We start from the raw sequence: 57,671 nt of genomic DNA, 5'->3' as shown, positions 1-57,671 counted from the left end.
CAATGGGGACGCTACTTTACCGTGGGATTAGCGGTCATTGCGACCATCTCGGGGCTGTTGGCAAGTACCTTCGCAGTGTCTCGGATGTTGGCGATGCTTAGCGAAATGAAACTCGTACCGCACAAACATTTTGGGATGCCGGGCGACATTCAAAAGCACACACTTGTTTACACGATTGTGATTGCCATCACGCTAACAATCTTCTTTGACCTTGGCCGCATCGCATCTCTTGGGGCGATCTTTTACATCGTCATGGACATCGCGATCCACTGGGGCGTGCTGCGCCACTTGAAGAACGAGGTCAACGCTAACGCGGCGGTGCTGATCACTGCAATCATCCTCGACGTTGTCATCCTGGGAGCATTTGTCTGGATGAAGGCGACCAGCGACACATTGGTGATTTGGGTATCGCTGATTGGATTTGTCGTGATCTTTGCAGGCGAACGCGTGTTTTTGGCTCACATGGAGCCCACCCAGGAAGAACAGGAGTAAGCATCTAAAAATGGAATTTATTCCGTCTTCAAAATTCGGCCTGATTTTGACTAAGAGTTAGTCCTCGCAAACTGTCGTCACCACTGTTATCAATCACGACGTCGAGCGATCCAGTTAAGACAAAGCCATCAACTTGGTGGTCTCGCAGAATTTGTCTCATCCAGTTTGACTGCTCACGTTATGATCCTGGTGGACTTCAACAGTTATGTGAACGATCCCCGAGTCTTGCGGGATCGCTTGTTTGTACAGCTGCACTTCAAGTGGATCGCTGGTAGCAATCGACATGATGAGGCTGTACATGCCGGGGCCGATTTGCCACAGATGCAGATCCACAACGTCCGCTCCCTGAATGTCGGCGATGTTGCGCCGGATTAGTTCTTGTAGTTCTTGTGGCCCCTGATGATCTAGCAGTACGGCGATTGTCATTTTCAATAAGCCATAAGACCAACGAGCCACCAGTACCGCACCAACAATGCCCATCACGGGATCAAGCCAATTCAGTGCGTAATACTTACCAGCGAGCAGCGCGAATATCGCCAGCACCGATGTCAATGCGTCTGCTAAAACATGTAGATAAGCGGAGCGAAGATTGTGATCATGTTCATGATGATGCGAGTGATCGTGTGCGTGTTCATCATGGTGCTCATGGTCATGGTGATGCCCGTGGTCATGGCCGAGTACCAAAACAGACAAGCCGTTTACGACAAGTCCGAAGACGGCCACCATCAGAGCTTGGTTGAAAGCAATCGGTAAAGGTGCGAACAGTCGTCCGACGCTTTCCCACGCCATCACAAGTGCGAACGCGGCTAATAGGATCGCTCCGGTAAAACCTGCCAACGAATTGACTTTTCCAGTACCAAAACTGAATCGCTTGTCGTGAGCGTACCGCCGAGCGTAAACGTAGGCAATCATCGAAATCATCAGGGCGCTTGCATGCGAAGCCATGTGCAGGCCATCAGCTAACAACGCCATCGAACCATAAATGATGCCCGCGACAATCTCAAGGATCATCGTCGTGAACGTCATTGCAATGACAATTAGAGTTCGGAACTCGCCGGGTTTCTTCTTATCTTGACCAAAGGAATGGTCGTGTTCCCATTTGTTCATATTGACCTCATTAGCGTAAATCGTACGAATGCGTTCTATTGCAATTTGTTGGGAATGTTTGCGGGTCGATAGGGTTCTAGGTGAACAAGGACGTCTCGGAGAAGGCCATGCTCACTGAGCAACGCCTCCTTGGCGGCATGTCCGATCGCGTGGCCTTTCTCAACCGTTGCTTGTGGATCCACTTGAACGTGAATGTCAGCAAAATATTCTAAGCCTGATTTGCGGACCCGAAATTTTTCAATGTCTTTCACTCCTTCGACTTTTATTGCTGTCATTCGCATTTGATCTACCAATTCATTGTTTGCTTGAACATCCATTAATTCATTAGTGCTTTGTTGCAACAACTTGATAGCGGTCCAACTGATCGCTGCAACAACAAATAATGCAGCGATTTCATCGGCCCAAATATATTGCGGCCCACCAACGCGAACGATTCCTAAACCGACTAAAACAGCCAGCGAACACAACGCATCGCTGCGATGATCCCACGCATTCGCAATCACAGCACTTGAGCCGGTTCGACGGCCGATTCGCATCTTATATCGGTACAAGCTCTCCTTAATCGCAGCATTTCCACCGGCGATCCAAAGCGTCCAAATCGGCGGGAGCGGATGCGTCGTTGAGAATCGCCCAATCGCTTCCCAGCCAATCCAAACCGCAGAGACAAGAATGAGCACCGCAACATTCGATCCGGCAACCGCCTCAATTCGTGTGTGTCCGTAAGGATGCTCTGAGTCGGCGGGCTTCTGAGCCACACGAAGCGCAAACAGCACGACGAGCGATGTCAACACATCTCCCATCGAATTGGCTGCATCGGATATCAACGCGAATGAATGCCCTAGCAAGCCACCGACCAGTTTGACGACTGCCAAACTGAAATTGACGACCAATCCCAGAACGGATGCGGCGGTTGCTTCTCGATAGGCATTCGCGGTTGATGGTTTCATGATGAAATAAATACACTTGGTGGTTCGATAACGACGCCAGAATCGAAACAATGTAAGCTAAACGAAGTGGCGAGGACAATCGCTCTTCAACTCCCGACAGAGCAAACAATGGCAGAATGCTAAGATGACAACGGCGGTTCTCTTTGTGTCGACTTGGCGTGGCATAAAACGTGCAGTCTGTGCGAATTGAAATCTCAGACAAATTCCTAAGGACAACTCGTAGATCGGAGTCTATTACGCTACGCTTTACTAACCGTATTTCGCCGCACCCACCCCGATCGAGAATAATCAGTGGAATGAATTCCAATCTACAAATTGTCATCCTTGGTGGCGGTTTCGCTGGCTTGCAAGCTGCCAGATCGCTTCGCCGTGCAAACGTCGATCTAACTATTATCGATCGACGCAACTTCCATTTGTTCCAACCGTTGCTTTATCAAGTGGCAACCGGCGAGCTTTCGCCAGCGAACATTTCTGCGCCGCTTCGTGCATTACTTCGGAAACAAAAAAATGCTCGCGTGTTGCTGGGCGAGGTGCAAGTTGTTGATTTGAATAACAAAGTCGTTTGTTTGACGGATCGAGAGATTGCGTATGACTATTTAATCGTGGCGTTGGGATCAGTCCACCATTACTTTGGGCATGATGATTGGGAGAAGATCGCACCAGGACTGAAGACGATCGAAAACGCGACCGAGATTCGACGCCAATTACTGGGAGCGTTCGAGGCTGCGGAACGAAGTCCTAATCCTGACGAGATTCGCGACCTATTGACGTTCGTCATCGTCGGTGGCGGACCGACTGGTTGTGAATTGGCAGGAGCGATTGCCGAGATTGCTCGTCATACTTTGAAAAACGATTTCCGCACCATCAACCCCGCTGACGCTCGCATCGTGCTGATCGAACCGAGTGAGTACCCGCTGGACGTTTACGCACAACCGCTGCCGGGAAAAGCCGCTCAGCAATTACAGCGACTGGGAGTCGAGGTGATTAGTCGTACGCGGGTGACCGGCATCCATCAAACGCACGTCGAGTTATTGACCGAAGGGAAAGAGCAAGCGTGGCGAATCAACACGCGAACCGTGTTGTGGGCCGCTGGCGTGAAGGCATCGCCGATTGCAGCGAGTTTATTGAGGCAAACAGAACTGACATCCGCTCGCGGGGGACGTATTCCGGTCCAGAACGATACGTCACTGCAGTCGCACCCAAACGTCTTCGTTCTCGGTGATTTGGCTTCGTTCAATCACGACGAGAAAGGCGACTTGCCCGGTCTCGCTCCTGTTGCGACTCAGATGGGAGCCCATGCAGCAAAATGCATCATTGCCGACTTAAACGAGAGACCTCGAACGGCGTTTCACTATCGCGACCGAGGCAGCATGGCGGTGATCGGCCGCTACAGCGCAGTCGGAGTGATTGGTGGTTGGAAGTTTTATGGCTTCGTCGCCTGGTTCCTTTGGCTAGCGGTCCATCTAATGTACATCACGATGTTTCGCAACCGCATGTTGGTGTTGGTTCAGTGGGGATGGACGTTCTTGACCCACGATCGATCGGCGCGACTGATCCTCGACGGGCCGACCCCCCGTATCCCGCAACTGGCCGAGACGACGGGTTGGGACAATGATCCTGCGATGCCGCATGTGGAATCAACCGAAAGGTAGATCGGATTTTATTCCGATTGCGGCGTCGTCAAGTTACAGAGATCCTCAATATCGTCGCTACGGTACACCTCCGATTCGCCGCAAGGAGACTCAAGAGTGACCGCTAAGCTGAATTGATCGAGGTGCGTGTAATTCACAGACAACGCCTTAACAGTCATCCCTTGGATGATTCGCCACGACGCACAAAGTATCGCAGGGCAATGATCGAAACGAGTGCTTCCAGAAACGCATCCGCCTCGAATGGAGAGTGCCGGCTTTCTACGTCGTGGAAACCAGGGATCGTTGCGTGCCGACGCAGTGTACCATGTTTTTCAGTTCGGCGAACAAGTTGATACGCCGGTGGCTGGTGATTGGAATGGTGACGGGATTGACCAAATCGCCGTCTTTCGTGGTGTTCAGTGGGACCTCGATCAACTGGGTTCAAACAAAGTCAAGGGAATCACGACTACTCTCTTTGAACATGGACTTTTGTCTCTCCTTGAACATGACTTTCGTCCCAAAAACTGATGAGTCCAGAAAAACATTTTCACTGGGGGAGGTGCGGCACTTGCACCACATCCGACATGGGGGGGTATCATGAATTCAAGCAAGGGGGTTTTCTCGTCGTTCGCGAGGCTCCTTTTCACGTCTCCTCCTGTACGGGCCAGAAAAATGAAACGCATCGCTATTGGTTCTCTCTCGATCGTCGCAATGCTCTGTGTTGCACCCAACGCTGACGCACAATGGGTTGTCCCTCACACGACCACTCATAATCACAGCGTTCCACACACAACAACACACACTGATTACTATCAACACGGCAACCACATTGATGCGGTGCCGCACACCACCACGCATATCGATCAAGTGCCCCACACTACAACGCACTTTGATCAGTATCCGAATTCCGGTGGACAAATATATCGATCGCAGCGGCCTGTGATTACACAGGGCTATATCCAAGGACAAGGGCAAACCTATATCCAACGGCAAGGGCGAACCTACATTCAAGGACAAACCTACCCGAGTCAAGGTCATGTGACATATCCTCAGAATGGGGTTTATCAACAAAACTACAACCAACGCTATCAATCTTTCCGACCTGCGACGTCACATCTGCACCCATCAACGCACACCGACTATGTGCCACATACAACGACCCATACGGACTACTACCGGCATGGCAATCACATTGATGCAGTACCGCATACGCAGACGCATGTTGACGCTGTGCCGCATACGACTTGGAATGTTCATCACGGACATTAGTTCATAGGCGATTCAAGTTCAGCAATAATAGCATGTGGCGAAACTAATCGCCACATGCTTTTTTGCGTTGTGTTCTCTCGCCTTTTGAAAACCAACTTAAGATCTCACAACGATCTGGTTGGTTATTGAAGTGCCTCCCGGCGTTGTTCGAGCAATTGCTGAGGCAAGTGTTCGCTCGTCATGATTCCCGACGGTCCCGCTTAAGATAACACCGCCTGTCGAACCAGCCGAAACTTGTACGTATCGCAGCCTCATTCTCTTGAGTGCTTGCTGAACTCGTGTTGATATATCTTGACTCATAGTCTTCCGGGGCCACTGGGGCGTCTCAATCGTGAAACAAATAAATCAGATTGACGACACCGTTTCGTTGGAAACACCGTGTTTTTAGGGGATTTATGTTTTGGCATCGTGGATGCAACTGAAGGTGGCATGGGCAGACGTTACTGCCGCTCCTTTCTCCTCCCTATGGATACTGAACATGAAACGACTTTTCGCTATCGCCGCGATTGCTGCTGGAATAACCTTCTTCAGCTTTGACACTCAGGTTTCTGCCTATGACCATTTTGGTGGGCATCATGGCCGCATTTACAACCAATACGGGCAGGGCGGCTACGGGCACGGAGGTGCTCATGCTTATGCGCCGAGCCGCGGACATGGCTCGCATTATGGCGGGACCATTTATGGATCGGGATACGGTTACCAACCGAGTTATCGCGGTGGCTACATTCAGAACCGTGGTTCGTATAGTCACGGCGCAAATTACGGACACGGTGGTGGATTGCACCTTGATGTCGGACGCTTGCACCTTGGTATTGGCGGCCACCACTAGTTCTTGGAAAAACGATCGCGTGAATCAGTTCACAATCGCTCCGCGAGTTATCTTGCGGGGCTTTTATTCTTTAGGGTTTGGCAACCCTAAGTTGGTTCTTGACGCTGGTGACGCCTGGCGTCGTCGAGGCTATCGACGCGACAAACGCACGATCGTCGGACGTTGCGACCGAACCAATTAGTTCGGCGACACCCTGTGAATCGACGGTAACCTGTAGGTGTGGAAAGCCAAATCGTACGAGGGTGTTTATCAGTCGCTGTTCGATCGTGTTTTCGTTCACAATTGTTCCAGCCGTGAAAGCATCATTTCGCTGCCTTTAACAAGATTGCTTCATACCTTGCCCAACGTCGGAAGTTTCGTTTCATGATCCTCGCAACGAAGTAGAGAGCGACACCCGTTGCCAAGATGTAATACCACGCCATTTCAACTGCAATCGTGCCCTCTTGCATTCGGTGCATCAAGAATTCCAAACTAGGAAACGCAATTGCGATGACAGCGAATGCGGTTGATTCAGCACGAATGACCTTGGGCCAATTCATCGGTAACTCGGCTCTCCGCCATCGTCTCAGGCGAGGCAGGACGGCGGGCGTCTTCGCTGCCCAGCGAACAAAATCCGGCCCGAACTTACGCCTCAGGAACGCTTCTTCCGCAAACATGATTCGCTCGTAGTACAACGCAAATAATGCGATGAACAATGCAACGAGCCAAGGGGAACACGAATGCAAGACGATCCCGAAGGCGATCAAAAAGTTGCCTAGGTACAAAGGATGACGCAGCACCGAGTAGAAGCCTGATGTATTGAGTGTCTCAGCAATTTGCTCTTCGGTATTCCGTCCCGACGTCCCTTGCGCCGCATGTCCCACGGTATGGCATCGGACGAACAAGCCTAGTAGGGAAAACCAAAGGCTGAACATTCCCCAGGCGAAATGTAAACTCGGATTCGTTTCAATCGCTGGATAACGGATTGCTGCGACCACGATTAGCGGTAGGAACACGAATGGCAGATAACTTCGCCATCGAAACAACGAAATACCGGAGCGTTCAAATTCTTCAATCAAAGGCATGACGGAATTTCCTATAACTTTCAATCAAGATAATGGCGGCCTCCGGCATTGCGCGGTGGGCGACGCAACCGGAGACCTCGCCGCTCGCTACGATGTGCAGCAAACTACTGGAGACTATCGCAGATCGGAATTCGATCCACCGTAAGCTGTTGCTGGGATTGCCAGATTCAATTCCGGCCTATGCTAGTGATCGTGACCAGCGTGATCATGATCGTGTGCTAATTCACCACGATAGGGGGTGCCGTTGATGGTCACCATCAGCTTCGGTGCTGCCGATTCATCGTCGATATGTCCGACCAGTTCAGCATCTGAGAGCGAGAAGCGGGACGATTTGCCACTGGGGTCCGCGGCGTCAGCAGACGCAGCGAGCTTGAATTGCTCGGGGGTTCCATCGTGCAACAGGTTAATTGTCACTTCCTTTGCATCGATTGGCACTGCTTCGGTTGCGGGACCGTTCAAAATATAGATCGTTACGGAATCTTCATCGTGAACGAGTTCTGCGTGGTATTCCTCGTTACCAAGTTCGATCAAAGAGCCATGATGTGGGCCTTCGGTTGGGTGAACGTGAACATCGACAGTTGTTGGCGGAGGAGCGTCCATCGTAATTGATGAATCATCCGTGCCGGAAGACGTCGTTTCGGATTTCTTGTCACCGCAACCTGACACGAAGACCGTGATTACAGCAGCGAAGAGAGTGTAGTGATAGGAGCGCATTTGTTTTTCTCTTTGTAAAAAAGTGGGGAGTCTGGGAGTTTGGTAATCTCCAATTTTCAATCTGCAGTCATCAATTCCTTAGAGCTCGTGTTGGGTTTCAAAGCCATTCTGCTTCAGCCAACCCATCCACTGATCGGCGGTATTGTGATCGGCGACGTGGATGTCTCGCCATGTTGGTGCGCGAAAGCGAATGTCGCTGTGGTTACCGTGATTCTCGACGACAACCTCAACACCAATCTTCTTAAGCTGGTCCAACATCTGAGCCTCTTCAGCCGATCCGTTACCGTGTAACTGCTTCCACTTCACCATACGGAACTCGACCGCTTCGGGGCCTTCCGCGAAAGTGGGGTCCGCGTGCGCATGAGAAACGTCAAAGCCGGATGCCTTTAACCAACCTGACCACTGCTCCGCCATCTTGTGATCTTTCACCGCAAGTGTCTTCCACTGGGCACAGCGATAACTCACATCACTGTGTCCCGCGTGAGAGCCTTGCTTGACCTCGCAGCCCATTTTCTTAACCGTCGCTGCATGTTGTGCCGCCTTATTGGCGTCGTCAAAGTGCATCGCCTTCCACTCCGGTAAGTAATAGGCGAGCGACTCGCCACCGTGGTCGTGGTCACCATGTTCATCATGATCGTGGCCCGCATGATCACCATCCGCATGATCGTGGTCATGTGCTTGGCCAAAGGCTTGACCACCAACGGTCGCCATGGCACCACACACCAAAACAGCCGCAAAACGTTTTACTATCTTCTTCATACTTCTTCTCCAAAGGGAAAGGGAAAGGGAAAGGGAAAGGGATTTGGGATTTGGGATTTGGGAATTTTCTTCAATCTTCAATCTCACTCTTCTTCAAGTTCGATTTCATTTGACGACTCGCTCACAACGCTCGCCGCCGACTTCATTCCAAATAGCCAGAACAGTGCAGGATGAACAAAGAAGTCCAACATCGTTGAACTAATCAGGCCACCCAAAATCACTGTCGCAACTGGGTACAAGATTTCCTTGCCCGCTTCGCCAGCGGACATCACTAACGGGACCAGCCCGATGCCGGACGTCAATGCCGTCATTAACACAGGTGCGAGTCGCTCTAGCCCAGCACGAATGATCATCGATGGCGTGAACTGCTCGCCCTCGTGCTGAACTAAATGTAAGTAGTGCTGTAACAACAAAATGCCGTTTCGAGATGCAATGCCAGCCAACGAAATGAATCCAACCATCGCGGCAATCGTCAACGTCTGGCCCGTTAATACCAGCGCGGCCACCGAACCAATAAATGCCATCGGTAACGCCGCCATCACTTGGAACGCCAAGTTGATAGAACGAAATAGGGTGTAGAGAACCATGAACACGCCAATCATCGACATGAAGAACAAGACAGAGATGATCCGACTGGCCGTCTTCTGGCTTTGAAATTGGCCACCATACTCGACAAAGTAGCCCGTTGGTAAAGTCGCGACGATTGGCTGAATCATCTTCTGGATGTCAGTGACCACATCGACAACACCTCGCTCCGACACATTGCACTGAATCACGACGCGCCGCCGTACGTTTTCACGATTGACGACGTTGGGTCCACCCGATTCATAGATCTTCGCCAAACTCGTCAGCGGCACCATGCCCCCTTCGGGAACCTGGACTGACAACCTCTTCAATTCATCGAGGTCTTCCCGGTAATCCTCTTTCATGCGAACGAGCAAATCGAACGTCCGCATGCCATCGAGCACTTCCGAGACGACTTTTCCATTCATCGCTGTTTGGATGTACTCGTTCACTTGCGCCGTCGTCAGACCATACTCCAGTAGCCGATCGCGGTCGAGTTCGATACGCAATTGTGGAATGATGACTTGCGGTTCCACCAGTGCATCGGTGACGCCGGGCACCAGTTCCATTTCCGCTTTGATTATTTCCGCTTTCTGTCGTAGCAGATCCAAGTCATCGCCATAGATCTTGATTCCGACTTGTGCTTTGACGCCCGAAAGCATGTGCGAGATCAAATGGGCGATCGGCTGTTCGACCGCCGTCACAATACCAGGAATATCCTCCATCGACTCGCGTATTTCCGTCAACTGTTCTTCGCGAGTCCTTGGCGAATCTGGGTCCATCTCGATCAGCATCTCGGACATGTTGACGCCTTCGGCATGTTCGTCCAATTCGGCTCGTCCTGTCCGCCTGGCAAACCGTTGCACGTCTTCGATCTGCATCAGTGTATCCTCGACCGACTTCCCGATCGCGTTGGATGCAGCGAGCGAAGTTCCTGGAGGCAGAACCACATTCAACTGAATCGTTCCCTCATTGAATGGTGGCAAAAAATCTTTTTCTAATCGTGATGCGAAGATCGCTGCAATCGCAACCATCAAGAGAGTGACCAGCAAATTGAAACGCGGAAAGGTCAAACTGAATCGAATCACTTTATCGGCCACCCATTTGAGACCTCTCAGAACAAAGCCATCTTTCTCTTCTTCACTTCCCTTGCTCAGCCCCAGCAGCCAATAAGACAAAACAGGAGTGACGGTTAACGAGACGATCAATGACGACAGGATCGAGACGATGTACGCAACTCCGAGGGGTGCGAACAGTTTTCCTTCCATGCCACCAAGGGCAAATAGCGGGATAAAGACAAGGATCACGATCATGGTGCCGAACACGATCGACCGACGGACCTCGGTACTGGCACGGAACACGACCAACAGCGGATTGAGCGGAGACCCGGCGGCGCGGTTTTCTTTCAGTCGCCGGAAAATGTTCTCCACATCGACGATCGCATCATCCACCAATTCGCCCATTGCGACGGCAATGCCGCCCAGTGTCATCGTGTTGATCGATAATCCAAAAATGGCGAAAACGATCGATGTCATCATCAGTGATAGCGGGATGGCCGTTAACGTGATGAACGTGGTGCGCAAGTTGAGCAAGAACAGAAACAGAATAACGACGACCAAAAGACCACCGTCTCGGAGCGCTTCGATGACGTTCTCGATAGCACGATCAATGAATGCTTTTTGCGAATAGACCGTCGACAATTGTGTTCCGTGGGGCAGCGTCGGTTTGAGTTCCTCGATCGCCTTGAAGACTTCATTGGTGACCTCTCGCGTATCTGCACCAGGCTGCTTATTGATCGTAAGCACGACCGCAGGCCCACCACGCCAATTATCGAATGAAGATTGTTGATTGCCGATTGAAGATTCAGCTAAATCCTCAATCCTAACGAAAGCAGAGCTATCGCCGCGTTTGACCTGTGCTCCTTCGACGACATCTGCGACTTGGGACAGCAACACTGGGCGGCGGTCACGAATTTTGACTGGAACTTTCTTCAAATCCTCCAGAGTTCTGATACGACCAAGTGCCCGAACCAACAGTTCACTGGGACCTTGCTGGTCAAGATAGCCGCCTGTTGCGTTTTCGTTACTTCCAGCAACGGCTGTTTCAATTTCCTGCAACGTCACGCCGAGTCGCAACATTGCATCGGGATCGACAAGTACTTGAAACTGTTTCCGCTGCCCGCCCATCGTGAAGACTTGAGAAACACCGGGAATCGTGAGCAATCGCTGCCGAACGACCCAGTCGGCGGTGGTCCGCAGTTGCATCGTGTCGACATTCGGGTCATCACTCCACATCCCCAGCATCAGGATCTGGCCCATAATCGACGAGACCGGGGCCAGTTGTGGAGCGATACCAGCGGGCAAACGATCTTGGATCATCTGCATTCGTTCCGCCACAATTTGTCGATCCGTATAGACATCCGTCCCATAAGCAAACTCGACATAGATGACCGAGATTCCGACGCCGGATGAACTGCGAACTGCTTCGACGCCGTTCGCCCCGTTCATGGTTGTTTCGATCGGGAATGTAATCAGCGACTCTACCTCCTCAGGTGCCAGTCCTGGCGCTTCGGTCATAATCACCACTCGCGGGCGGTTGAGGTCAGGAAAGACATCGATCGGCATGACTATCGTTTGCCAAGTTCCATACGCAATAAGGAATAGAGCGACTGCGATGACAAGCAGGCGTTGGCGAAGAGCGAAGCGAATGACGGAGTTTAACATTGAAGATTTACGATTGAAGATTGTAGATTGAACAACGCAGACTGAAGAATGCAGATTGAAGGAAAAAATCTTCAATCTTCAATCGTCAATGGTTATGTCCTGCGTGTGGATCGGCACCGCCGCCGGACTTGTTCTTCACCGCCATTTGCATCTGATGTGCGGCCTTCAGGGCAATGACGTCGCCTGGATAGATTGAGCCATCATTGGCGATCACGGCTGAGGTTTGATCGCGATGCTTGACATGGACAGGGATGCGGTCGAACCGGTTGCCGTTTCGCTGGAACACAAACCAGTCTGCTCCGTCCTTCACCACCGCATCGACCGGAACCACGATTTCGTTCTCCCACTGCTCAACCGGTATTTGCAATTCAAGCCGTTGGCCCAATCGATATTTCCAGTCAAGATAGCGTTGCCCCTGAGTCGTTGTCTCATCACGGATAATTTCATTTGGGAGCTCAACAAATACCGATAGCGTGCGAGAACTCGGGTCAATTGCGTTGGCGACAAACGCAAGTTTCAACCCGCGAACGATTTCTGTTGCAGTGGCATTTTTGAACACCGCGTCAATGGACCATCCTCGTTTGACTGCTTCGTTGATCGCCGCCATATCGTTCTCGAACGCCTTGCCTTCGATAAACAACTCGCTGTAGTCAGAAAGCGAACAGAGTTTGTCACCGGCAACGACTGCTTGGCCTTTATGAACTTGCAAGTCCTCGACCACCAAAGGCCGATGTTCGTGACCCTCAGATTTGAGAATTGCCGGCGGTGCTGCGATCTGACTCGCTGGCATTGCAAACGCGACCGGTCGCACTGGAGCCTGGCTCAGTCGCAGTTCCCGGTCCTCTTCTTCGTCGTGCTCATGGCGATCAATGTCAGGAACCATGACTTTCAATTCTTGCAACAATCGACCGTTTGTTCCAATTTGCTCGATCTGGCGATCCGATAAACCGTGCATCCGAAGTGCTTCACGTTGTGCTCGCAGAAGTGCATCCAATTTCTCTTTGGCATAACGACGCTCCAATAGTGACTTGCCCGAAACCGCACCGCTACGAGTCGCCTCTTCTAAGCGAGCGATCTCTCGGTTTTCAACTTCCAATTCGCTTAACGTCTTGAGGTACTCTGTTTGCTTGTCAACCAATTCTTCGTAGGTCAACCGGACTTCCATCAACAATTCGCCTGGCATGACCGCTTGCCCCGTGACCGCATGAACGTGAGTAACCACTCCATTGAGCGGCGATGCGACAACAACCTGGGACCGCCCCGGCTTTGCAACGATGACTGACGGTACCGTAATGGATCGACGGTAGGTCGACAGTTCGATGGGTCGCAAGTACTCCGGTGTTAAGCCTAGATTTTTGATCGCCTGGACAGTCAGGTTCAGCGACTCATTCGCCACTGGTGCAGGCTCGGCATGGTCATCGTGCCCATCTTCGGTTGCAGTCCCACGGTGCGACATCAGCGTCGAATCAACCCAATTCGATATCGGTGGCCACCATGTGCTGTAAGTCAAACCAGCGACTATGACAACAATGACACCGACAACCAGCCGAATAGCGGGCCAAGGTAGTTTTGGAAGTTTCCAACGCATCACGAGTACTCTATGAACAGGGGTGTAGCGAAACGGTTGCCACAGCTCATTGAGCCGTAGCCAAAATGGTTTTGGGATTCGCCGAAATCCGGGCGCAGCCCAACCGGTTAGGGATTCGTAACGGTAGCTCGAAACCGCTGAAAAACAGCGCAACCAAAACGGCGGCTAGAAACCACGGCTACGGATGAATTGCGGTTTTTCGTGATGGTCAATGCGTGCAGTAACGGAGTAAATTCCGTTCTATGAGGCTACAGCGGTAGCAAAAAGAAAATCGCTCAAATCTGCCAAGATTGCAGATGAACGCAGTGCTGAGATGAGGTGAGACATGACATTCCCAACGGCGACTCAACACGCTGCTGAATCACTCGCGATAGCAACAATGCGTAGTCGTTTGCCACACAGTTCGCACCATAAAACGAAAACTCGCCTACTAGGATTGGTGCATCGACGTTCAGGACACGAGAGCCTTCAGCGACGAAACTGCACCGCGAACCGTTGCAGTGATCGTCGTGATGACAAGGCGACTCTGAAGCACAAACGGCTTCGACATCGCTGTGAATATCCGCCAGCACATCAACACCGTCAACGTCATGAGCATTCGTTATCAGATGAACATGACCGCAACAAACATGAGCATGCGGCTCTGGCGAATGATCATCATCCCTAGCAACCTGAGTCGTCTTGCTCGAACAACAGTCGATCCCACCCGCGTGCGAATGATGAGCGCAACAACCCAGCACCGCGTGAGCGGCAAACGCAATGAGCGTTAAAATGTGAGTGATATTTGCGAACATACAAGAAACTGTTGGACAAGTGTGGAAAAGGGGCGGTCTAAAATGGCGACTGCGGGTAAATTGGACGTTTAGACGATCACGCCGCTCCTTAATATTTACTCAGCTTATCTAATCGGGTCAAGGGCAACCATTTCTTGAGCCCACAATTTAGTTTACGAAGCAAACGCTTTATTGTTGACTGAACGTCAGCCCACGAAGGCTGTCGTCACCGCTGTTATCGATCACTGCGTCAAGTGCCCCAGTTAACACGTATCCATCCACACGGGCACGTGCCTGACCCAATTGAGCTTGCGAAGCGATGTACTGCAAATTGCTATCGAAATAGGTGCGACGAGCGACCAGAACTTGAACAAAGCTTGTCTCACCTGCTTTGTATGCTGTCTCCGCTAATTGCAGGCTCTCGGCTGCATTTGGCAGAATATCCTTCGCATATTTCTCGACCGCTGCCAGCGAAGAATCGTAATCGCGTGAGACCGCACCAAGTCTGGCTTTGATCGAGTTCTCGATTCGGTGAACCTCTTGTGCTGAACGCAATAGTTCTGCTCTGGCGGCGGCAATGTTGCCTTGATTCTTATTGAATACGGGTATAGGTGCCCCGATTTGCAAGTTAATCAATCCTGAATTTGTCGAATTGTCCACGCCGGCAGCGAACTGGACATCTACGTTCGGAATCGGTTGGACGCATTGACGCTCCAGATTCGCCCGCGCTTGGCTGACTCGCGTTTGTGCCGCCTGATATTCTGGACTCGATGCGATAATCGTGGATGCTAGCGTGGACCAATCTAATGTCGTTGCTGATTCTGGTAGCTCGCCTAATAGTCTTACGGGCGGCATTTGCGGACTACCTGCCAGTGCCGTCAGCTCTCGCCAAGCGGCGGCGTAACTCACCTCGGCTTGCTGGAGTGCCAACTCAATCTCGTTCTTCTGGACCTTCGCTTGCAACACATCAAGTTGTGACCCTTCAAGCGCTTTCTTGCGAAGTTCGGCTAAGTCCAATCCCTTGTCGACGACCGACAAGAAATCACTAATTTGATCAATGCGTTGTTGTGCCGCCAGTGCATCGTAGAACTTGACGTTAATATCGGTTGTCACCCGGTACTTCTGAGCCTCAAGTTGCAACAGTTGAGCACGCAACGCTTCGTTTAATACGCATCGATTCAGAGCAAGCTTGTCGGCGGTAACGATCGTTTGAGAAATGAAGACCGTGTGCTGGTCAGTCCCTTGGTCGGCCAATTGGTTCGCTTGGTAGCCGATACTTGGGTTCGCTCGCAAACCAACTTGGGTGCGGAATCCAGCGGCTTTTTGTGTTGTCGCGACCAACTCCTGGATCGTCGGATTGTTTCCCAAAGCAAGTGCTTCAAAGTCGGCCAGCGTCATCGCAGCAACCCCGGATTGATATTCTGACAGCGGCATCCCATCCAACTCACTCTCCAAGGGAGCCGCCAACCGAACATTAGCGTCATTCTCTCCCTTCTCTTCTTGCTTGTCTTTCTCTGGCGTCATGTCCTCCAGCTTGGAATCGACCAACGACATCTCATCGAAAGCAACTTGCTGAACTGCCGGCGAACTTGGCCCCTTTGCAGTCTGGGCAACTAAATCCAGAGGGTCGGTTGGGCTGGTGTGCGTCCGCGCCGCAAACGGCTGTGTCGCCGTGCAGCCGGTTACTCCAACGGTCGTTGCAAGCAAAAGCAAACGGGCAAAGTGTTGACGGCGGTAAGAGATCATAAGAACACCAATGCGAAAGACAGAAACGACTTGAGGAATTCCCTCGGTCCCTTCCTTTTTCGGCAATCGAATGTGCCTGCAACGCCTATAAGAACGGTTGTAACAGATAATTTGCGATCAAAATCAAGTCCGATCGATACAATCCCAAGAGTTTGACGGAACCCCTCGTGTGGTGAGAATATACAACCCCTGCGACGACGAGGCCCCGCCAAACCCACAAGCGGATCGTTCACCTAAAAAAGACGCCCCAATTCAAATGGACGGCCCACCACCGACGTTTTGATGCGTGATTACAACTCACCCCAAGCTGGCGTGTGCCGAACCCAAGGAAAAAGCACGAAGCCGAGATAGAACAATGCCAACAGCACCGCCGATGCAATCCACAAATTGCGGGTTGGGTTTCGTAAGGTGTCGAGCCAGTAGTAGATGAAGAAGTACCAAACGACCGCTTCAAGCAAGCCGAGAATGATGTGTTTGATTTCCATTTGAGCCTCCGATCACGGTGAGGGTTTGTAAGCGAGCAGCCGCAGCGCGTTGAAGACGACCACCAGTGTGCTGCCTTCATGCAGAGCAACGGCGGGACCGATGTTGAGCCCGAGAATGGTGGCGGGAACCAGAAACGCGACCATGCCGAGACTCATCCAGAGGTTTTGCCGAATGATACGCCGGGTTGCCCGACTCAGTCCGATCGCCAGCGGCAAATGGTCGAGATTGTCGGCCATCAAGGCGACGTCGGCGGTTTCCAGTGCCACGTCGCTGCCCGCCGCTCCCATCGCGATGCCGACCGATGCCGATGCCATCGCGGGTGCGTCGTTGACTCCGTCGCCAACCATTGCAACGCCGCCTTCGCTTTGCAGCTTTTTGATCTCGTTGACCTTGTCGTCGGGCATCAAGTCGCCGCGGGCTTCATCAAGGCCGACTTCTTTGGCAACCGCATCGGCAACTTGCTGGTTGTCGCCGGAAATAATGATCATTCGCTCGATGCCAAGTTCTCGTAGCCGTGCAATGGTTCGCTTGGAAGCTTCGCGGGGTGTATCCATCAATCCAATGACGCCAAGATAACGGTCACCCCGTCGCACGATCATCGTCGTGCGCCCGTTGCGTTCGAGCGATTCGACAATCTGGCGAACGCTGTCCGGTAGCGGCGGCCCGTCGACTTCGGCGAATAGGTCGTCTTTGCCAATATGTACCACGTCACCTTCAACCGTTGCCTGAATCCCGCGCCCAGTAATACTCTGCAAATCAGTCGCATCTGGAATCTCTCCCCCACTCCCAAACTCCCCTTCTCCCAATCTCTTCTTCCCGTCGCGAACGACTGCTTTAGCAAGCGGATGCTTGCTGAGGTCTTCCACTGCGATTGCGGTTCGCAACAAGTCAGTTTCATCGACACCATCGGCGGTGCGAACGTCCGTGACTTTCGGTTCGCCTTCGGTGAGCGTTCCCGTTTTATCAAAGGCAATCGCGTCGAGACTGCCGAGACTTTCCAGTGGCCCGCCACCCTTGACGAGGATGCCACCGCGTGCGGCTCGGGCAACGCCGCTGAGTACCGCACTGGGTGTGGCAATTGCCAACGCACAGGGGCTGGCCGCCACCAGAACGGCCATCGCTCGGTAAAATGATTCGCTGAAGGTTTCGTCGATGACGAGTGGTGCGAAAAGTAACAGCACGACACCGACGATGACCGAAGGCACAAAGTAACGCTCGAACTTTTTGGTGAACTTCTGCGTTGGCGAAACCCGCGTCTCGGCTTCACTGACCATCGTAACGACGCGGGCTAGCGTGTTTTCGGATGCCAATTTGGTGACTTGGATTTCAAGCGACCCCGACTGGTTGATCGTTCCGGCGAATGCACGATGCTCCGGCGGAAGCGACTCGGGATCGGACGCTGCTGAACCCGCATCATCGACGGGTCGCTTATCAACGGGCACGCTTTCGCCCGTGATCGGTGCTTGGTTGACGCTGGACTCACCGGCGATCACAAAACCGTCTGCGGGCACTCGTTCGTCAGGTTTGATGATAACAACGTCGCCAACAACTAACTCTTCGACGGGAATTTCTGATTCGCTTCCATCGCGTCGAACTCGTGCGGTTTTCGGTGCCAGTTCCGATAGGGCTTCAATGGCTCGTTTGGCTCGGCCCATCGCATAACCTTCCAAAGCATGGCCGATGCTGAACAAAAACAGCAGTAGCGCGCCCTCTGCCCATGCTCCCAACCACGCTGCACCCGCTGCAGCGACGATCATCAGAAAGTCGATCTCAAACTTGCCAGCCCGGATTTTTTCAATCGCTTCGGTGACCGTGTAGTAACCGCCAAAAATGTATGCGGCGATGAAGCAACCCAGCGGTATCCAGTCGATGACTGGCGTGAATGTTTCCAGCAGCCATCCGACCAACAGGAAGACGCCACACAGAACGGCAAAAATCAATTCGCTTCGCGGCCCAAAGATACCGCCGTGTGCGTGGTCGTGGCCACCGTGATCGTCGTCGTCCTCATGACCCTCGTCCTCATGTTTATGGCCAGCGTGATCCGCCTCGACGAGTTCGCTGGTTTTGGACCATTTCCGCAAAGCCGTTTCAATCGCCTGGTCGTCGGTGACGTTACGATCGTATTCGACTCGAACCGCACCGTCGGGTGCTACGGCGGCTTCCAGCACACCGCCCACTCGCGATAGACGTGATTCAATGGCAGAGGCGCGCCGCGCATGAACGGATTCGATACGCCTGACGAAATGACCGTAGCGATCGTCCAACTTGGCCCCTTCCCGACGGGCGATCTGCTGAACGTCAACCATCGAGATCGCATCGGGATCGAAATGGATACACAATCGATCGGGCTGGCTTTCGTCCGCAGCCGAGAGATGTGCGTCATCAATCCCGGTGTGCATACGCAACCGCTCTCCAATTCGCTCGACACATTTGTCGCGAGCATCCGGCACGCCGGGCAGTAGGAAACTGAGTTCTATTTTGACTTTACTCATTCGTTCTCTTCTTCGTTGACATCTTCGTTGATTTCATTCTTTGGCTCGAACCACTTGTAGATTGACGGCAGCACGATCAATGTCAATAGGCTCGATGTAATCACTCCACCAATGACGACGGTCGCCAGTGGGCGTTGAACTTCGGCACCGCTGCTGGTTGAAAATGCCATCGGTAGAAATCCCAATGCGTCGGTCGTAGCCCTCATCAACACCGGTCGCACTCGGTCCACCGCCCCACTGAACACCGCCTCTTGCATGTTGCCTCCCGATTCGCGTAACGCGCGAATGTGTTCAATCAAGACGACGCCATTCATCACTGCGATGCCGAACAGAAAGATGGTAGCATCTTGCCGCCATGACGGCGGCTGGAAGCAACTGACACGGTAAGTTCTTATCTGTTGCTCGCTGGCAAGAATTGGATGCCCGGTCACTATCTCGTCCACCAATGTGCGGTGCAAGTTCCATGCCGAAGCGGGCCGTAGAAGATCACTTAACGTCGGCGGATTCCAGTACAACATCGCAGACAGTCGATCAACGCACGCATCGTTCACAGTCACGACCGTAGGCAACACTAAACCTAGCTAAATTTCTCTTTCTTCATCTCGCTAAACGATCCTGGTGGACTTCGACAGTTATATGAACGATCCCCGCGTCTGGTGGGATCGCTTGTTTGTACATCTGCACTTCAAGCGGATCGCTGGTAGCAATCGACATGATGAGGCTGTACATAACTTGCTGATCAAGTTTCTGTTTGATCTCTTCCACAGCACTTGCCAAGTCGTGACCGTCCGTATTACAGCGGATCACAATCCGCCGTCGAGCATTTTCGCGGTTAACCGCGTTCGGGCCTGTGCCTTCGCTAATCTCAGCAACTTCGCGAAGTTCAATTTGCCCGCGACTTTTATGGTCATTGTCACTCGGCAGATCGATTCGCAATCGCCCCAGATTCTTATAGTCCGTTCGATACTCTTCTTCCAAACGAATTAAAAGATCGAAACGACGTTGTCCTTCGAGAACCTGCGAGACGACTTCGCCTTGGAGTGCAGTTTGCAGGATGTTAGCAACAAAAGCACGGGTCAGTCCGTAGAACGCCAAGTCATCGGATCGAAGCTGAATATGTAGTTCGGCAGTCTGTCGAATTGGCCCGCTAATGGCTGCAAATTACGGGGATAAGTTCTTCTCCGTAGCGGGCCAGATGCCATCGTAGAATATGTAGCTTACTGGAGGCGACGACACAGCCTTAGTGCGATAAACTGTGGTTTGTTAAGGCATCTAAGTTGGTATCACGCCAATTTCGGAATTCGTTTTCTTGAAGGGTGACCGCAGGGCGATATAGCAGTGCTGGCAAATTATTGGAGAGTTTTCTGTGGTAGAATTGCCAAATTTAACACCGAATCAAATTGAGTCTGCGATCACATCCGTCTCGGACGTCCAACCGCTAGGACGTGGCGGACAAAAAATCGTTTTTTCAGGCGAGATCGATGGAGAACGGTACGCTCTTAAATTCTCGCGAGCACCGATTGAAACCGTCGAAAGCGATGAAATGGAGTCCGAGTACGACCCGGATGTGGTGGTTAGAGCCAAACGCGAAGTCGAGACAATGCGGCAGTGCAAATCGCCGCACATGGTCAAGCTTGGTCCTATCGGATTGGAGTTCATTGAGATTAGCGGCGAGCGGCTAATCTTTTTCACGGAGGAATTGATAACCGGTTCTGATTTGCGGCAAATCAAAAGAGGCCGCTGCCTTTCCGCAATTGAAGTGGTTCGACTCGGCGTCCAAATCACCCACGCCATTGCGGCGATCTGGGAACTCAAGAAAGTTCATCGAGACATCAAACCTGGCAATATTATGCTCCGTAACGACGGCAACTTTGTCCTGTTAGACGCGGGCCTAGCATTTGATAAAGCTGGCGATTCACTCAGTGGCGGTTTTCTAGTAGGAACCCGCATCTATTTCTCTCCCGAGCAGTTCGACTATGGGAATCGTCGGACGATCATGGACTTCCGATCCGACATGTTCGCGCTCGGCGTCACCATGTATGAGATGGCTACGGGCGATCATCCTTTCTATACCCGAGGCGATGGTTCAGAGAACTTCTTCACTAAGGTCATGAAGTTTCATCCAACGCCGCCACACGAACTTGTCGACAACTTCCCTGAAGATCTCAGCGCGATCATCATGCGAATGCTGGGCAAATCACCACACCTTCGATACCGAAAATGTGAACAACTGATTGAACGATTGAATGCAGTAGGAGCCACATCGTGACGTTATACTTACAACACGGGCACGGGAAATCTGACCGAATCAGGGACTCTTTCAATGACAAGTCTTCGCAGGGCGTGATCTTTGCTGCTCGAAATGAACAGCCAGATAAGCTAGATGCTTGCATAGCGGAGCTTCGCACGCTTGGCTCCTATACGCTGATGCTTGATCCCCAGTTCCACATCTGCACGGTTGCGCCCCCGAAGGACCGGTATCTTCCGGATCACTATCCCTATTACGAGGCGGGGCGGAATGCGAGTGATTTCATTGGAGCAAAAAAGCTTAGGGAGTATGCTGCTTCAACGATTCAGTTCCAGCACACGCGAGACCTAGATCGGCTGTTATCGCCCACAGTCATTCTTTCAAGTTTTTCCGATCGTTGGTCTCAAATTGCATTGCAGCTAGCAGACAGTTCCGTTGATGTTCATGCCGGGCTTACTTCACCAAAGCCACTGTTATTGTCGTTTGTTATATCGGAGTCAGCATTTGACTCTCGTTCCGAACTGGAAATGTTTCTTGATACCCTTACCTCTTGGGACGTCCACGGATTCTATCTTTGCATTGTTCGAGACGAAGCGTCCTATTCGCAGTCGTTCGACCAGGATCGCTTGGCAAACATTCTCTATGCGACTTACGTGCTGGGAGATCGGAACCAATTTGAGGTCAACTGCGGTTATAGCGACTTCGTCGGCCTGACGATGCGTGCTGCCGGGGCAACCACCATCGCGACAGGTTGGTCTCAATCTCAGCGACAGTGCCACATGAACACGTTTGTCAAGAAAGACACGATTGCACGACGCCCTCGGTTGCGTTACTCATCTGGTCCGCTATTGAACACAATCATGATTTCGGAACTTGAGCAAATCGCAAACATTGGACGGCTTAATGACGTGCTCTCGGGCGTACCGTTGGATTCAGAGATTACATCCGCTAGTTCACCAGATTCGTCTGCATGGAATGACCGATTGTCAGAACGACACCATTGGCAAACGCTAAATGACATCGATTCCACTCTTGTAAGCAACGTCCGTAAAAACTTGCTCGCACTATTAACTCGTGTCCGCTATGCAAAGTCACTCTACGTTGATCTCAAAGCCAACGGAATCCAATTCCAAAGATTGACCAACGACGAGCATCTTGATCAATGGGACGAAGCATTGGAAGAATTTCAGCGCATCGCTTCGCCCTAAAACTGCTTACGACACGACTTTGCTGGCGTGTAGCATGGCTAGGGCTTTCAGGTAATTAGCTTTAGATCGCGGCGATTTTTTTACCGAGGGTACGACACGCGAAGCACCCTTCACTAGGTCATGAGCCAGCAGTCCGATGTTCTGGACTCGAAATGCGCCTAATTGCGACTCACAGCGATGGACGATGTTGGCAGGCATCACGACATAGACGCGGTGGGCAAATGATCGGTATCGAGTCGCTTGATAGAATGCACGCTTCCAATCTTCGAGTTTGAATTCAAATGCAACGACTTCGGCTTCCGGCATTTTGGCTCGCTCACCGAGCACATATCCTCGCTGCTCAACCAATGCGACCAACTTCGCTTCCGTCAAACGCCCCAGCGAGCGACGAAATGTCGATGCAGACACGCCCACGCGGTCCCGAAGAAACGACGCGCGACGCGGAGCTGAAGGTTTCAGCATCGCCAAGATACGAGCACACGTTGGATTCTGCATCAACGCCGTAGAATGTTCGCAAAGCTCCGTCGACCAAGGCTTCGGTGACGATGACCAAACCCAATCAGCTTGCCCATCCGAACACTTACTTTCAAAAAGTGTCTTGATGTGCGTATCGCCACCCGCACGAGTCCACAATCCGGGATCCGCCATTTCTATGAAATTGTCAACGAGTTGCTGCTCGCTAATGAACATCTTTGCCATGTGTGAAAACGGGAGAACTATTGGTGACTTTATTTTACCGAGCGAACAGACCGCGAACAATCGTCCCCTGTATCCGAAATAAAACAGCTCCAGGCAAGCCAGAATGGGCAGGCTGCGAGAACTAGGGGGATCTCGTGATGATTTGGAAGATTAAAGCCCAGCACCATCTGCTAAGGTCATCCCTTGGCATCTGGCTTCTTGGGCTCTTTCGTCGAAGACAAATAAGCGGGTCACCGCGAAAAAGTTGAAAAGTAGGCCGGCTACGGAATTCGCATCGATTTGCTAAACTTTGGCTTTATCGGTGAGGTTGAATTATTCGAGTCTCGCCATTTCAATTTCCAATCCCACTAGCGAGATTGCGGCAGACACGATGACTCCCGATGAATTTGCAGATGCGTTTGTTAAGAGGTGGGAGAAGTCTGGCGGTGCGGAGATGGCCAATTCGCAGTCTTTTCTGAAGGAATTGTGCGATCTGTTGGGTGTTGAACATCCTGAACCGACTCAGCAGGATTCGGAATTCAACCGCTACGTTTTTGAAAAGGCAGTCGAATTCAACAATGGGGACGGCAGTATTTCGCACGGACGCGTCGATCTGTTCCGTGCCGGATGCTTTGTGCTGGAATCGAAACAAGGCAGCGAACGCAAACAAGCCGAACGCGATGCGGCGCTCGCCACCGTAACCAAAACGGCCAAGAAGCTCGCCGGCACCGCCGCGCGTGGTACTACCGGTTGGGATCGGGCGATGCAGGCCGCTCGCAAACAGGCAAAGGGGTACGCCGAAGCGATCCCCGACGAATGGCCACCGTTCCTGGTTGTTGTCGATGTCGGTTACTGTTTCGATTTGTATGCCGACTTCACCGGAAGCGGTAAGAACTACGTTCCGTTTCCCGATCCAAATAGCTATCGCATTCCGCTCTCTCGGCTACGAGACCAGCGAACTCGTGAGCAACTGAAACTTCTTTGGACCGATCCGCACGCTCTGGACCCCAGCAAACACGCTGCCGATGTGACGCGGGACATTGCCACGCGATTGGCGAAACTGGCCAAGAGTCTTGAAGCTGAACATGACGCCGAAGTCGTCGCTGGTTTCTTGATGCGGTGCCTGTTCACGATGTTCGCCGAAGATGTCGAACTGATCCGCAAAGACTCGTTCACCGAGTTGCTGCTGAGCCTGCGATTCGAGCCAGAGAATTTCAAACCGATGGTCGAGTCGCTCTGGGAAGCGATGGACGAAGGTAAGTTCAGTACCATTCTTCGCGAGAAAATCCGTCACTTCAACGGCAAGTTTTTCAAGGACAAGACGGCATTACCGCTAACCAAGGACCAAGTCGAATTGTTGGTCGAAGCGGCCAAGCACAAATGGGATTTGGTCGAACCAGCGATCTTCGGCACGTTATTAGAGCGAGCACTTGATCCGGTGGAACGTCATAAGCTGGGTGCACACTACACGCCACGTGCCTACGTTGAACGGCTGGTCATGCCGACGATTATCGAGCCGCTACGGGAACAGTGGGACGCGACCTATGCGGCCGCAATCCAGTTGGACGAAGAGGGCAAGCGAAAAGACGCAGTGAAGTTGCTGCGAGAGTTCCATGGCAAGTTGTGTGAGACGCGAGTGCTCGATCCGGCCTGCGGCAGCGGCAACTTCTTGTACGTGTCGATGGAGTTGATGAAACGGCTCGAAGGCGAAGTCGTTTCGGCGATGGCCAGTTTTGGTGACCACGTATTGCCGGGGATCACGATCGACCCGCACCAATTTTTGGGCATCGAAATCAACCCGCGAGCGGCGGCATTGGCGGAGTTGGTATTATGGATCGGTTTCATCCAGTGGCACCGAAGGACGCGAAACGAGATCGCCCCGCCCGAACCAATCTTGAAAGATTATCACAATATCGACTGCCGCGACGCCGTATTGACGTGGGACAGTATCGAGCCGGTCGTCGATGACGAAAGCAAACCGGTAACCCGTTGGGACGGACGCACGACCAAGCCGCACCCGGTCACAGGCGAAGAAGTTCCCGACGAAGACGCCCGTGTCCAGGAGTTGCGATACATCAACCCGCAAAAGGCCGAGTGGCCCGAAACAGATTACATCGTCGGCAATCCACCGTTTATTGGCACGTCCAGAATGCGAGATGCACTTGGCGACGGTTACACCAAGTCGATACGCGGGACATTCAAAGAATTGCCGGAATCGTGCGACTACGTCATGTACTGGTGGCACAACGCCGCGGAGAAAGTGCGTCATGGATCAGCGGATCGTTTTGGTCTGATCACGACTAACAGCCTGCGTCAAACCTTCAACCGCCGAGTTATCACGCCTCACTTACAAGCGAAGGAACCGCTATCGCTCTTGTTTGCAATTCCCGATCACCCGTGGGTCGACACGGCCATGTGCGCGGCGGTTCGCATCGCGATGACGGTTGGCATTGCGGGAGAACACCTTGGTTTGCTTAGCAAAGTTGTCAGCGAAATCGAACAGGGAGAAGAGGCGGCGGGGATCGAGTTTGATGACGAGTTAGGAATTATTCAGCCAGATTTGCGAGTTGGTGCCGATGTTGCGAGCGTATCCCCGCTTTGTGCAAACGAAGGGATTGCAATTCGAGGTGTCTGTCTTATTGGAAGTGGATTTGTTATCGATCAAAAAAAGGCAGCAGAGCTTGGATACGGAACGTCCAGGCTAAAACGACATGTAACAAAGTTCTGCAATGGTCGAGATATTGCCCAACGAAATCGAGGTTTGTTTGTTATCGATCTTCAGGGATTATCCGAAGCGGAACTGCGATCGCAGTTTCCTGATATCTTTCAATGGGTATTTGACCGCGTGAAACCGGAACGCGATCAAAACCGCGAAACATATCGACGTGAAAACTGGTGGGTGTTTGGACGGAAACATACCGATCTACGCGCTGGACTCGATGGAATGACGCGATACATGGCGACACCGATGACCGCAAAACATCGTTACTTTGTGTTCCTCGATCAGGATACTTTACCGGATCAGGGCCTAGTTGCGGTGGTATTGAAGGACGCATCACAGTTAGGCGTGCTCTCTTCGCGGATTCACATTGTATGGGCATTAGCTACCGGTGGTCGCTTGGGTGTTGGAAACGATCCTCGATACAACCAGTCGGTTTGTTTTTCTACTTTCCCTTTCCCCGTCACTGACGACGCCACCAAGCAACGCATTGGCGACCTTGCCGAGCAACTCGATGCTCATCGCAAGCGGCAGCAGGAACAACATCCAACGCTAACGATGACCGGCATGTACAACGTGCTGGAAACATTACGATCGGGCGAGAAGCTCACATCCAAAGAACAGACGATTCATCAGCATGGACTCGTCTCGGTTCTCAAGCAAATTCATGATGACTTGGACGCTGCTGTTTTTGACGCTTACGGTTGGCCGCACGATCTGGAAGACGAAGAAATCTTGCAGCGACTCGTCGATCTAAACCACGAACGTGCCGAAGAAGAAAGCCGAGGGATCATCCGTTGGCTCCGTCCCGAGTTCCAAGACCCAAGTTACGGAAAGAAGGGCGGCCCAACTCAAACCGTCTTCACTGGATCATCGGAAGGTGACGACGACAAGAAGCCGACCACCACGAAGAAGGCCACGACCAAGATCAAGAAACAACCATGGCCCAAAACGCTGCCCGAGCGAATGGTTGCGATTCAGTCCGCGCTTCAGCGTCACACCGGCCCCGCCGCGTCTGCAGAAATCGCCGCCTATTACACCCGAGCCAACAAAGCCGACGTTGCCGAACTGCTGGAAACGCTCGCCATCGTCGGCAACGTCCGCCAACTAGAAGACGGCCGCTTCACGGTCTACAAATAGTTTGCTCAAAAAGGAATCCAATTCTTGTATATCGCTCGCATACAAATCACTAATTACAGATGTTTCAAAAATAATACGATTGATTTTCAGCCTGGCCTAAACGTCATCATTGGCGAGAACAACGGTGGAAAAACAACACTGCTAAAAGCTCTCACGCTGATTTTCAATCGTAGAGGTGCTCGGCGACCAACAGTCCATGATTTCAATCGCCTGATTTCACCCTCGAAAGTGCCTCCTGAGATTGAGGTCGCTGTCACGCTTCGATCATCGGGCGATGCGGATTCGGATTTCGATCGCGGCCTAGTCGCAAGTTGGTTGACGAAACTAAATCCTCCATGGGAGGCCACGCTTACGTTCTCGTTTGCACTTCCCCAGCAAGATCATCCTGAGTTTGAAAAGATTGTTGGAAAGAAACCCACAGCCGATTCGTTTTTTGATGCGATTGACGAATTGTTGCCAAAATACGTTTCGCGAATCTACGGAGGCAACCGATCCACGCAGATGACGGTCGATCGCGAATTGCTTGCCAAATTTGATTGTCAATTTCTGGATGCCTTGCGAGATGTCGAATCAGAAATGTTTTCGGGTGGCAGTCCTCTTTTCAATACAATGCTTCGCGAAGTGCTTGATGCTAATACTGACGGGGAAGAAGTTCGCAGATTGCAGAAGAGCTTCCGTAAAAACTCGAAGGCCCTTCGCGATGGTTTGGTTGGCCGACTCGACACTGAGAAACTATTTGACCTCGTATCGCAAACTGGTGCGAGTGATGGCGGTGAGCCGATGTTGGATGGTGGTCTTCAGGAATCGGATATCATCGCGGCACTTCGACTCTACATCGCCACAGAGAAGTTCAGTTTCCCCGCAACCCACCAAGGATTGGGGTACAACAATCTGATCTACATTTCGCTGATGATGGCGAGTATGTCGTTCAGCGCATCAAAACGTCGTGGAGAAAACGCAGCAATCTTTCCAATGCTGTTGGTGGAAGAGCCCGAAGCACACTTACATCCGGCTTTGCAGCACAAGTTGCTGTCACACATCGTTAGCCGAATTGGCGATGAATCAAACTCAAGTCGCCAGATTTTTGTAACGACTCACTCGACGCATGTGACCTCAGCAGTCGGATTAGAACCGATTATTTGCCTTTCCGTGAACCGATCCGGCGAGATTAACGTTGCTTATCCTGCAAAATTATTTCCGGATACCAAAGAAGGGAGAATATCAAAGAACTATGTGGCGAGATACCTGGATGCGACAAAGTCAACGATGTTGTTCGCAAAGGGGGTTGTCTTCGTTGAGGGAATTGCAGAACAGCTGATTATTCCCGCAATTGCGAACCGTTTGTCGCTGCCACTAGATCAGTCTCACGTGGCGATCGTTAGGGTCGACGGGCTCACATTCAAGCACTTTCTACCGCTTTTCGGTATCGCGTCGGAACCATCGCAGATCCACTTGAGTCTGCAGCGAAGAGTTGCCTGCATTGTCGACGGTGATCCATCCCGAAAGTCGAAGGGCGAGAAAAATGCGAGGTGGCATGCTTGTTTTCCATTCCAACTGAACGCCGAACCTATGGCCTATGAATATCAAGACATTTCCTCGACGGCATTGGCACTTGTTACAGCGACGAAGAATCACGAACAGGTCCGTGTGTTTCATGCCACCAAGACTCTGGAATTCGATTTGGCGATTTCGAATAGTCAACACGTTCATCTTATCTCTGAGTCGATGCCACATCGGACGCATCTGGCTGAGTTGAGTAAGAACCAGGGAACGCTGCCGAGAGTGATCAAAGGGCTTTTCGAGGATGATGAGCTGATCGCCCTCAAAACGATCGCTGACAAGGAGGATCGAGAGCGACAGACCTACGCTGCCGCTTACTTGAAGTGTGCCGAAGGCTGCAAAGGCGAGCACGCTTTTGCGGTGGAACAGGTGATTCGCAACGCTGAACTCGAATTCGCATCCCCTACCTACATCGAGGATGCGATTGCCTGGGCAACTCAGACTGGAGTATCGTCAGCGTGAATGCAACGGAAATTAAGTCAGACGAGCGATTGGATGATATCGAACATCATTTTCGAGTGACGGCAGGGCCTGGCTCGGGAAAAACACATTGGTTGACTCACCACATTCACAATGTGGCTCGGCGATCAAGTCGATTAACATCAGTTTCAAAGATTGCGGTCATTTCGCACACGAACGTGGCGGTCAGAGAGCTTGTTAGCCGACTAGGCAACACCGCTGGGTCAACCGAGATTTCCACTATTCACTCTTTTTTGTATCGGAACATCGTTCGACCCTACCTCCACTTGGCTCCGGCGATTCTTGGCGGCACACCAATTGCTCACCAAGATGTAAACGGGCATGATGAGCATCATCCTTACACAAGAAGATTGCACGATTGGCTTAGGTCCAATGGAAAAGCTCGTCTGCTGTTGGGCAGCGAAAAGACGAAATACAAGCAGATCGTGAAATGCCTTCGAGCGATCGGTACGCAGGTCAACGACCACGGCGATGCAGAATTCGTTTACTTTGGCGACACATACTCGCAAGAAGTCGGGAATCTACTAACTCACACCAGTCTTCTTGGGTACAAAAAGCTATATTGGGAAGCCGGGCAACTCAGTCACGAAGACGTTCTCTTTTTTTCACATCGACTACTGAAATCGTTCCCTAATATCTGCCGTTTTCTCTCGGCTCGATTTCCGTATTTGTTCATTGATGAGTACCAGGACACCACGCCGATTCCGGCTGATATTGCAAACTGGTTGTCAGCGGAAGGAACCATAGTCGGAGTCATCGGCGACCCGGCTCAATCAATCTTTGGTTTTGCAGGTGCTTCTCAGGACCACTTTCAAAGACATTGCTTGCCGGGCCAGCGTGACTATTCGATTCTTGGAAATCGTCGAAGCACCGCTTCGATCGTATCGGTATTGAATAAGGTCAGAACCGATAGATTGCAACAAGAATCCCTACGAGACGCGGTGGGCAAGACACCAATCGTGGTGTCCGGTGAGCTGGCCACCGCTATTGAAACAACTAGGAAGTTCTTTGGAGAAGACGCGGATTTGCTTTGTTTAGCAAGAGACCACGCTAGCGTCTCAAAGATTCGACTGGCACTGGGTCACGCGACATCCAATCCTTGGAAGCTCCTCGATGCATCCGAGGTAGATCGCCCTCGGTTTCTGTCCCAACTAGCTGAATCCGTATCGCTATCCGATCAACAGATGTTTGACCTAGCCGTTCGTCGTTTGGCTCGCACTTGTTCCAGCAGCAAGAAATTGAGAGCGCCATTTGCAGGTGAAATTGCTGTTACTCAGTTGTTTCGATATGGATTCGCAGTTTCGCTTCTTGAATTCTCGATCAATCGGTGCGAGTTTTCGCCCAACGAAACCTGTCTGGATTTCTACAATGGCTTGCGAGATTTCGTCATGGGCGAGTTTTCCGGCGTCACTATTGCAAAGCCAAAGGCGATCGGCAAGTTCTACCAAGCAGCACAGAAAATCCGTTTTCGCGATCTTTTGACAACGGTACGCACTAGCGAGGAATCCAGGATGACTCGGACGATTCACCAAGCGAAGGGTTGCGAGTCTCATAGCTGTTTTGTCCTGCTTAGTGATGATGCGATTGACCACTTAATCAACCCTGTGCCAATGGATCAAGAGCACCAAATCACGTACGTAGCTATCAGCAGAGCTCGCGACCAACTCGCCATTTACTGTCCTTCCCACGATCGGGCGGCTGAACTGATTGGTCTAGGTTTTCGCAATCCAATAGCAAAATAGCCGGTCTAGAATTTCACAGTGTTCATACGGGGTGCAAGTTTTCTTTATTGACACTGGTTAAGCTCGTGCATATAAATAGGCTGTCGGTCGAGGGGTCGATATTAAAACTTCCGCCAATACTGCTAGGGCAGTGGCGAACTTCCTAACTGGAGAAACAATGAACAAGATTGATCTTGGCGCTCTCTCTGCGCGAATGCGGGAACTTGAACCTGAAGTTACTGCTGCTTACAAACACGTCGATGCCGAATGGGCGTCCGTTGTTAAGACACTTGAAGGTCTTTCCATACCATGCAAAGTTGGATACACCTACTGGTACGATGAAATGGATCACGTGAGCGACCATTGTGACTATAACGCCTTGGAGTGGCGAAAACACAATGGAAAGAAACGCTTGTGCTTGACGGAATACACGGCGATCGGGCCAGATCATGATGATCGCTATTCGGAGGCGGTGACTCCCTTTGAAGAATGGAGCATGGAGCAGAAAGTACAATTCCTACGGAGTGTTCCTAAGTTCTTCGAGATGGCAACCAAGCAGGTTGAACAGTTCTTAAAAAGAGCGTTGGAGGCGAGTGAGAAATGAACATGCAAGAACGTGCGCTCCCCGAGTGGGTCCGCGTTCTATGCGTGCCGGCACCGGTATTCGCTCTGATTCCGTCCTTGTATGTCGGCGGCCACGCGACAGCGATCATTTCGCTGTTGCTGTGGCGAACGAATTGCATGTTTTTCGGATCTAAGGAAACGCGCTTGCCTAGTCTGCTTGGAATGCGAATGAAGCGACTAACGATCAGTCGAAATGAACGGCCTGAATGAACCGCTGTTCGATTCTGCGAGTCAGTCATCTTTGGACATGACGTAGTCGCAATAGCCGCAAAAATGAGATCCATCGATTTCGCCTGTGGGGGTACTGTTACCACACCTTTCGCATACTGTATTGCAGTAGTTATCGCAATTGCAGTAGCGTGCACGACCAATCCACTCCACAACATCCTTAGTCGGCCTCACAATTTGCCTCCCTGAGAATTTTCACTCCCCCACGAATGACCACAATCGCGATGACCATGCCGATGACAAGGTCGGGGATTTGGGAACTCAGCAGCATGACAAGGAGACCGGAGACGATTACGCCAGCGTTTGCGATCACATCGTTGGCCGAGAAAATGAACGAAGCACGAAAGTTGACATCGCCGCCTCGATGCTTCCACAATAGTTTTAAGCAGTAGGCGTTAGCGATTAGTGCGACTACGCCCGTGCCTATCATCGCCCAGCCGACGGGATCGCTGCCGGAACGGAAACGCCGGAGTGCTTCGATCAGCACCCCGACGCCGAGAACCATTTGCAGAACTCCACTCGAAGTCGCCGCACGTCTGCGAATGTTTGCCGCTCTTCCGACCGCATACAGACTGACGGCATAGACGCTGGCGTCAGCCAACATGTCGAGCGAGTCCGCGGTCAAACCGGTCGACCGAGCAATCACCCCCGCCGTGAACTCTGCAAGAAACATCAGCGCATTGATCGCTAAGACGATCCGTAGCGTTCGCCGCTGGTCGTCATCGGTTGCCTCAAATTCACATCCGCAGTCGGTCATTTCCCTTCCTCTTTTCTATTGTCTACGGCGGCTGGAAGCCACCACCACTACTAGTACTACGCTACTCACTCCTCGGGTTGGGGCGGTTTGTGACCGGTCTTTGCTTCGTAGCGGGCGGCGAACTTATCGAACCTCGCCGGGCTGCATAGGAAGCACTGTGACTCGGGACGGGCATGTTCGTCACACCAATCATCCGCGTCCTTATACTTTGACACCAATGTTTTGTCGCACAACGCACATTCTTCTTCGGGCACACCATGCTCTACGCACCACCAACCGCCGTGGCTGTTGTCAACATTGGTCACGGCGGGTGAGCCGGATCCGGCAGCACCATCGGATGCTGTTTCGCTGTTTCCACATCCGCTGATTGCCAGTGTGCCGCTAACCAAAAAGGCCAAAGACAAACCACTCAAACTCATCATCCAATTCTTCTTCATTGTAAATCTCCTTCGGAATAGCCGAATTCAGGGTTAGACCGTCAGACGTTCGGGCAGCGTTTCTGATTCAAACGGATCGTCTGAATCCGACGCCTGCTCGGCCTCTGGGTCGGTCGGGTATTTCGGTTCGAGTTGATGACCATCATCATCTCCACCATCTCCATCAAACTTCTCAACAGGTAAATTGAAAACGACATAGAGTACTCGCAGCACGAGCAAACTCATCACCATCGCGCTGCAAACGCCACCGATGACGACCGTCGCTAGCGGTCGTTGCACTTCAGCCCCCATGCCAGTGCTGAAAGCCATCGGCACAAAACCGAGACTGGCGACAAGCGTTGTCATCAAAATTGGACGCAAACGAGTCATCGCCGCTTCTTCAACCGCTTCATCGAGCGAACGACCAAGTCGGCGAAGTTGCCGAATTGTCGAAACCAGCAACATGTCATCCAGAACCGCAACGCCAGATAGGGCAATGAAGCCTACCGCTGCCGAGATCGAAAACGGCATGTCACGAATCCACAAAGCTAACACGCCGCCAATCCATGCGAACGGTACCCCGGTGAAGACTCGTAGCGAGTCGACCCAGTTGCGGTAGGTCATGTACAATAGCGACAGGATCATCAGCAAGGCGATTGGCACAACAATCATCAATCGCAATTGAGCGCGTTCCAAATTCTCAAATTGGCCACCCCATTCGACACGATAACGTCCCGGTGGCAACTGAACCTTCTCGGCAATGACGCGTTGGGCTTCAGCGACGAAGCTGCCCAGGTCACGTCCCCGAACGTTCGACTCAATCGTGATTCGTCGCTGATACCAATCGCGTTTGATTGTGTTGGGGCCTTCGACTTTTTCAATCGTTGCCAATCGCGACAGTGGAATGCGTTGCCCCGACGGCGTGGCGACCAAGATTTGCTTGATCGCTTCGGGATTCGCTCTCGCCTTCTCTGGCAAACGAATGATCAACGGAAAACGCAATTGGCCTTCGTAAACCTCCCCGACATTGTGGGTGCCCAATGAACGAATCAGATTCATGATCGTGCTGGCGGGAATCCCGTAGCGTGCGATTTCATCTTGCTTGATGCGAATTTCCAACAGCGGTTGGCCGGAGACTTGTTCGACCTTGACATCCTCAGAACCAGGAATGGAATTGAGTACCCGTTCGATCTCGCTGGCCTTTTCTACCATTATGTCCAAATCGTCGCCGTAGAGAATCGCCGCGACATCGGAACGAACGCCCGAGATCATCTCGTTCATCCGCATCTCGATCGGCTGCGACATCGCCAATCGCGGTCCCGGCAAATCTCGTAATTCCTCCTGAATGGCAATGGTCAGTTCTTCCTGAGTCTCGGCGCGCGTCCATTCTTCTCGGGGATGCAAGGTGACGAATAGATCCGTGAGTTCCGTTCCCATGGGATCGGTTGCAACCTCTGCCGTGCCCATTCGGCTCCACACTTGAAAAATCTCATCGGGGAACTTTTCCAGTAGCACTTGCTCCATCTTTGTGTTGTACCGAATGGACTCTTCCAACGTCGTCCCAGCCAGTCTTACCACGTTAATCGTGATTGCACCTTCGGACAGACGCGGCACGAATTCACTACCAAGATTCGGGGCCACAAGTCCAAAGACACTGACCAACAATAGCAGTGCCGAGCCGATGACAAACGCCTTGTGATGCATCGTGAATCGCAGCACTGGCGAGTAGAGTCGTTTGAGGACTCGGATCAGCAGCGGCTCTTTCTCTTGAACGTTTTTTGGCAGAAACAGACTGGCCAATACCGGCATCAATGTGAGTGAAAGTACCATTGAACCGGCCAGTGCTATGATGACCGTTAACGCCATTGGACGAAAAAGCTTTCCCTCCACCCCTTCGAGTGACAAGATCGGCAAGTACACGATCATGATGATCAGTTCACCAAACATGGTCGGCTTGCGAACTTCAACCGCCGCATCGCGAATGATTTCGAGCCGACTCTTGCCGTGGTTGTTGTGGGCCAAGTGCCGGACGCAGTTCTCGATCATCACCACCGAGCTGTCGACGACCAATCCAAAGTCGATCGCCCCAAGACTTAGTAGGCTGGCCGCAATGCCGAACTTCAACATGCCCGAGAATGCGAACAGCATCGAGAGCGGGATCGCCATCGCAACGATCAAGCCCGCTCGCAGATTGCCCAGGAAGATGAACAGCACCGCGATCACCAGTAGACCACCCTCGAAGAGGTTTTTTTGGACGGTGTGGATGACGTGGTCGATCAATTCCGTGCGGTCGTAGACGGTTTGAATCTTGACGCCCGCAGGCAACGTATCTTGGATGCTGGCGATCTTTTCCTTGATCGACCAAGTCACATCGTGGCTGTTTTCGCCCATCAACATGAAGCCTAAACCGAGCACCGCCTCGCCACGTCCGTTCGCCGTCACCGCACCCCGCCGAATTTCGTGACCGATCTCCACAGTGGCCACGTCGCTCACTCGAACGGGAACGCCGTTGACTGCCGTGATCGCGATATTGCTGATCTCTTGGAGATTGACGGTTCGACCCACACCATGAACGAGCAACATCTCGCTTCCATCGGTCACCGTCCCTCCACCAACATTTTCGTTGTTCGAGGTAATGGCATTGGATACTTCCTCGAACGTTAGGCCATATTTGAAAAGATTATCCGGATCGAGCCTCACTTGATATTGCTTTTCATAGCCACCCCAACTGTTGACCTCCGCGACGCCGCGAACCGATCGCAATTGTGGTTTGACCACCCAATCATGGATCGTTCGCAATTCGGTCATCCGCTTGGTGCGTTCTTGTTTGGAGGCCGTCGAAAAGTCGACGCCGTCGTAGACGAGAACATAATGAAACACCTCGCCCAAGCCTGTGGAGACCGGTCCCATTTGTGGCCGCTGAATTCCGTCGGGTAATTCGACAGTCGACAACCGTTCGTTGATCAGTTGTCGGGCAAAGTAGATGTCAATTCCGTCGTCAAAGATCACGACGACCTGCGACAATCCGAACTTGGAAATCGAGCGTAGTTCGTTTAGCCCCGGCAATCCGCTGATCGCTTGCTCGACCGGAAACGTGATCTGTCGTTCGATTTCTTCCGAAGCGAGTGAGGGCGCGACGGTGTTGATCTGGATTTGAACCGGCGTGGTGTCCGGAAACGCGTCGATATCAAGTTGCAGTAACGAGAAACCACCGATGATCGCGAACAGCAACGCGGCCAGGATCACCAGCGCGCGGTGCTTGAGTGAAAAATCAATGAGCCAATTAAGCATCCGTGCATTCCTTTATTCAGCGACGCAGTCACAGCCTGCGCCTAGGTTGTTCTTGAGGAGTTGCGCCCGCAGCACGTCGCTGCCGTCAGTCGCGATCACTTCGCCGGGAAGAACTCCGGAGATGACCTCCGTAACGCCTCCGTTAGTCGCCCCCAGGCAAACGCTACGAACATGGAACACCTTGTAGCTTTCCGGGCTGTCGAAATAGTTTTTGTCACGAACGAAGACGACTTGGCAGCAGCCTTCCCAATGCGATGCCCCAGTCGGAATCACGATTGCGTTGGCTTCGCTTCGCAATAGGATCTCGCCCGTACCGAAGGTTTCGTTGCGGAGGCGTCCATCAGCGTTATCCAATACGGCCCGGACCTGAACCATTCGCGTCATCCCATCCGCCGACGTGCTGATCCAATCAAGTTTTCCGACCACCGGCATCCGACTTCCGTCGGCGTGAAAATGAACGGGCTGACCAATAGCGAGTTGGCTCATGTTTTCCAGCGGCACGTTCAATGTCATCCACATTTGGCGAACATCGGCTACCTGAAACAGAATCCGTGCCGGATCAACGACCTCACCGGGTGCCACGCTACGCTCAACAACGACACCTTCGATCGGCGAGCGAACCGGCAACAGATTTGACGTTATCGATTGCGAATCAAGTTGCCTGCGAATCGCGTCTGGAATACCAATCAAACGCAGTTGATCCAGCACCTGTTGCTCGCTGAGCCCCTGTAACGAGTTGACATCGACCGGCAAGCCAAGATTTCGTAGCGACTGGTCAGCGGCCAGCACATCGGCTTGCGCTTTCGCCAGTGCCGCCTCGGCATCCAAGATCCGCGATCCAGCAATTGCCCCGCGAGCATCACTCAATCGCGAAACGTTCTGCTGTTGCAACTTGCGTTCGGCAAGGGCTCTCAGTAGCGTTGTCTTCAGATCGCCGACTGCCGCAGCGTCGATCACGGCCAGTACTTCACTCTGGACAACGGGATCGCCCACATTCTTGGTCACCAACCAAACGGTTCCCGGCAAGCGTGACGCCAAACTGGCTTGACGGGTGGGGTCATAGACAATTTCCCCACTGCCGGTGATCACTTCGGTGATAGGAGCCCGCTGCACCAATTCCACGTCAACACCAGCCTGACGCACCGACTCGATCGAAGCGAACTGAATTCTCGCTTGGTAGATTTTGCAAGCACTATTGTTTTCTTTCCGAGTCGCAATTTCCAAGGCTCGCATCGCTCGTTCCAGATCGCTCGGCAAAATCGAAGGCGTCTCTTTCAACTGGGCGACGTCGGGATGTTCCAAAGTGCAGTTATGCACGCCGTGAACCTCGCACCAACCATAATCAGCACCTTTCGGCATCAACGTCGGATCACACTGCACGCAAATCGATTCGGGCACACTGTGTTCTTCGCACCAATCGGTGACGACCGGCTCGACCATTCCCGTCAACGCAGCAAATTTTGGGATTCGCCAGTCGTTATGATGTCCGTAATAGAACACCGCAGCGAAACCAATCAGGACCAAGGTCGGCCCAATGCTGCCCAGCACAAGGGATACCCCACGCCGGAGCGGTCCGCGTTGTTTTGATTTCTTACCCGTTTCAGTTTCTGCTGTCTCGACGTGGCGAACAGTGACGTACGGTTCAGCTGGATGCCGCTTCGGGTGCTGTTTCGGCGCATCAACAATGGAATGACTCATGGAAAACTCCTGCTGGCAATGGATTGGACAAGCCGGAAACGCAACCGTTGCGTTTTCCGAGCACGAACCGTGGATGCAAGCCAACCAGACGAGTCAAATCAAATCAAAAAGCGCAGCGACGAACCAAAACTAGTAACGTCAACGCAGTTCGCTGGTTAGCGAGCGGAGGCCAGCAGCGGCCTAGAGCAAAAGAGAAGCGTGCGCAAGACGCACCGATCGACCAGTGAGCAAATCGAGACGGTGAGGCTGTTCCTCGAACCGATCCACAAAAGCTTCGGGTAGACCAACCGGGTCCAAACAGAGAGGCTCGAAGTCCAGCATCCACTGAACGTCTACGATTACCCGATGGTTTATCCCTGGTGCGACTTGGCATTCACAGCCGGATTCACACGGACAAGGCGACTCGATCGGAGACTGTTCACCCTCGCCACACGGTTTGCTTTGGCTCTTTGAGCAACAACAATCGCAAGGATCCGTGATCGCAGCTTCAGCACTCACTGCATGCGCATCGCCACCCGCACAGCATACTGGGCAGGCGATCACACGAAGTGCGATAAACGATACGAGAAGCAGGCGAAACATTCGGAAACGCGTCCGGTTATTGCTTTTTCTAGAGTAGCGGTTGGAATCTAGCATAGGTTGAAAACAGCTTATCAGCAAGGCCGATGCCAAAATAAACAGAGTGGGTAGCGGAACTCGTTAAGAGTTTCGGTGGATGGTGCTTGAAGGGTCGAAAGTCTTGACGACTTCCGCTACGAGTTTTCCGCGAACCGCTCATCTTTAATCCCTAACCGCAACTTCCACTCCATCGCACTGCAATAAAGCACCGGTACGACCAGCATCGTCATGATCTCGATCGTCATGCCACCGAAGCTGGGGATGGCCATCGGCACCATGATGTCGCTGCCGCGACCGGTGGAGGTGAGGACTGGGATGAGTGCTAGCAGTGTGGTTGCCGTGGTCATCAAACACGGTCGTACGCGGCGCATCCCGGCGGTGACGGTGGCTTCGCGAGCGTGCTTGGCGTTTTCGATGTGATCCTTGCGGAAGCTCTCGTCGAGGTACGAAGCGATCACGACACCGTCATCACTGGCGATTCCGAACAAGGCAAGGAAGCCGACCCAGACGGCAACGCTTAGGTTGATTGTTTTGACTTGGAACAGCTCACGCATATTCGCGCCGAGCAAACTGAAATCGAGGAACCATTCGGTGTCGTACAACCACAGCATGATGAAGCCGCCCGCCCACGCGATCAGGATGCCACTGAAAACCAGCGATGTCGTGATGGCTGATTTGAACTGCATATACAGGATCAAGAAGATAATCCCCAGTGCTAGCGGCAGAACGATCGCTAGCGTTTTCTGCGATCGAATTTGGTTCTCATAGTTGCCCGCGAACGTGTACGTCACACCGGCTGGCAGCGTGAACTCGCCCGAGTCGATCTTCGATTGCAAGAACGCCTGAGCATCTTCGACCACATCGACCTCCGCTTCGCCAGGCTTCTTGTCGAACAGAACGTAACCGAGCAAGAAGGTGTCTTCGCTCTTGATGACCTGTGGGCCGCGTGTGTAGCGAATGTCGGCGAGTTGCCCGAGTGGAATCTGCGGCCCCATCGGGGTTGGGACCAATATTCGCTCGAGCGATTCGAGGTCGTCGCGCAACTCACGGGCGTAACGCACACGGACGGGGAATCGTTCGCGACCTTCAACAGTCGTTGTGATTTGCCGGCCGCCGATCGCGACTTCGATCACGTCCTGCACGCTGCGGATGTGCAGTCCGTAGCGTTTGATTGCATCACGGTCGATGTCGATTTCCAAGTACGGCTTGCCGACGATGCGGTCGGCGATGACGGCGGATGATTGAACGGTCGGAATTTGCTTCAGCAACGATTCCAGCTCCAAGGCAACCCGCTCGATCGTTTCTAGGTCAGGGCCTTTGACCTTCATTCCCATCGGCGCACGCATGCCGCTTTGCAGCATCACGATCCGAGCTGCGATTGGTTGCAGCTTGGGTGCCGAAGTCGTGCCGGGAATCTGGGCCGCTGTCGTGATTGCTTGCCAGATGTCATCCGGCGTGCGAACTTCGTCACGCCATTGTCGGAATGGACGACCATTGGAGTCGGGAATCAGCTTTCCCGATTCATCACGGACAAAATCGCCGGTTTCCTCGTCATAGCGGAAGTTCAGCCGATGGCCGTCTTCGTCCGATCTATATTCGGACTTGTAAGTGATGTAGGTCTCGATCATCGACACCGGAGCGGGATCGAGTGGCGTGTCGGCGCGGCCGATCTTGCCCACCACCGATTCGACCTCGGGGATCGAAACAAGCAATTGATTCTGCAACTGCAACACATCCATCGCTTCGCCGATCGAAGCGTGCGGCATCGTCGTTGGCATGTAGAGGAACGAGCCTTCATCAAGCGGCGGCATGAACTCTTTGCCGAGTCCCGGTAGGACGTTCGTTGCTGCTCGCCACGGTCGTGAGCCGCGAACGGACGCTTCGGATACGCCGACCAGCGATAGCGTCTTGGGCACGACGCCGAACACTATGTCGAATCCGAGCCACGCGGATCCACCGAAAAGCAAGATCGCTGTTGGCAGCGTCAAGAACGCGAGCTTGTGATTCAAACACCAGCGTAGGATCGGTTCGTACAGAAACCGTTGGAACAGCGTGAAGAATCCGAGAATGCCGCCAATCAAGCCGCCCACGAAAAGCAGGTTCAGCAGCAAGCCTTTCTGCGGCCCCAGCGGCAACCACTCTTGCGTCAGCAGCACACCCACGACCAACGCGGCAACGGCGCTGGCCCCGTAAGGTCCGTATCGCTGGAACCGTTCGGGGATGCGTTCTTCCCACAACTTGTAGGCGGACAATCCGATCAAGATTGCTCCCACCCACCAAGTCAACATCATTGACGCGGCGATGCCCAGGATCAGCAAGGCAAACCAAGCTCCCCGGCGCAGGCTTTTCGATTCGATTCGGCCGCCCATCAAGATATGCGCCGCCGGCGGAATGATGGTCAATGCGACAATCACTGACGCTGCCAACGCGAATGTCTTGGTGAACGCCAACGGCCGAAACAGTTTCCCTTCCGCACCGATCATCGTGAACACGGGCAGGAAGCTAACCACGGTGGTCGTCACGGCAGTCAACACCGCACCGGCAACCTCGTGCGCCGCTTTGAAGATCACCGTCAGCTTGTCATCTTCCGGCGCAGCTTCATCCAGGTATTTGAGAATATTCTCGGTAAGTATGATCCCCATGTCGACCATCGTCCCGATCGCGATCGCGATGCCCGACAGCGCAACGATGTTGGCATCGATCCCGAATGTTTTCATCGCGATGAAGCACATCAGCACGGCAAGCGGCAACAGCGCACTGATCAAAAACGAACTGCGCAGGTGAACGACCATCACCAAGATCACGATGATGGTGACCAAGATTTCTTCGACGAGTGCCGTGTTGAGCGTGCCAAGCGTTTCGTAGATCAAACCGGTTCGATCGTAGAACGGCACGACGGCGACTTGGCTGGTCGTGATCCAAGTGGGCCATTTGTCCTGCGACATGCCGCGAAGGTGTTTCACCCAAGCGTCGCTGCTGGTCGTCGCTCCGGTGATGGATTTAAGCCCGTTGCGATCCGCGTACAGGTCAACCTCGTCAGCGGTCGTTTTCTGGTAGTCGACCAACACCTTCGTCGGCAGGCCGGGCGATACCTCTTGGATTCGTTGTTTGATGTTTTTGATTGCTGCCAACGGGTTGTATCCGTAGCGCACCACCGCGACACCGCCAACCGCTTCCGCGCCGGCCTTGTCCAACGCACCACGCCGCAGCGCTGGCCCAAGCGACACGTGGGCAACGTCGGCGACCGTGATCGGCACGTTGTCGGTAACCTTCACGACCGTCTTCTCGATGTCTTCGATATTCTCGATGAAGCCAAGACCGCGGATCACGTATTCGGCTTTGTTTAGCTCGATCGTTCGAGCACCCACGTCCACATTCGTCATGCGAATCGACTCGAACACGCCTGCCAACGTCACGCCGGCGGCCCGCATCGTATCGGGATCGACGTCAATTTGGTACTCCTGAACGAAGCCGCCAATCGAGGCCACTTCGCTGATGCCTTCAGCCGACGTCAACGAATAGCGAACGTAGTAATCCTGGATCGTTCGCAACTCACGCAAATCCCAACCGCCGGTCGGGTTGCCATCCGGATCGCGGCCTTCGAGCGTGTAGAGAAAGATCTGCCCAAGTGCCGTGGCGTCAGGACCAAGTGTTGGCTGGATTCCATCCGGCAGCGTTCCAGCCGGCAGACTGTTTAGCTTCTCCAGCACACGAGTTCGCGACCAATAGAAGTCCGCGTCTTCGCCAAAGATGATGTAGATCGACGAGAACCCGAACATGGAATAGCTGCGGATCGTCTTGACCTCGGGGATGCCCAGCAGCGCAACAGTCAGTGGATAGCCGATCTGGTCCTCGACATCCTGCGGGCTGCGTCCCATCCACTTCGTGAACACAATCTGTTGGTTCTCGCCGATGTCGGGAATCGCGTCGACGGGAACGGGATCGCGAGGGAACGCGCCGGTGTCCCAGTCGAACGGCGCGACCATGACGCCCCAACCCAGCGTCGCAATCACTAGCAACAGGACGACCAGCTTGTTGGTCAGGCAGAACCAAATCAGCCGACCGAGCATCGTGCGTTTCGCGTTCTCAATGGATACATTGCTGTCAGTCATGTTGTATTGCATGGCCTACAACTTTTCGACTTTGTCGGCGCACTTCAGCATCGACGCGCCATAGTACGGATTACGAACCGCATCGTCGGTCTGAATCCACGATGCACCACGTCCCTCAAACGCCATCGGGCAATGAAGCTCATAAAGCGTTTCGTCAGTCGGCAGACCGAACATCCGCTCGAGGCTCAACATCTGTTCGGACAGCAACGCGAACCCGCTACGCAAGGCGGCGAGGTCGTTTGCCTTCTGCAATCTTGCAATGATCTCGGACAAGTCGCGTTTCTCTTTGCTCCACACCTCGGCCGCTTTGGCTTCGGAGACGATCGGCAGCAAGCCCGCCAATCGCTGATGCAACGGCTCAACCGCTCGCTTCGCGACTTCCAGATCGTCTGTCGCGAGTGCTTGACTAAGTTTCAAGTAGGGAGCGACAAAACCACTGAGTTGCTCAGCGACTTCAGGCGGAGCATCCATGTTCGCCATCGCCGGCATCTGCATTTCGTCGTGTGACATCGGCAACGGGAACTGAGCCTTCATCTGATCAATGTGCTGCCGAGTTAACGCGAAGACCCGATCGGCTTCACGCATGGAATTGACCTCGCGGCCTTCAGTGACATCGTTCCGCAATAGCATCGCGACCTCGGACCACTGCGGTCGCATTTGTGGGCCGATCAAGTCCGCCGGCACTGCCTCGACAGCTTTACCGAGTTGGTCATAGCCTTCGCGAATCTCTGCGAGGTTCGCAGCTTCAACTTTTTCTTGAATCGTTTTGTATTGCTCAACAACTCCTTGCATCGCATCCCGTACCGCTGGCACCAAGTTCATCGGACTCGCGTCCATCGTGACGCCGTCGTCTGCCTTTGGCATTTCCATGCCTCCGTGATTGTGCCCACCGCCGCCGCCACCTTGAGGCGTCATCATCGAAGGCTTCGCAGAAATCTGCAGCGCACTATCGAGTTTGAAGTTGCCATTGGTCACGACCAAGTCGCCTTCTTCGAGCCCCGACTTCACTAGGTAGAAGTCGCCGGCACGCGGACCGATCACAATCTCGCGACCTTCGTAAGTCGGCTTGTCCGCGTCGGGAATCTGGACGTACACAATCGCTCGCGTTCCCGTCAGCAACACAGCCTTCACCGGCACGATCAGCGGCTTCGCGGCACTCGTCGGCTCCGCCGTGACATAGCCAAGCGACTCGGCTCGCACCAACGGCATGCCGCAAATGTCACAATCGCCCGGTTGGTCTTTTATGATTTCCGGGTGCATCGGGCTGATCCACTTTCCCGCCAGCGAAGCGTTGAGCACTCGACCGCCCGCCGCGATGTCACTCTGCACGATTGCTCGCACGAACATTTCCGGTTTTAAGCGACCATCATCGTTCGGTACGTTGACTCGCACCTTCACCGTCCGAGTGTCTTCGTTTAGCACCGGGTCAATGAACGCGATTCGGCCGCGGAACAATTCGCCGGGATAAGCTTCTGTTGTGAACTCTACGTCCTGCCCGTACCGCAACCAAGCCAAGTCGGATTCGTAAGCATCCATCTGAACCCATAAGACCTTTAAGTCAGCGACAGTGTAGATGCGGTCGCCCGTTTGAACGCGGTCGCCTTCTTGCCTGTTCTTCGCAACCACGACACCGCCGACGGGCGAATAGATCGTGACCGTTTCGGAAGACTTGCCGCGTTGTTCGATGGTTTGAATCTGCTCCGTTGTCAAACCGAGCAAACGCAGCTTCTCACGCGCGGACTCGGCGAGATCGAGTGGTTCGATGAATCGTGAAGAATTCTGCGGTCGATCACGCTTGGTAACCGCCAACAGTTCTTCTTGTGCGGTGTAGAGTGACTCGCTGTAGATTTGCACCATGTGATCGCCTTTTTTGACTTCGACGCCGGTGAAGTCAACGAACATGCGTTCCAAGCGACCGGGAACCCACGCGGTGATGTGGGCGAGGCGAGTTTCGTCGTAGTCAACTTTGCCGACCATGCGAATTTCGGCCGTCACGTATTGCCGACGCACGGGACTCACTTGCACGTTCATCAGACTTTTGATTTCTGAACTGATCGAAACGGTGCGAACTCCGTCGGCCGACTCCCTGACCGGGACCAAGTCCATTCCGCAGATCGGACACTTGCCCGGACCATCGCGACGTATTTGAGGATGCATGCTGCAAGTCCAGATCGACGGCTTACTTTGCATTGCTTCCGAGTTCGCCGTAGCAGAAGTCGTGGAAACTTTCGGCTCATCCGAACTGCCGCTAAACCAAGATGCAACGAAGACACCGAGCAGCACAAACGCCACCGCTTGTGCAATCCAGAGTTTCCCGCGGTGTTGTTTGAAAAATTCGTTCATGAGTTCGCTTTAGGATTTGTCCAACCAGGTCACCAGCTTCGCCACTTCCTCTTGGTCGCGAACGCCAACGGCTGTGACGCTTCGAGTGCCTTGCTTCCAAGTTGCCGCGATGCTGGAATCGAGATCGACGAGACAGCAATCTTTGTCGCCGCACATCGCCATGCTCTGGCGGCGATCGCCAAACCAAGCCGTCTCTTCGTCGTCGTGTTCAAACAGAACCAGCGTCGACCCGTCACTTCGTTTGCAAACTGCCTTCACACAAGTGCAGCAAGGCATCTTCAACACGCTGGTCGACGCCAACGAATAGCCCTGGGGCAATCCACTCGAAACGATGGGACGATAGCCGACCAACTTTACTGCTCCGTCCGCGTCGACTTTTTCACCGTCGTACTTGGTAAGCAGCATCTGTTCCGCTCCGTCTGGATCGCTGGGCAATTTCTGCAAATAGTCGTCCATCACGCCCGCGAACTCGACCATGTGTTCAGCCGACATCGCTTCTTCGCCATCGTGCGAATGCATCGCCATTGCTCCTCCACTCCCCATCTCCTTCACTCCCCCTCTTTCTTCGCCGTACCACAGCCCTGCACCCAGCAGCACCAAAACGGACGCCGCCATCGACACCAGCCCAGCACCGTATGACGACTCGCGAACCCAAACGCTGAATCGTTTCGACAACGTCACCGGTTCGGCGGCCGTTGGAAGTTCACGCTCAATCCGCTGCCATAGATCAGACGGTTTTGCGGGCATAGGTGCCTGTGCGAAAGCCGACCCGAGTGACTTGAACGCACTCAACTCAGCCGCACACGATTCGCATGACTCAACGTGCTGAGTGACAGTTGCCACTTGTCCAGCCGACAGCTCGCCGTCGTGATAAGCCGACAGGTATGGCTGCACCGTTTTGCAATCATTGGTTGACATAACCCACTCATTCTCTGCGAGATGTTTCTGCTGATGTGGTTTTGGATGCCCGAAGCGGGCGTTTCTTCACGCATTTAGGTGAATTAGCAGAATTTTTTCGTTCCGCGTGAAGAAATCGCCCCCCCAAGCATCCAAATGCACGTCAATCGAAAAATCCGCCCTCCTCATCCACGAAGGCAAAACCCCATGCGACTCTCGAAATTTATCCCTTTCCTACTCGGCGGGATGCTCATCGTCGGCATTTACGGCTGCAACTCGCCCGAATCCGATCCTGTGACGCCACCCGCGACTCCCGCCAGCGACACGGCTGACGACCACGTTGACCATGCCGATCACGATCACGGCGACCAAGCCACCGCCGATGCCGATTCGCCTATGGCCAAGATGATGTCGGGTTTGAAAGAGTTATCGCCCCAAGATTACGAGTCCGCCATGGCCCAACACATGTGCCCCGTCAGCGGCGAAATGCTCGGCACCATGGGAGCCCCCGAGAAGGTCGACGTGAATGGCAAGTCCGTCTGGATTTGCTGCGACGGCTGTAAAGACAAACTCCTCGCCGACCCTGACAAGTACCTCGCCAAGCTCAAAAAGTAATCTTGCGTTCGCCGCTCAACCCCCTCACAAATTTCCAAGGCCAATCTCTATGAAACTTCGTATCCTCACCGCAATCGTCGCAGCCACGCTGCTCACGTCGCCCCAACTCTCGACTGCACAGGACACCCACGCCGCGCACGACCACGCGGCCGACGACCACGCTGGCCACAGCCACGCCGCCGCGGCAACTGGCCCACACGGCGGCACTGTGCAAACTGTTGGCGACAGCCGAGTCGAAACGGTGATCGCCGAAAAGGGAATCATGTTCATGATCCTCGGCCAGAACGATCAGCCCATCGCGCCACCGAATGCCACAGGCACACTGAAACTGCGAGTTGGCGAAGGTGAAAAGGAATACACCTACCAACTCAAAAAGCTCAAGAACCTCGCGATCGGCGTCGGCATCGACCTTTCCAAAGTCGTTGACCAACCGTTACACATGAATGTCGAGATTACCGACATCGGAAGCCAGCCTCTGGTCTTCCATACGATAGGAAAACTCGCCAGCGGTAAGCTCTCTGACGAACTCCTCATCATCCTCCAAGCCACGTGCCCCGTCAGCGGCCAACCGCTCGGCACCATGGGCAAGCCGCCCAAGGTCACGATCGGTAACAAGTCACTGTTCGTCTGCTGTGCGGGCTGCACCAAGAAAGTCGAAGCCTCACCCGACCAGTACCTCACCAAGTACTACACCGCCAAAGGTGAACAAGTCCGCGAGGGCGTTTTCAAATCCACGCTTGCCGACGCCGCGGCCATCGCCGCACAGAAAACCTGTCCGGTGATGGACGAACCGCTGGGCGGCATGGGCGTCCCAGGCAAGGTCAATGTCAACGGAAAAGCCGTCTACATCTGCTGCCCCGGCTGCGCCAAAAAGCTGGTCGCCGAACCAGACAAGTACCTCGCGGCCCTCAAAGCCAAAGGCATCGTGCCTCCGGCGTTTTAATTAGTGTTCAGTGCGAGCTCGACAGTAGCTTCACTTTTCAACGGTGTCACTGCTTACGATCTACTTCGGGACTTTGGCAGCTTGGCTCATCGCGGTAACCACCATAGTTTTTCGCGGAAGTACACTCTTGCATTGTTGCTGCTATTGAAAGACCGTGAACCGGCCGTCGTTGAGCTGGCGGACGTTGCCGACGGCAGGGTGGGTTTCGAGGAGTTCGGTGACTTGGGATATGTCGACGCGGGTGGGCGTATATCTCCCGGCGTTACAAACCCCTCTGATTTCGCGTGTTTCGCCGCTTTCGTCGGCCCGAGATTGTAGCAATCTGGCCCTTCGTTGCCTTTCCCCGTCAAACTGGCGAAGATTCGGTTTCGCTGTTCTGCTAAAATCGACGGAAAAAATACACACTGCCGTGACCAGACGTGTCACGGCTGGCTCGTAACCTTATCTCCAGGGAGGAGAGAACGATGTCAGACATTGAATGGACCGACGAGACCTGGAATCCGGTGACCGGATGTACCCAGATCAGCCCTGGTTGTGAGAATTGCTATGCCTTGCGAATGTCGCATCGTTTGCAGGCGATGGGTGTCGATAATTATCGCAACGCTTTCGAGCTAACGACTCACGATCACGTGCTGGAAAAGCCTCTGTCGTGGAAAAAACCACGTAAAGTGTTTGTCAACTCAATGAGCGACTTATTCCACCGCGATGTCCCCGTCGAGTTCATCGAACGGGTTTTTGACGTTTGTCGGCGGGCACACTGGCATCAATTTCAAATTCTCACTAAGCGATCACAGCGACTCGCTCGGGAAGCTGACCGCTTCGATTGGCCAGACAACGTTTGGATAGGGACCAGTGTCGAATCGCAAGACTACACCTTCCGGGTCGATCATTTGCGCCAGGTGCCCGCAGCAGTCCGGTTTATTTCGTTTGAGCCGCTGATCGGGCCGGTCGATCGAGTTGACCTGACCGGCATTGACTGGGCGATTGTTGGTGGAGAGAGCGGCCCCGGCTCTCGACCCTCGCATCCAGATTGGTTTCGCAAGTTGCGGAAACTGTGCGAAAAGCAGGATACCGCATTCTTCTTCAAACAGTACGGTGATTACGCGCCGGCACCGGAGGGAACGGCTGAGAAAAAAATTGTCAAAATAGGTCGCCAGGGCGATATCCGTGATCGAAGCGACAAGAAACCTAGAAAGACTGATGCAGCGGTGGTTCGGATGGGCAAAGGCAACGCGGGTCGAACGCTAGACGGTCAAACATGGGATGCTTATCCTGAAGTGGTTACCTAGCAAACCACAATCATTTGGAGGATCATATGGTCAAGTCACAAGACGCTTTCTCATGGAAGGATGGCCGAACACCGCTTTGTCCGGTCCATAGTCGCATCAAGCTGGAAATCCTCCGCGACTATCTGATGGCATACTTTCCGACCATCTCGCAAGAGAAGCGGATGGACTATGTGAACATCGAGCTGATTGACGCATTTGCTGGGGGTGGTGTGCTGATAGACGCCGAAACCAAAACTCCTATCAATGGTTCGCCAAAAGTGATGATTGGAGCGGTTCGTGATTCGGAGGCGGCAATAGCAGCGAAAAAGACAAAGCCATTCAGAATTAACGCGAGGTTTCACTTCTCTGATGCCGACCGTGACGCACACCTTCGTCTGAAGACCGATTTGGCCGACTCTCGCTACCGCGAAGATGTGGAGTCCGGAAAAATCCTGGTCGACAATTTGAAATTCGATCGGTTTCTTTCGGTGGTGCTTGAAAGGATCAAATCACGGCCGCGGCAGAAAGCGATCTTCTTTCTCGACCAATGTGGCTGGAACCAAGCAACACTACGTGACTGCAACCGAATTCTAAATCATCTTCCTAAAGCGGAGATCATTTGGAATATCAGCGTTGAATCTCTGGCGATGTTCGCTAACGACAAGGATGCGTTTCGTGTTGCAACGGACAAGTTTGGTGTCGATCTCGGCGACGCAATATCGGCCCGCGACAATGCTGTACGACTCAGTGATTGGCGAAAGTCGCTGGTCTCGCATTACTTGCACGAGATCAAACAAAACTGCGTCGCAAAATTTGTCAGTCCATTTATGGTCCAGCATTCCGGCTGGGGCTATTGGCTCTTGCATCTCAGTAACCACAAGGAGGCGAATGACGTAATGAAAGTCACTCATTGGCGACATCAAAACAATTCGCTGCATGAGGGATTTCCCGGCCTACGGATGCTTGAGTTTAACCGTGAAAACTGGAACCAATCGAGCATCTTCCGCTTCGATGCGGAAGCCAATCAAGCGACGCGAGAAGCCTTGTTCAACGAACTTGGCCCGCAGATTCGTAGACTGGGCGAAGCACCAACGGTTGGCCAACTTATTGAATCGGTAGCAAATGAAACACCAGCGGATAGACAGCGAATCATCGAGTCACTCGGCGAGCTGAAAGCTGAAAGTGCATGCCGCTTCATCGGTCCCGCCGGCGAGAAGAGAATTCACGTTCCCCAGACGCTCGACGATCGGATTGTTCTCTCAGAACATCGTCCGATGTTCTTGCCGGGAATGAATTGATCCGGTTACGATCTTGGCGATTTCCAGCTGATTGGGGTTTGTCGAACCGCATCACCGTGAAGCTAAACTGTTCCAAGGTGTGAAAACAGGCTGGGCTGTTCAGCAGATTGTACTCTTAAAATCTGCCGACGTAGCCGTCAATGTAGTTGGTGAACGCATCTACGTATTTCGCGTTTCGCTCAACGAAATCATTGAGGTTGCAAGCATGGATACCAGGCTCGGTATCTCGCCATGTCTCTCCTCCATCATACGAAATACTTCCACTTGCGATCGCCCCGTCCCGAATCGCAAGGCGAACCAAACCATACGTCAACCCATGAAGGTGCATCGCTTTCTCGTCGAGTTGCCAAGCTGCTCCGACTTGCTTTTGCATGTAGAAATTCTCCAGACCACCCGAAAGCGATTGGAAGAATACGTCTGGTGACTCAGGACAGGTGTCTCCGTCCCAAGCAACGAATCCCGAAAAAGCCTCTGAGGACTTTCCATCGCTTTGATTGACGACAATTTGCAACTTGGGCGAATAGCCAAAGTCGCCATTCTTCGCAATCGCATAGAGTGTCTCTGGAAGACAAAGGCAGTTGTAGATGTCCGCGAAAACGGAAGTAGTCTCAAGCTTGCCCCTGCTAAACAAAACATCGCACGCCAGCGTCCAATTCTCGTTTCCAAGCAACGCGCGTTGCGAGGACTTAACAGCATCGTCGAAATCAAGTTGATTCGACGACTTGAAAACTCGCATGAACTGCAACGCGTTTGCGCCTTCCATTCCGTGAATCATTTGCACGATTTGTTCATCGGAGTAAAAATCCGACGATGCAAGTTGTCCCTCTCTCAGTGTTTTTTTGGGTTTCCATCCCTGATGCAGCATTGCAGAGAAATGTTCGGGGCTACCGATACAGAACTCGTCTGCAATTGCTCCAAGTGTGCCCGACACGCGACCAAGTAGCTCTTCCTGCATCGCAAACTGAAGATCGAATCCCTCCTCGGCATCTTCGTTTTCCTCCATTACGAAATGCTCAAGCGGCTTTCTCAAATTGGGTGCAATCGCCGTCGGTACTAGGTAAACGCTGAAACGATGTATGACGGCAGGATGGTGTCCTTCGTACTCAAGCAATACTGTGATGAATCCACTAGCACCGTTTTCTTTGGCCGCTTCGATCACCCGCTGGGAAGCCGCATCGCGGTCATCTTTGTCCGCAAAAAGGAAGTTGCTATGGGTCCGAAATAGGTCCAGTGCCCCAGTAAGTTCTGGTACGACAACCTCGGCAACGACGGTCGGATTCCCTGAAGAATCGACCACCAACTCATATCCGCTCATTTGCATGTCCGCCCTTGCGCGAGACTCAGCAAATGGAACCAATAGCTCGTGCCATTCCGTAGAAATCACAAGGCATCGTACCTTGTGATCCGGCACTCCCATTTGGGCTCGACAAAGCGCAGCATATTTGAAAATTTCGTGGATCGCCTGCCGCGCAGAATTGTTGCTTCTTTTGAGCTCAATGATGACGAGCATGTCCGAAGCATCTCTTGCGAGAATGTCGACGAATCCTTTTCCGCCCCAAACGTTCGGAAGGTGATACTCTTGTTCAATCAAAGACAGCCCTGGCTCAATCATCTCAAGATTGGCAGCTAGTTTCTCCCGAATTGTTTTCTCAGTGGCGGTCAATTTTGTTTCCCTTCGCACATGTATGAATAGTCCGTTGTGATTCTAACATCGGCTGAGGGCAATGAGCAGTCGAGCTGCCAACGTTCAGTAGGGAATACCCGCAAGTGAATCTGAGTGTACCGACATGTGAATGTTCGCTGGAAACACGTCGGTCAACCCCCATCCCGCTACTCGCCGCAAAGACGGGACCGCAACGCCAATGCCGCCGAGGACTTCAAAGAGTCCCGAAACGTAAACAAAGCTAGTGGCCAAGGTAAATAGGAAGACATGATTTTCAGGTAGACAGAGCGCACCTCGTGGTTTGTAAATGGCATGGCGTTTTAATTTGAAAGTGGTCAGAATCCCAGCTGGCAGGTTTAATTCAGGCTAGCAAGGAGAGCTGGGATGGCACTTTCGAATGAAGATCGCAAACGGGCCTTGGAACTGGCTCGTGAATTTAGGAAAATCACGGGCGGACGGTTCAAGGCTGATGGGAAATCCAAGACCTTCGCCGAGATCGAAGACGAGGCCATCGAGATTGGCGATTTGATCACTTCCCTGGCGATCAATGAGGCCGCCGAGGATGCTCCCGACAAGCCAGCTCAGTGCCGCTGCCCCGAGTGTGGAGCGGTACCCAAGAAACGCGAGCCCGATGATGACGACGAACCGGTCGTCCTGCTGACCGATCGAGGAGAGGTCGATTTTGTTACTGAAGGCTACTATTGCCGGCGATGTCGCCGGTCTTTTTTTCCCCCAGCCCGCTGAACTGGGACTCCGCGTCGAAGCCACTGTCAGCCCACGCGTGGAACGAAAAATGGTCTACGCCGGGGGCAACTCGACCAGTTTCCAACAGGCACGCAAAGACCTTCAGAATTTGGCCGACTTGGAGATCAAAACCGAACGCGTCCGCCGAGCGACGACGCGCAACGGGAGAGATCGGCTCGCACTGATGCGTCTTCTTGAACAAGCGTTTTTAGACAAACCCATCCCCGAACAACTGCGCGGTGGACCAGCCGATCAAGAGGTTCCACCGATCGCAGTGGTGATGTGCGATGGCGGTCGGTATCAGCGTTTTGATCGCGGCGAGGCGAAGCCCGATTCGGGAAGCTTCTGGCGTGAAAGCCGTATCGCATGCTTGCTTTCGATGACCGCTGCAAGCTACGGTAATGATCCTCAATCGGCTCTGCCGGACTTTTTGAAAGACGTCAGCATTGCGAAGAAACTCGCGGAAATCGGGCAAGTTCCGGGCGATAATTCGATTCTTCCCAAAGAAGCCAATAGGGAGCAGGAGCTGCCTTGGGAGCGTGGCGAAATGCTCTCCAAAGAGATTGTCGCCAGCAGTCGTAACTGGAAAGAGTTCGGTTCCCAAGTGGCAAGCCAGGCCTGGTACCGCGGCTTCGGCAAAGCAACGCACAAGGTATTTGTCTCGGACGGTTCGTCGGCGATTGAAGAGCTTCAGACTTCCTGGTTTTCCGACTACACCAGCGTGCTGGACATCATGCACGCCCTTTCGTATTCGCTCGCAGCAGCTCGCGCGATTCACAGCGATCGAGAATCGGCTTGGCAGTGCTACCAACAGTTCGCGACATGGATTTGGCGAGGTGAGGTCGACCGCGTGATCGCTTCTCTTGCCGAGCATCAACAAGAACTGGGCGTTCCACCGTCGGGTGCAAGCGAGAGTGATCCCAAGGAAATCGTTCGACGATCCCACGTCTACTACAGCAATCATCGCGGTCGGATGAACTATCCCCTCTACCGTCGCAATGGCTATCCGTTGACCAGTTCGATCATGGAGTCGACGGTCAAGCAAGTCAGTCGCCGAGTCAAAGGGACTGAGAAGTTTTGGTCCAGCGAGGGTGGCGAAGCGGTGCTGCAACTACGTGGCGACTACCTAAGCGACAGCGAGCCAATGAATGCTCATTGGCAGCAAGCAATAGCCAACACCGACGGGTTCCGGGCCTACCGAGTGTCCGCATGATCACGCAAACCGCGAGGTGCGCTCAGGTAGACACCCGGCAGCACGAAGTGATCAACTCACGCGACGGTATACGTATCGCAGTGCCGTCGGTGAGGCAGTCGTTGGCGGGCTTCGCTGGTACCTAATGAAATTTGACTACACGAGCGGTCTCGATGGAACCGTGCATCGTGTTGCATCGCAGTTCCCATCGGCGATCGCACACGACGCCCACATTCAATTCATCGGCCGATGCGACAACGGCCGAGCAATCGAAGGCAAGATCCACAAAGTACTAAAAAAACGAGGCGGTCGGGTTGAAGGATCGCCGGGCAAAGAGTTGTACTGGACGACGGCCGATGAAGTCGCCGAATTGTTTGATGAGGCTTCGCGGTAGCCATGACCATGAACCAATCATTGTTTTCCGACGGAAAAAAACTTAGAGAAAGGGGATTGACGAAGTTATCAGCATGCGTGAATCTTTCAATGTGGACGTTGGTTGACGCCATCCCCACGCCGCTGTGATGGCGGTTTTTCTGCTCGCCGGGTCGATAGCCCGTATGCAGTTCGTTTGATTACGAGTTTGCCTGATGGCGACGAGGGAACGGTTCTCTTGTGTCCCCAAGGCCGACACTTTCTGCGCCCGCGTTCAATTGCAGGCGTCGGAGATGTCTCATGCCATTTAATCGCATCAACGGCTTCTATGTCGGAGCCTTCCAAATGCCGGAGAAACCTGAAATGACCATTGATGAGCGCAACGAAGAACTTAATGAAGCCCTGACTGCCCGGTTGGAGCAGTTGAAAGCGGTGATTGAGGATCAGGAAAATTAGTTCAAAGCAATGCGGCTGGCTTGCGACGCCATGCACGCCTACCGTTCCGAAGGAATGGAAGATGATCAACGCAATTGCATTGGTGAGATCAACTGGTACGTCGGCATGGTCAAGCTTAAGGGTGGTTGGCGGCTTTGTTATGCGAAAGATCACGAGCACTACAGCTGGCCCGGCGAGTCGATTTACTGGAAGCCACTGGTCGACTGCAGCATCGAAGAACGCATCGACGCCGTTCCGCACATCGGAGCGTTGCGCGAAGCGATTGTTAAATCGAAAGAATCGCTGGTCCCAGAACTCGAAAAAGCGATCGAAGCGGTCGCGAAGTTGACTAAATAACTGAGCGCCGCAACCGAGGTCAAAATTACACGAGATACTGATGCTGCAACTGAACGGATTTTCAATCGAGATTGCCGGCGGGTCGTTGACGGTACTGAAGTCGAAGATCGCACCGACGGACGTCAAGGAAACGCGACGTTCGCTCGGGGACGATTGGTTTACGATGTATCACGAAGGGCACCTCTATTCCCTTGCAAAGAACTCGAACACATCGGGCGGGCTTGGTGAGACGGAACTCTTGGTGATCTCCGACCACCTCGGGCTGCGTTTTGTAAAAGCCATGCTCGATCAGGCGATGCGAGCCGTCTTTGAAGCGTACGATCCTGTACGCGATCGCCCGTTTACCTTTCTGGCTCGCAATGTCGATCTTGTCGCGTTAGCTGCCGAGAATTTGGAAACGAGTTGAAAGGCTTGAGCTAAGGACTGATTGGACATGCGATTCTCTGGTAGCAAAAAAAGGAACGCCGCGACCGCCCCGAAGGGCGGCCACGACGTTCCGGTGGTCAGCGGCGTCGGTGGTGATCGCGTCTGCTTCGGCTGCGTCCGACGTTGTAGCCGTAGCCCTTGCGGCTGCCGGTGCGTTTGCCGGTTTTGTAAAACCACCATCCGACGAAGCCGATGATGAACCAACCTGCTAGTCCCTCCATTCGACCTCCGTACGAGAACGAGTTGGGGCTGAGTGCCTTGGTGAAAGCTTGTGCCCTGCTCGTTTCATTAGGAAGCGTCGTGGACGGTCCATTCGCCTGATAGCAGGTTTACGCTGGTGTCGGCGTCGGTTGGGATGTCGCGGAGCCAGCGTGTGAACTGATGGATCATGATCCCCGCTGCGATGCTTGCGGCATAGATCGTGCTTCGCGATGTGCAAGTTCCTTGCTGGGCTTCGGACGTGGCGAAGAGTGTTGAAGCGTAGTGGGCTTCGGCATCGCTGTCCGTGACGGATAGCACTCGCAGCACTTCGCCTAGCATCCGACCATCGGTCCAAAAACCAACACGCGATCGAATCGAACGCCAAATCGCTGTTCGCGCCACGATCGAGTCGACGCAACAGAACACCGCGTTGCCGATCTCTTGGCGCGGACGAAAACGATCTTCGAGCCGGGTGGCTTCGATGGTGGGGTCGATTTCGTTGATGGCTTGTGACGCGGCAAACGGCTTCGTCCATCCAACCTCGTGCTTTCGGTAGCCCTGCGTTGTCGTGTTGGACAAATCAACGCGATCGAAGTCGATCAATTGGATTCGCGGCGTTCCGATTGACGCGAGTTGCAACGCAACTTGTCGACCGATCGCGCCGACGCCGATCACCGTTGCGGTGACATCCGCCAACCGGTTCATGGGGACCAGTTGGCTTTGACGTTCAAAACGATTCTGAGCCGCGTTCAACTGACTGCCTCCAAAAGACTGTCGCTCCACCGATCCGCTGCTGAAGGAGCTTGCTCCCACCAGTCCGAGTCGTAAGACTCGGCAAACGGACGACGCGACGTAAACGGATCGTCGACGGTCACGTTGTCACAGTATTCGATAAACCACGCTTCGTGATCGGCTGCGGGGAACTCGAAGTCGAACTCGACACGAGACCGCAGGCGTCGTTCGGTGCCGGGGCCGACGTTGAAACGTGCTCGCGTGTAGGTGTTGCCTTCTACAGCGATGATGTGCATCACCGCCCAATTTACGCCTCCGAAACAACGCTCGAACGTTTCCTCATCCGTGCCGCTTGGGGACGGCGAAGCGCCCGGGTGCGTGTGAATCCAGATTCTGGCGAATTGCTCCGGTTGTCGTCCCATGTCGACCTGTTGGTCGAAGAAGTCCGCGACACTGTCGTCGTCAAATTCGACCGAGACGACCGAACAGACTTGTTCAACAAGTTGGATGTCTTCGACGAGTAGCAGATCGTCAGCGCTGGAGATGCCGAACCCCCCGACTTCGCTGGGGCCGACGTCACGCAGGTACAGTAGCTTTGCCATCGCATATGGCGTGAACCGCAGCGACCGTTTGTACGGTGTTGCGGCTTTCTTCTTCGCTCGCTTCGTTTTGTTTGCTGATGCAATCATCACAGGTTCCTTCAAAGAGACAGGTGTTACAGAAAGAATCGCCGCAGTCGTTGCACGACTTCAGGCACATTTGACAGACATCATCGCCACAGCAATCACAGGACGAGATGCACTCACTGCAAAACCGGTCGCCGCACGAATCGCACGATGTGCTGCAATCCAGGCAAAGTACAGTTTCACATTTACAGCAGCCAACGACTTCGTCTTGGTCGACGTTGTCGCCGCATGCTTTGCAACTGACTCCGTTCCAATCTTCGATTTGCACGTAGGCCGAATCGGGGTTGTAATTCCGAAGCACGTGATCGACGATGCAGAAGAAGTCATAGATGCGGCCCTCATCGAGGGCACGCCGGATCGCGTCGGAACCTTCCCCTTCACAAAGCGATTCGCCTTGCACGTGAGGATGGGTAACGCTGTGGTTGGATGATGGGTAGTTCGGTTCCACTGCGAGCACGTCGTAGGGCGACGTCTCTTTGATAAATTTCCAGTTCAAGAAAATCTCGAAACTTCCCAGTTCAACGTACTCCAGTGAGATACTTGATGTCCGAACCGTAATTCGCTGGTTTGCACGATCGATCGTCACGTGTTCAAACTCGCCGCGGAGCCCTTCGATGTCCCGATAGACGGACGTTTCCGTCGGTTCGAGATGCGGCTTGGTCTGGCGAGTCAAATTGTCGATGGCGTGAGTCGACCGCATTCGCAGAATGTCGAGTGCCCCACCCAGCCTGTCGGCGGAATCGTTCGCTGCGGCCTTCCAGTTCCTTGCATTGGCTAGTTCAAGCCGTCTTCGCCAGCGACGACACTGATTGAACGA

At 53.2% G+C, this 57,671-nt stretch carries 52 protein-coding genes and 1 pseudogene (1 of these 53 running past the window's edge); 23 read left to right on the top strand and 30 right to left on the bottom strand.

All coding sequences use genetic code 11. From position 1 onward, the window contains the following. On the top strand, positions 1 to 492 hold the end of the coding sequence (locus Q31b_RS15145) for an APC family permease (protein WP_146600540.1). Its footprint begins 834 nt before the window's first position; only the last 492 of its 1,326 coding nucleotides appear in the window; its start codon lies off the left edge, out of view; the stop codon is at positions 490 to 492. 156 nt (positions 493 to 648) lie between these two features. Here the strand turns inward: Q31b_RS15145 and dmeF are convergent, their stop codons facing one another. Both dmeF and Q31b_RS15135 read right to left on the bottom strand, forming a co-directional pair. Next, positions 649 to 1,599 (bottom strand): CDF family Co(II)/Ni(II) efflux transporter DmeF, encoded by a 951-nt coding sequence (gene dmeF, locus Q31b_RS15140; protein WP_146600539.1) that lies wholly within the window; start codon positions 1,597 to 1,599, stop codon positions 649 to 651. A gap of 35 nt (positions 1,600 to 1,634) precedes the next feature. Beyond that, positions 1,635 to 2,546, bottom strand: a complete 912-nt coding sequence (locus Q31b_RS15135) for a cation diffusion facilitator family transporter (protein ID WP_231617598.1) — start codon at positions 2,544 to 2,546, stop codon at positions 1,635 to 1,637. A gap of 296 nt (positions 2,547 to 2,842) precedes the next feature. On the opposite strand from Q31b_RS15135, the gene Q31b_RS15130 reads away from it, so the two are divergent. Next, positions 2,843 to 4,198, top strand: coding sequence for an NAD(P)/FAD-dependent oxidoreductase (locus tag Q31b_RS15130; protein WP_231617597.1), 1,356 nt, complete (start codon positions 2,843 to 2,845; stop codon positions 4,196 to 4,198). 8 nt (positions 4,199 to 4,206) lie between these two features. Here Q31b_RS15130 and Q31b_RS29365 read toward each other — a convergent pair whose 3' ends face one another. Next, positions 4,207 to 4,335, bottom strand: a complete 129-nt coding sequence (locus tag Q31b_RS29365) for a hypothetical protein (protein WP_261343863.1) — start codon at positions 4,333 to 4,335, stop codon at positions 4,207 to 4,209. Between the two features lie 76 nt (positions 4,336 to 4,411). Here Q31b_RS29365 and Q31b_RS15125 point away from each other — a divergent pair, with 76 nt between their 5' ends. Continuing rightward, entirely contained in the window at positions 4,412 to 4,705 is a 294-nt protein-coding gene (locus tag Q31b_RS15125; protein ID WP_146600538.1) for a hypothetical protein, read from the top strand. A gap of 144 nt (positions 4,706 to 4,849) precedes the next feature. Beyond that, positions 4,850 to 5,446: a hypothetical protein gene (locus tag Q31b_RS15120; RefSeq protein WP_146600537.1), complete on the top strand. Its 597-nt coding sequence runs from the start codon at positions 4,850 to 4,852 to the stop codon at positions 5,444 to 5,446. A 96-nt stretch (positions 5,447 to 5,542) separates the two neighbouring features. Here Q31b_RS15120 and Q31b_RS29655 read toward each other — a convergent pair whose 3' ends face one another. Next, positions 5,543 to 5,746 (bottom strand): BON domain-containing protein, encoded by a 204-nt coding sequence (locus tag Q31b_RS29655; protein ID WP_146600536.1) that lies wholly within the window; start codon positions 5,744 to 5,746, stop codon positions 5,543 to 5,545. 178 nt (positions 5,747 to 5,924) lie between these two features. Between Q31b_RS29655 and Q31b_RS15110 the strand changes: the two genes are divergently transcribed. Beyond that, positions 5,925 to 6,275, top strand: coding sequence for a hypothetical protein (locus Q31b_RS15110; protein ID WP_146600535.1), 351 nt, complete (start codon positions 5,925 to 5,927; stop codon positions 6,273 to 6,275). Positions 6,276 to 6,345: 70 nt separating this feature from the next. Here Q31b_RS15110 and Q31b_RS15105 read toward each other — a convergent pair whose 3' ends face one another. From Q31b_RS15105 to Q31b_RS15050, 12 genes are all read right to left on the bottom strand, one after another. Continuing rightward, complete coding sequence (locus Q31b_RS15105; RefSeq protein ID WP_197171588.1) at positions 6,346 to 6,555, bottom strand: BON domain-containing protein; 210 nt, start codon at positions 6,553 to 6,555, stop codon at positions 6,346 to 6,348. A gap of 22 nt (positions 6,556 to 6,577) precedes the next feature. Continuing rightward, on the bottom strand, positions 6,578 to 7,339 hold the full coding sequence (locus Q31b_RS15100) for a methyltransferase family protein (RefSeq protein ID WP_146600533.1): 762 nt from the start codon (positions 7,337 to 7,339) through the stop codon (positions 6,578 to 6,580). 183 nt (positions 7,340 to 7,522) lie between these two features. Next, on the bottom strand, positions 7,523 to 8,053 hold the full coding sequence (locus tag Q31b_RS15095) for a hypothetical protein (RefSeq protein WP_146600532.1): 531 nt from the start codon (positions 8,051 to 8,053) through the stop codon (positions 7,523 to 7,525). 78 nt (positions 8,054 to 8,131) lie between these two features. Then, complete coding sequence (locus Q31b_RS15090) at positions 8,132 to 8,812, bottom strand: hypothetical protein (RefSeq protein ID WP_231617596.1); 681 nt, start codon at positions 8,810 to 8,812, stop codon at positions 8,132 to 8,134. A gap of 83 nt (positions 8,813 to 8,895) precedes the next feature. After that, on the bottom strand, positions 8,896 to 12,099 hold the full coding sequence (locus Q31b_RS15085) for an efflux RND transporter permease subunit (RefSeq protein ID WP_146600531.1): 3,204 nt from the start codon (positions 12,097 to 12,099) through the stop codon (positions 8,896 to 8,898). Between the two features lie 85 nt (positions 12,100 to 12,184). Continuing rightward, positions 12,185 to 13,687 (bottom strand): efflux RND transporter periplasmic adaptor subunit, encoded by a 1,503-nt coding sequence (locus Q31b_RS15080; RefSeq protein ID WP_146600530.1) that lies wholly within the window; start codon positions 13,685 to 13,687, stop codon positions 12,185 to 12,187. Positions 13,688 to 13,962: 275 nt separating this feature from the next. Then, positions 13,963 to 14,481, bottom strand: coding sequence for a hypothetical protein (locus tag Q31b_RS15075; RefSeq protein WP_146600529.1), 519 nt, complete (start codon positions 14,479 to 14,481; stop codon positions 13,963 to 13,965). A gap of 168 nt (positions 14,482 to 14,649) precedes the next feature. Further along, complete coding sequence (locus tag Q31b_RS15070) at positions 14,650 to 16,206, bottom strand: TolC family protein (RefSeq protein WP_146600528.1); 1,557 nt, start codon at positions 16,204 to 16,206, stop codon at positions 14,650 to 14,652. A gap of 290 nt (positions 16,207 to 16,496) precedes the next feature. After that, entirely contained in the window at positions 16,497 to 16,691 is a 195-nt protein-coding gene (locus Q31b_RS15065) for a hypothetical protein (RefSeq protein WP_146600527.1), read from the bottom strand. A gap of 12 nt (positions 16,692 to 16,703) precedes the next feature. Continuing rightward, positions 16,704 to 19,184 carry a heavy metal translocating P-type ATPase gene (locus tag Q31b_RS15060; RefSeq protein ID WP_146600526.1) on the bottom strand — a complete coding sequence of 827 codons (2,481 nt, stop codon included), beginning with the start codon at positions 19,182 to 19,184 and terminating at the stop codon, positions 16,704 to 16,706. Beyond that, positions 19,181 to 19,741 (bottom strand): efflux RND transporter permease subunit, encoded by a 561-nt coding sequence (locus Q31b_RS29030; protein ID WP_231617595.1) that lies wholly within the window; start codon positions 19,739 to 19,741, stop codon positions 19,181 to 19,183. The genes Q31b_RS15060 and Q31b_RS29030 overlap by 4 nt, the downstream gene beginning before the upstream one ends. A 40-nt stretch (positions 19,742 to 19,781) precedes the next feature. Beyond that, complete coding sequence (locus Q31b_RS15050) at positions 19,782 to 20,324, bottom strand: efflux RND transporter permease subunit (RefSeq protein ID WP_315860397.1); 543 nt, start codon at positions 20,322 to 20,324, stop codon at positions 19,782 to 19,784. Between the two features lie 226 nt (positions 20,325 to 20,550). On the opposite strand from Q31b_RS15050, the gene Q31b_RS15045 reads away from it, so the two are divergent. Together Q31b_RS15045 and Q31b_RS15040 are read left to right on the top strand one after the other, a co-directional pair. Then, positions 20,551 to 21,453 carry a serine/threonine protein kinase gene (locus Q31b_RS15045; protein ID WP_197171585.1) on the top strand — a complete coding sequence of 301 codons (903 nt, stop codon included), beginning with the start codon at positions 20,551 to 20,553 and terminating at the stop codon, positions 21,451 to 21,453. Further along, positions 21,450 to 22,640, top strand: coding sequence for a hypothetical protein (locus Q31b_RS15040; RefSeq protein WP_146600524.1), 1,191 nt, complete (start codon positions 21,450 to 21,452; stop codon positions 22,638 to 22,640). Before Q31b_RS15045 ends, Q31b_RS15040 begins: the two co-directional genes overlap by 4 nt. 6 nt (positions 22,641 to 22,646) lie before the next feature. Here Q31b_RS15040 and Q31b_RS15035 read toward each other — a convergent pair whose 3' ends face one another. Then, positions 22,647 to 23,339 carry a winged helix-turn-helix domain-containing protein gene (locus Q31b_RS15035; protein WP_146600523.1) on the bottom strand — a complete coding sequence of 231 codons (693 nt, stop codon included), beginning with the start codon at positions 23,337 to 23,339 and terminating at the stop codon, positions 22,647 to 22,649. A 301-nt stretch (positions 23,340 to 23,640) separates the two neighbouring features. Between Q31b_RS15035 and Q31b_RS15030 the strand changes: the two genes are divergently transcribed. The 5 genes from Q31b_RS15030 (at position 23,641) to Q31b_RS15010 (ending at position 31,772) form a co-directional block, all read left to right on the top strand. Continuing rightward, complete coding sequence (locus Q31b_RS15030) at positions 23,641 to 27,177, top strand: class I SAM-dependent DNA methyltransferase (RefSeq protein WP_197171583.1); 3,537 nt, start codon at positions 23,641 to 23,643, stop codon at positions 27,175 to 27,177. Between the two features lie 24 nt (positions 27,178 to 27,201). Beyond that, a complete protein-coding gene (locus tag Q31b_RS15025) occupies positions 27,202 to 29,199 on the top strand; it encodes an ATP-dependent nuclease (RefSeq protein ID WP_146600522.1) in 1,998 nt (665 codons plus the stop codon). Continuing rightward, complete coding sequence (locus tag Q31b_RS15020) at positions 29,196 to 30,959, top strand: UvrD-helicase domain-containing protein (RefSeq protein WP_197171581.1); 1,764 nt, start codon at positions 29,196 to 29,198, stop codon at positions 30,957 to 30,959. Before Q31b_RS15025 ends, Q31b_RS15020 begins: the two co-directional genes overlap by 4 nt. Positions 30,960 to 31,116: 157 nt before the next feature. Beyond that, positions 31,117 to 31,542 (top strand): hypothetical protein, encoded by a 426-nt coding sequence (locus tag Q31b_RS15015; protein WP_146600520.1) that lies wholly within the window; start codon positions 31,117 to 31,119, stop codon positions 31,540 to 31,542. Then, positions 31,539 to 31,772 (top strand): hypothetical protein, encoded by a 234-nt coding sequence (locus Q31b_RS15010; protein ID WP_146600519.1) that lies wholly within the window; start codon positions 31,539 to 31,541, stop codon positions 31,770 to 31,772. The genes Q31b_RS15015 and Q31b_RS15010 overlap by 4 nt, the downstream gene beginning before the upstream one ends. A gap of 178 nt (positions 31,773 to 31,950) precedes the next feature. On the opposite strand, the gene Q31b_RS15005 is transcribed toward Q31b_RS15010, so the two are convergent. From Q31b_RS15005 to Q31b_RS14990, 4 genes are all read right to left on the bottom strand, one after another. Then, on the bottom strand, positions 31,951 to 32,547 hold the full coding sequence (locus Q31b_RS15005) for a cation transporter (protein ID WP_146600518.1): 597 nt from the start codon (positions 32,545 to 32,547) through the stop codon (positions 31,951 to 31,953). Positions 32,548 to 32,612: 65 nt separating this feature from the next. Further along, the gene (locus tag Q31b_RS15000) at positions 32,613 to 32,984 is read right to left on the bottom strand and encodes an RND transporter (RefSeq protein WP_146600517.1); all 372 of its coding nucleotides are present in this window, start codon (positions 32,982 to 32,984) and stop codon (positions 32,613 to 32,615) included. 33 nt (positions 32,985 to 33,017) lie between these two features. After that, a complete protein-coding gene (locus Q31b_RS14995) occupies positions 33,018 to 36,254 on the bottom strand; it encodes an efflux RND transporter permease subunit (RefSeq protein WP_146600516.1) in 3,237 nt (1,078 codons plus the stop codon). 12 nt (positions 36,255 to 36,266) lie between these two features. After that, the gene (locus Q31b_RS14990) at positions 36,267 to 37,952 is read right to left on the bottom strand and encodes an efflux RND transporter periplasmic adaptor subunit (protein WP_146600515.1); all 1,686 of its coding nucleotides are present in this window, start codon (positions 37,950 to 37,952) and stop codon (positions 36,267 to 36,269) included. Here Q31b_RS14990 and Q31b_RS29360 point away from each other — a divergent pair. After that, positions 37,951 to 38,085: a hypothetical protein gene (locus Q31b_RS29360; RefSeq protein WP_261343862.1), complete on the top strand. Its 135-nt coding sequence runs from the start codon at positions 37,951 to 37,953 to the stop codon at positions 38,083 to 38,085. The two genes, Q31b_RS14990 and Q31b_RS29360, sit on opposite strands and share 2 nt — an antisense overlap. 619 nt (positions 38,086 to 38,704) lie before the next feature. Here the strand turns inward: Q31b_RS29360 and Q31b_RS14980 are convergent. Genes Q31b_RS14980 through Q31b_RS14970 form a run of 3 tightly spaced genes read right to left on the bottom strand, consistent with a single transcriptional unit; the run spans position 38,705 to position 45,943 of the window. Next, positions 38,705 to 42,682, bottom strand: a complete 3,978-nt coding sequence (locus tag Q31b_RS14980) for an efflux RND transporter permease subunit (RefSeq protein ID WP_146600514.1) — start codon at positions 42,680 to 42,682, stop codon at positions 38,705 to 38,707. A 15-nt stretch (positions 42,683 to 42,697) separates the two neighbouring features. After that, positions 42,698 to 45,025 (bottom strand): efflux RND transporter periplasmic adaptor subunit, encoded by a 2,328-nt coding sequence (locus Q31b_RS14975; RefSeq protein ID WP_146600513.1) that lies wholly within the window; start codon positions 45,023 to 45,025, stop codon positions 42,698 to 42,700. Positions 45,026 to 45,034: 9 nt separating this feature from the next. Then, positions 45,035 to 45,943: an anti-sigma factor family protein gene (locus Q31b_RS14970; protein ID WP_146600512.1), complete on the bottom strand. Its 909-nt coding sequence runs from the start codon at positions 45,941 to 45,943 to the stop codon at positions 45,035 to 45,037. 186 nt (positions 45,944 to 46,129) lie between these two features. Between Q31b_RS14970 and Q31b_RS14965 the strand changes: the two genes are divergently transcribed. The 4 genes from Q31b_RS14965 to tcmP all read left to right on the top strand — a co-directional run bounded on the left by Q31b_RS14965 (position 46,130) and on the right by tcmP (position 50,046). Beyond that, positions 46,130 to 46,537 (top strand): hypothetical protein, encoded by a 408-nt coding sequence (locus tag Q31b_RS14965; RefSeq protein WP_146600511.1) that lies wholly within the window; start codon positions 46,130 to 46,132, stop codon positions 46,535 to 46,537. A gap of 49 nt (positions 46,538 to 46,586) precedes the next feature. Next, complete coding sequence (locus Q31b_RS14960; RefSeq protein WP_146600510.1) at positions 46,587 to 47,480, top strand: hypothetical protein; 894 nt, start codon at positions 46,587 to 46,589, stop codon at positions 47,478 to 47,480. A 464-nt stretch (positions 47,481 to 47,944) separates the two neighbouring features. Beyond that, entirely contained in the window at positions 47,945 to 48,769 is an 825-nt protein-coding gene (locus Q31b_RS14955; protein ID WP_146600509.1) for a DUF5131 family protein, read from the top strand. Between the two features lie 26 nt (positions 48,770 to 48,795). Beyond that, complete coding sequence (tcmP, locus tag Q31b_RS14950; protein ID WP_146600508.1) at positions 48,796 to 50,046, top strand: three-Cys-motif partner protein TcmP; 1,251 nt, start codon at positions 48,796 to 48,798, stop codon at positions 50,044 to 50,046. Between the two features lie 115 nt (positions 50,047 to 50,161). On the opposite strand, the gene Q31b_RS14945 is transcribed toward tcmP, so the two are convergent. Both Q31b_RS14945 and Q31b_RS29650 read right to left on the bottom strand, forming a co-directional pair. Continuing rightward, positions 50,162 to 51,430: a hypothetical protein gene (locus Q31b_RS14945; RefSeq protein ID WP_231617594.1), complete on the bottom strand. Its 1,269-nt coding sequence runs from the start codon at positions 51,428 to 51,430 to the stop codon at positions 50,162 to 50,164. Positions 51,431 to 51,433: 3 nt separating this feature from the next. Continuing rightward, positions 51,434 to 51,727, bottom strand: a pseudogene (locus Q31b_RS29650) (endonuclease NucS domain-containing protein); the annotation flags it as partial. A gap of 366 nt (positions 51,728 to 52,093) precedes the next feature. Between Q31b_RS29650 and Q31b_RS14940 the strand changes: the two are divergent. The 6 genes from Q31b_RS14940 (at position 52,094) to Q31b_RS14920 (ending at position 55,215) form a co-directional block, all read left to right on the top strand. After that, positions 52,094 to 52,453 (top strand): hypothetical protein, encoded by a 360-nt coding sequence (locus tag Q31b_RS14940; RefSeq protein ID WP_146600506.1) that lies wholly within the window; start codon positions 52,094 to 52,096, stop codon positions 52,451 to 52,453. Then, complete coding sequence (locus Q31b_RS14935) at positions 52,392 to 53,666, top strand: hypothetical protein (protein WP_231617593.1); 1,275 nt, start codon at positions 52,392 to 52,394, stop codon at positions 53,664 to 53,666. Before Q31b_RS14940 ends, Q31b_RS14935 begins: the two co-directional genes overlap by 62 nt. Positions 53,667 to 53,790: 124 nt before the next feature. Further along, the gene (locus Q31b_RS14930) at positions 53,791 to 54,039 is read left to right on the top strand and encodes a hypothetical protein (protein WP_197171577.1); all 249 of its coding nucleotides are present in this window, start codon (positions 53,791 to 53,793) and stop codon (positions 54,037 to 54,039) included. Positions 54,040 to 54,317: 278 nt separating this feature from the next. Next, positions 54,318 to 54,473, top strand: a complete 156-nt coding sequence (locus Q31b_RS28265; RefSeq protein ID WP_197171575.1) for a hypothetical protein — start codon at positions 54,318 to 54,320, stop codon at positions 54,471 to 54,473. Between the two features lie 9 nt (positions 54,474 to 54,482). Next, complete coding sequence (locus Q31b_RS14925) at positions 54,483 to 54,809, top strand: hypothetical protein (RefSeq protein ID WP_231617592.1); 327 nt, start codon at positions 54,483 to 54,485, stop codon at positions 54,807 to 54,809. Positions 54,810 to 54,849: 40 nt separating this feature from the next. Next, positions 54,850 to 55,215 carry a hypothetical protein gene (locus Q31b_RS14920; protein WP_146600502.1) on the top strand — a complete coding sequence of 122 codons (366 nt, stop codon included), beginning with the start codon at positions 54,850 to 54,852 and terminating at the stop codon, positions 55,213 to 55,215. Positions 55,216 to 55,312: 97 nt separating this feature from the next. Here the strand turns inward: Q31b_RS14920 and Q31b_RS28260 are convergent, their stop codons facing one another. The 4 genes from Q31b_RS28260 to Q31b_RS14905 all read right to left on the bottom strand — a co-directional run. Beyond that, complete coding sequence (locus Q31b_RS28260) at positions 55,313 to 55,456, bottom strand: hypothetical protein (RefSeq protein WP_197171573.1); 144 nt, start codon at positions 55,454 to 55,456, stop codon at positions 55,313 to 55,315. Positions 55,457 to 55,523: 67 nt separating this feature from the next. Beyond that, the gene (locus tag Q31b_RS14915) at positions 55,524 to 56,189 is read right to left on the bottom strand and encodes a ThiF family adenylyltransferase (RefSeq protein WP_231617591.1); all 666 of its coding nucleotides are present in this window, start codon (positions 56,187 to 56,189) and stop codon (positions 55,524 to 55,526) included. Further along, entirely contained in the window at positions 56,186 to 56,770 is a 585-nt protein-coding gene (locus tag Q31b_RS14910) for a Mov34/MPN/PAD-1 family protein (protein WP_146600500.1), read from the bottom strand. The genes Q31b_RS14915 and Q31b_RS14910 overlap by 4 nt, the downstream gene beginning before the upstream one ends. Continuing rightward, positions 56,745 to 57,671, bottom strand: a 927-nt coding sequence (locus Q31b_RS14905; RefSeq protein WP_146600499.1) for a hypothetical protein, incomplete at its 5' end; no start/stop codon positions are given. The genes Q31b_RS14905 and Q31b_RS14910, both read right to left, overlap by 26 nt.

The sequence above is a fragment of the Novipirellula aureliae genome, assembly GCF_007860185.1.
Lineage (GTDB): Bacteria > Planctomycetota > Planctomycetia > Pirellulales > Pirellulaceae > Novipirellula_A > Novipirellula_A aureliae.
This window is presented reverse-complemented; position numbering and strand designations above follow the sequence as displayed.

Excerpts from the sequence above, each read along its gene's own strand:
- dmeF (WP_146600539.1), bottom strand. The coding sequence starts at position 1,599 with ATGAACAAATGGGAACACGACCATTCCTTTGGTCAAGATAAGAAGAAA.
- Q31b_RS15135 (WP_231617598.1), bottom strand. The coding sequence starts at position 2,546 with ATGAAACCATCAACCGCGAATGCCTATCGAGAAGCAACCGCCGCATCC.
- Q31b_RS15130 (WP_231617597.1), top strand. The coding sequence starts at position 2,843 with ATGAATTCCAATCTACAAATTGTCATCCTTGGTGGCGGTTTCGCTGGC.
- Q31b_RS15120 (WP_146600537.1), top strand. The coding sequence starts at position 4,850 with ATGAAACGCATCGCTATTGGTTCTCTCTCGATCGTCGCAATGCTCTGT.
- Q31b_RS29655 (WP_146600536.1), bottom strand. The coding sequence starts at position 5,746 with ATGAGTCAAGATATATCAACACGAGTTCAGCAAGCACTCAAGAGAATG.
- Q31b_RS15110 (WP_146600535.1), top strand. The coding sequence starts at position 5,925 with ATGAAACGACTTTTCGCTATCGCCGCGATTGCTGCTGGAATAACCTTC.
- Q31b_RS15100 (WP_146600533.1), bottom strand. The coding sequence starts at position 7,339 with ATGCCTTTGATTGAAGAATTTGAACGCTCCGGTATTTCGTTGTTTCGA.
- Q31b_RS15095 (WP_146600532.1), bottom strand. The coding sequence starts at position 8,053 with ATGCGCTCCTATCACTACACTCTCTTCGCTGCTGTAATCACGGTCTTC.
- Q31b_RS15090 (WP_231617596.1), bottom strand. The coding sequence starts at position 8,812 with ATGAAGAAGATAGTAAAACGTTTTGCGGCTGTTTTGGTGTGTGGTGCC.
- Q31b_RS15085 (WP_146600531.1), bottom strand. The coding sequence starts at position 12,099 with ATGTTAAACTCCGTCATTCGCTTCGCTCTTCGCCAACGCCTGCTTGTC.
- Q31b_RS15080 (WP_146600530.1), bottom strand. The coding sequence starts at position 13,687 with ATGCGTTGGAAACTTCCAAAACTACCTTGGCCCGCTATTCGGCTGGTT.
- Q31b_RS15075 (WP_146600529.1), bottom strand. The coding sequence starts at position 14,481 with ATGTTCGCAAATATCACTCACATTTTAACGCTCATTGCGTTTGCCGCT.
- Q31b_RS15070 (WP_146600528.1), bottom strand. The coding sequence starts at position 16,206 with ATGATCTCTTACCGCCGTCAACACTTTGCCCGTTTGCTTTTGCTTGCA.
- Q31b_RS15065 (WP_146600527.1), bottom strand. The coding sequence starts at position 16,691 with ATGGAAATCAAACACATCATTCTCGGCTTGCTTGAAGCGGTCGTTTGG.
- Q31b_RS15060 (WP_146600526.1), bottom strand. The coding sequence starts at position 19,184 with ATGAGTAAAGTCAAAATAGAACTCAGTTTCCTACTGCCCGGCGTGCCG.
- Q31b_RS15035 (WP_146600523.1), bottom strand. The coding sequence starts at position 23,339 with ATGGCAAAGATGTTCATTAGCGAGCAGCAACTCGTTGACAATTTCATA.
- Q31b_RS15015 (WP_146600520.1), top strand. The coding sequence starts at position 31,117 with ATGAACAAGATTGATCTTGGCGCTCTCTCTGCGCGAATGCGGGAACTT.
- Q31b_RS15010 (WP_146600519.1), top strand. The coding sequence starts at position 31,539 with ATGAACATGCAAGAACGTGCGCTCCCCGAGTGGGTCCGCGTTCTATGC.
- Q31b_RS15005 (WP_146600518.1), bottom strand. The coding sequence starts at position 32,547 with ATGACCGACTGCGGATGTGAATTTGAGGCAACCGATGACGACCAGCGG.
- Q31b_RS15000 (WP_146600517.1), bottom strand. The coding sequence starts at position 32,984 with ATGAAGAAGAATTGGATGATGAGTTTGAGTGGTTTGTCTTTGGCCTTT.
- Q31b_RS14995 (WP_146600516.1), bottom strand. The coding sequence starts at position 36,254 with ATGCTTAATTGGCTCATTGATTTTTCACTCAAGCACCGCGCGCTGGTG.
- Q31b_RS29360 (WP_261343862.1), top strand. The coding sequence starts at position 37,951 with ATGGAAAACTCCTGCTGGCAATGGATTGGACAAGCCGGAAACGCAACC.
- Q31b_RS14990 (WP_146600515.1), bottom strand. The coding sequence starts at position 37,952 with ATGAGTCATTCCATTGTTGATGCGCCGAAACAGCACCCGAAGCGGCAT.
- Q31b_RS14980 (WP_146600514.1), bottom strand. The coding sequence starts at position 42,682 with ATGACTGACAGCAATGTATCCATTGAGAACGCGAAACGCACGATGCTC.
- Q31b_RS14975 (WP_146600513.1), bottom strand. The coding sequence starts at position 45,025 with ATGAACGAATTTTTCAAACAACACCGCGGGAAACTCTGGATTGCACAA.
- Q31b_RS14970 (WP_146600512.1), bottom strand. The coding sequence starts at position 45,943 with ATGTCAACCAATGATTGCAAAACGGTGCAGCCATACCTGTCGGCTTAT.
- Q31b_RS14965 (WP_146600511.1), top strand. The coding sequence starts at position 46,130 with ATGCGACTCTCGAAATTTATCCCTTTCCTACTCGGCGGGATGCTCATC.
- Q31b_RS14960 (WP_146600510.1), top strand. The coding sequence starts at position 46,587 with ATGAAACTTCGTATCCTCACCGCAATCGTCGCAGCCACGCTGCTCACG.
- Q31b_RS14955 (WP_146600509.1), top strand. The coding sequence starts at position 47,945 with ATGTCAGACATTGAATGGACCGACGAGACCTGGAATCCGGTGACCGGA.
- tcmP (WP_146600508.1), top strand. The coding sequence starts at position 48,796 with ATGGTCAAGTCACAAGACGCTTTCTCATGGAAGGATGGCCGAACACCG.
- Q31b_RS14940 (WP_146600506.1), top strand. The coding sequence starts at position 52,094 with ATGGCACTTTCGAATGAAGATCGCAAACGGGCCTTGGAACTGGCTCGT.
- Q31b_RS14930 (WP_197171577.1), top strand. The coding sequence starts at position 53,791 with ATGAAATTTGACTACACGAGCGGTCTCGATGGAACCGTGCATCGTGTT.
- Q31b_RS28265 (WP_197171575.1), top strand. The coding sequence starts at position 54,318 with ATGCCATTTAATCGCATCAACGGCTTCTATGTCGGAGCCTTCCAAATG.
- Q31b_RS14925 (WP_231617592.1), top strand. The coding sequence starts at position 54,483 with ATGCGGCTGGCTTGCGACGCCATGCACGCCTACCGTTCCGAAGGAATG.
- Q31b_RS14920 (WP_146600502.1), top strand. The coding sequence starts at position 54,850 with ATGCTGCAACTGAACGGATTTTCAATCGAGATTGCCGGCGGGTCGTTG.
- Q31b_RS28260 (WP_197171573.1), bottom strand. The coding sequence starts at position 55,456 with ATGGAGGGACTAGCAGGTTGGTTCATCATCGGCTTCGTCGGATGGTGG.
- Q31b_RS14910 (WP_146600500.1), bottom strand. The coding sequence starts at position 56,770 with ATGGCAAAGCTACTGTACCTGCGTGACGTCGGCCCCAGCGAAGTCGGG.